The following is a 56,223-nucleotide window of genomic DNA, read 5'->3' as shown; positions in this document are numbered from 1 at the left end:
GATTCACCTCCAATGCGGCGCTGCAGAAGGTGCGCTGGCTGCTCAATGCAGAGAAGGCCGGGCATACCGGCAGCCTCGATCCGCTGGCGACCGGCGTATTGCCGCTGTGCTTCGGCGAGGCAACCAAGTTCTCGCAGTATCTGCTCGATGCCGACAAGGCCTACGAGACGGTCATGCAGCTGGGCGTGACCACCACGACGGCCGATGCCGAGGGTGAAATCCTCGAGCGTAATCCGGTGTCGGTTTCGCCTGAACAGTTCGAAGCGCTGCTGCCGCGCTTTCGCGGTGATATTCAGCAGGTGCCGCCGATGTATTCGGCGCTCAAGCGCGATGGTCAGCCGTTGTACAAGCTCGCCCGCGCCGGCGAGGTGGTGGAGCGCGAGCCGCGTTCTGTTAATATTGCGCGCTTGGAGCTGCTCGCGCTCGAGGGCGACAAGGCGCGCTTGTCTGTGGCGTGTAGCAAGGGTACCTATATCCGCACGCTGGTTGAGGATCTCGGCCAGCTGCTGGGCTGCGGGGCGCATGTCGCCGAGCTGCGCCGGACTCAGGCCGGGCCGTTCAGCCTGGCGCAGACCGTGACGCTCGAGGCTCTGGAGCAGGCGCATGCAGAAGGCGGTGCCGAGGCGCTGGACCGGTTCCTGCAACCGGTGGACAGCGGACTGGAACATTGGCCGCTGTTGCAGCTGTCCGAGCACAGCGCTTATTACTGGCTGCACGGGCAGCCGGTGCGGGCGCCGGAGGCGCCGAAATACGGCATGGTCCGCGTACAGGATCACGTCGGACGCTTCATCGGTATCGGTGAGGTGAGCGAAGACGGGCGCATCGCGCCGCGTCGACTGATTCGGTCGGAATGACCGGTGCGCAGCGCGTTCGCGCGTTGCGTCAGAGGGTGGCTGTCAACAGGCGCGGTCATTCCTCTCTATTAAACACGGGACCCGTTCCCGGCCTGTTCACTCTAGGAGCCCATCATGGCACTGAGCGTTGAAGAAAAAGCCCAGATCGTTAACGAGTACAAGCAAGCTGAAGGCGATACCGGTTCTCCGGAAGTGCAGGTTGCCCTGCTGACCGCCAACATCAACAAGCTGCAGGACCACTTCAAGGCCAACGGCAAGGACCACCACTCCCGTCGTGGCCTGATCCGTATGGTTAACCAGCGCCGCAAGCTGCTGGACTACCTGAAGGGTAAGGACACCACTCGTTACAGTGCCCTCATCGGCCGTCTGGGTCTGCGTCGCTAAGACGCGCCCGAGCTGTACGCTGGAAATCGGAAGCTGGAAGCAGGACATCGCTCTTGCTTCCAGCTTTCGGCTTTAAGCGACAGGCTTTTCTGCAGGAAGCCCCGGGTCCGACTCCCGAGTTTCCCGTCAATTTCCCCAAGGCAACAAAGAGAAGGAAAAACCGTGAATCCGGTAATCAAGAAGTTTCAATTCGGTCAGTCGACCGTAACCCTGGAGACGGGCCGTATCGCTCGCCAAGCCTCCGGCGCCGTGCTGGTCACCGTCGATGACGATGTCACCGTGCTGGTCACCGTGGTCGGTGCCAAGACCGCCGACCCGAGCAAAGGGTTCTTCCCGCTCTCCGTGCACTACCAGGAGAAGACTTATGCGGCCGGCAAGATCCCGGGCGGCTTCTTCAAGCGTGAGGCGCGTCCTTCCGAGAAGGAAACCCTGACCTCGCGTCTGATCGATCGTCCGATCCGTCCGCTGTTCCCGGAAGGCTTCCAGAACGAAGTGCAGGTCATCTGTACCGTCGTTTCCACCAGCAAGAAAACTGATCCGGACATCGCTGCGATGATCGGTACTTCGGCTGCCCTGGCGGTATCCGGCATTCCGTTCGACGGCCCCATTGGTGCCGCGCGCGTGGCCTTCCACCCGGAAACCGGCTACCTGCTGAACCCGAACTACGAACAGCTCAAGGCTTCCAGCCTGGACATGGTCGTGGCCGGCACCAAGGACGCCGTGCTGATGGTCGAATCGGAAGCTCGCGAGCTGACGGAAGACCAGATGCTGGGCGCCGTGCTGTTTGCTCACGAAGAATTCCAGGCCGTGGTCAAGGCTGTCGAAGAGCTCGCCGCCGAAGCTGGCAAGCCGCGCTGGAACTGGACTGCTCCGCAAGCCAATACCGCGCTGCTCGACGCCATCCGCAGCGAGTTCGGCGAAGCCATCTCCCAGGCCTATACCATCACCATCAAGCAGGACCGCTACGCGCGCCTGGGCGAGTTGAAGGACCAGGTCGTCGCCAAGTTCTCCGGCGAAGAAGGCCAGCCGTCCGCTGGCGAAGTGAAGGACGCCTTCGGTGAAATCGAATACCGCACCGTTCGCGAGAACATCGTCAACGGCAAGCCGCGTATCGATGGCCGTGACACCCGCACTGTGCGTGGCCTGAACATCGAAGTCGGCGTGCTGGACAAGACCCACGGTTCGGCACTGTTCACCCGTGGCGAAACCCAGGCGCTGGTCGTTGCTACCCTCGGCACTGCCCGTGACGCGCAGCTGCTCGACACCCTCGAAGGCGAGAAGAAAGACCCCTTCATGCTGCACTACAACTTCCCGCCGTACTCGGTCGGTGAGTGTGGTCGCATGGGCGCTACCGGTCGCCGCGAAATCGGTCACGGTCGCCTGGCCCGTCGTGGCGTTGCCGCCATGCTGCCGAGCGCCGACGAATTCCCATACACCATCCGCGTGGTTTCCGAAATTACCGAGTCCAACGGCTCCAGCTCCATGGCGTCGGTTTGCGGTGCCTCGCTGGCACTGATGGACGCCGGCGTGCCGATGAAGGCGCCGGTAGCCGGTATTGCGATGGGTCTGGTCAAGGAAGGCGACAAGTTCGCCGTGCTGACCGACATCCTCGGTGACGAGGACCATCTGGGCGACATGGACTTCAAGGTTGCCGGTACCGCCAAGGGCGTCACCGCGCTGCAGATGGACATCAAGATCCAGGGCATCACCGAAGAGATCATGGAGATCGCCCTGGGCCAGGCGCTGGAAGCGCGCCTGAACATTCTCGGTCAGATGAATCAGGTCATTGCCCAGTCGCGCAGCGAGCTGTCGGCCAACGCACCGACCATGCTGGCGATGAAGATCGACCAGGACAAAATTCGCGACGTGATCGGCAAGGGCGGCGCCACCATTCGCGCCATCTGCGAAGAAACCAAGGCTTCGATCGACATCGAGGACGACGGCTCGATCAAGATCTTCGGCGAAACCAAGGAAGCGGCCGAGGCGGCCAAACAGCGCGTGCTGGGCATCACTGCCGAAGCCGAAATCGGCAAGATCTACGTCGGCAAGGTCGAGCGTATCGTCGACTTCGGCGCCTTCGTCAACATCCTGCCGGGCAAGGACGGCTTGGTGCACATCTCGCAGATCAGCGATCAGCGCATCGAGAAGGTCACTGACGTGCTCAAGGAAGGTCAGGAAGTGAAGGTGCTGGTACTGGACGTGGACAACCGCGGCCGTATCAAGCTCTCGATCAAGGACGTCGCAGCGGCAGAGGCCTCGGGCGTCTGAGCCTGACATTTCAGCCGAACAAAAAAGGCCCTTCGGGGCCTTTTTTGTTGTCTGGAATCGCCTCCAATCGTCTTACAGCTGATTGCAAGATGCATGCGTGGCACAGGCCAAGCGTGCATAGTGCACGTCTTAGCGGAATACCTGATTTTCGTAATCTATTGAAGTTAAAGGATATTTCCATGTCGCTTCGGTTGGCACGGCGCTTGCGCTGTTATTCCTGACTCCGGGCTGGAAGCAATGTCCGGAAACCACGAGAAACAGGAGTGACATCATGAAAAAGATTCAGACCTCCCTCACTGCCGCCGCGGTTGTTGCTGCCTTCAGTCTGCCGCTGGCGGGTGTGGCAATGGCCGACAGCACGCCTGCTATCGAGAAAACCGAAGCCGTCATGCTCGCCGCCAATGAGAATGTGGAAGAGGCCAAGGACGCCGCTTCCGATACTTGGATCACCACCAAGGTGAAGTCGACCCTGCTGGCCGAAGACGCCACCCCGGGCATGGATATCGAAGTTGAAACCAAGAACGGCGTAGTGTCGCTGTCCGGTACCGTTGCGACCGAGGCAGAGAAGGAAGCCGCAGTCGCCAAGGCTCGGCAGATCAAGGGCGTGACCGACGTCGCCGCCGACGGTCTGAAGGTCGCCGAATAAGATTCGGCGCCAAGCCTGACGGAACCCCACCTCGTGTGGGGTTTTTTATTCAGTTGGCGCGCTGGCTGTCGATGCTGTGCAGGCGATTTCCCTCGAAGCGCAGGTAGTGGTACATGCCGTGACTCGGGCCGTAGCCCCATTCCTCGACGACTACTTCCTGCAGGTAGCCGTATTCATCGACGACCTCTTTGTAGCCGATCATTGCTCTACTGCTGGGCTCGCCACAGCGCTCGCGAACCTGCGCCGTACTGGCCTCCAGGCTGACCAGACGGCTGTTGCAGCGAAAGGTGGATGAGGCGCTTGCCGGCTCGCTGGCCAGCAGCGCGACGAACAGAGCGAACAGGGAAAAGCGGGGCATGCGGAACTCCTGATTATTTACCGCTCGCGCTGCGACTCGATGCGCACCAGGCGGTTGCCCTCAAACGTGAGGATACTGAACGTGCCGTTGTTCGGCCCGTAGGTCCATTCTTCCAGCACGAATTCCTGTCGGCCGTTGGGGCTCAGGCCGTAGCCGACCAAGTCGCGTTGGGCCGGTGGGCCGCACTTGCGCTCGACCTCGAAGGCCCGGTCGCCCGTACTGACCAGCTGGCTGCCGCAGCGTAGCGTATCGGCGCCCGCAGCGAAGCAGGCGAGTAGCAGCAGGCCGGGCAGAAAAGATTGTCCAGACATGTTCATTCGCTACCCAAATGCAGTGCGGTGGCGACGCGGCCATCGGCCTGCGGTTCGGTGGTGCCGGTGTCGAGCAGGAACACTCGCTCGGCGTTCAGCCCGTGATCGACCAGATAGCCCTTGATTGCTGCTGCGCGATCGCGACTCAGGGTGCGCAGCAGGACGCTGCTTTGTGCCCAGGAGGCGATGACGGCGTCGCGCAGTCGCGCGGCGCGCTCCTCGTCCTCCAGCTCCTTCCACTGCGCTGGCGGTTGCTGCTTCAGCCGGCTGCGGTAGATGCCTTCAAGCAGCACGGCCTTGTTCTCTTCATCCACCTGCAACAGGCTGGGATCGGCCGGCACCTTATCGCCGCGGCGCTGAAGGATGCGGTACTGGGTCTGCTGGTACTCGCGCTGCAGACGTTGCTCGGCCAGCAGCGGCCCATCGCTGGAGCCCGCAGCCATGCCTTCGACCTCCAGGCGCAGCGCCGGACGCTGTTGCAGTGCATCGACCAGGGTATCCAGTGCTTTGCGTGCTTCGTCATCCAGCTCGCTGCTGCCGGCGGCAAAGGCGATCTGGCTGAGATCGACCTGATCGCCGTCCACCAGGCCGGCGATGAACTTGAACGGTGCCTGTGCGGCGCGCAGCACCAGATTGCGCAGGGTCTGCCAGACGATTGGCATGACGCTGAACTGCGGGTCGTTGAGGTTGCCGGTGACCGGTAGCTCGATCGAAATCGTGCCTTTGGTGTCCTTCAGCAGCGCTACGGCCAGGCGAATCGGCAGGTCGACGGCGTCCGGGCTGTCGACCTTTTCGCCCAGCTGCAGCTGCTCGACCACCACCTTGTTCTCGGCATTCAACTGACCCTGCTGGATGCGGTAATGCAGGTCCAGGTTGAGCCGGCCTTTGCGTATGCGATAGCCGGCGAACTTGCTGGAGTAGGGCGTCAGGGTGGTCAGTTCCACCTGCTTGAAGCTGGTGGCGATATCCAGGCTCTGCAACGGATCGAAGGGGGTGAGCTGGCCCTTGATGCTGACCGGCGCGTAGCGGTCGACTTTGCCTTTGATATCCACCGCAGCGGGTTTTTGCTGGCGGTTGTCGAGGGTGCCGATTCGGCCGTTGAGACCCTGGATCGCAGTGCCGAAGGGCGGGCGCAGGCTGAGGTCGGCAAAGTTCGCGGAACCATCGGCGATCTCGATTCCTCCGATGTGCAGCGCCAGCGGCGTGCTGGCCGGCTCCGGTTGCGCCGCCTTCGGGCTGCCGGTGGCAGGTTCGGGTTGCTTGATCAGCAGGTCGTTGATGTTGGTGGTCAGGTCCGGATTGATGATGAAGCGCGCGTAGGGTTGCTGCAACTGCACCTTGGCGATGCTCAGGCTCCGCGGATGGCGGTAGTCGATCTGTTCCAGATGCAGGCGTTCCCATTTGGCCAGGTCGCGGTTGCCGATGGTGTCGAGCGTGTGCAACTGGGTGATGTCGGCCTGTCCGGTGACCGAGAATGCCAGTGGCTCGGTGCTTTGCAGTTCGGCCTTCAGCTGACTGTCGAGCAGGCCGCTGCGCAGTTCCAGGTGCACGAAGGGGGTGAGGTAGGCCTGGGCGATGCGCAGGTCGATGTCGCGGGTGCTGATGGCGAGCGTGCCGCTGGCCGGGCTGAGCTGCAGCTGGCCTTCGGCCTGCAGCGAGCCCTGGCGGCCGATGCCGCTCTGCAAAGCGAGCTGGAAGGGCGTGGTGCCGAGGCTGTCGAAATCGCGCAGGGTCAGGTCGAGCGGCCCGACTTCCAGCGCGACATCCTGCTCGGGTACGCGGTCGGCAAGGTGGACGCGGTAATCGCGCAGTTCTGCGTTGCGCACCAGCACCTGCCAGGGACGGGGCGCGGCGGGTTCGCTGGCGCCGCCGGCAGCGGGCGCTTCGACGGCGGCTTCCGGCAGTGGCTCCGGTGTGGCGGCGCGCGATGGCGTCGGCCGGGCAAACAGCGTCTGCCAGTCGAGCGTGCCATCAACGTTGCGTGCAGCCCAGGTTTCCAGTTTGCTGCTGCGCAGGTTGCCGATGGTGACGCGCTGTTCGACCAGGTCCAGCGCGGTCTCGTCGATTTCCAGGCTTTCCAGGCGGACCAGCGCCTTACCGTCGGGGGCATCGATGGCCAGAGGCGCAAGCGTGATTTTCGCCTTGTCGAGCAGGAGCTGGGTGCCTTCGCTCAGGTCCAGCCGGTAGGCGGTGCTCACGTCGAGGCGACCGTCCTGCAGCCGCAGCGGGACGATATCGTGGACATAGGGCCAGATGTCCTTGAGCAGCAGGCCATCGGCCTTCAGCTCGCCACTGGAGGTGATCGGCGCCAGACTGAACTGCCCCTGCCAGGCGATGCGTCCGCCGCTCGGGCCGTTGGCCACGAGGCTGGCGTCGGCGCTGCCATCGGAGCGGGTCGCCAGGTTGTGCAGTTCGATGTTCAGCGCATCGTAGCGCAGGTTGATGGCTTCGCTCGGTCGCAGATCGCGGAAGCCGACGTCGCCACCGGCCAGCTGCAGGCGGTCGATGCGCAGGGGAAAGACCTCGCCCGGCTCCTCGGCAGCGGGTTCGGGACTGGGCGGCAGCTCAAACAGACGGGAGAGGTTGAGCGTGCCTTGCGGGTCGAATTCGGCCTGCACCGCGGGTTTGTCCAGCTGGATGTCGGCCAGGTGCAGGGTGCGTGTCCACAGGCTGTCCCAGGAGAGGTTGAGATACAGCCGTTCGAACGCGACCTGGCGCGCGTTGGGCTCGCCGATGCCCAGGTTGAAGGCGGTCAGTTCGAGCGTGAAGGGGTTCAGCTCGAGACGCTCCAGCGTTGCCGGCTTGGTGGCATATCGCGCCAACTGCTGGTTGGCGATGCGCTGGGCGACACCAGGCAGGATGAGGAAGCCGAGCAGGCAGTAACAGACCAGGACGCTCACCACGACCGTGAGCGCGCGCTTCATTCCGTTGGGCATTTCCGAGGATATTCCGTGCGGTTGGATGCCTTGGAGTATGGCATGCCCGCCGGGTTCCTCTTGCGACCCAGCGCAGTTATCGATGCGCGCGCGTGAGGGCCATAGTGTCGGGATGATCTTCGGCGAGGGAAAATCCGATCGCCCGGCGCAGGTGCACCGGACGATCGGCACTCAGCCGCGATGGCGGCCGCGGAAGAAGTCGATCAGACCCTGGGTCGAGGCGTCCTCGGCCGGCGGGCTGTCGTAGCCGGTCAGACGCCCGTAGACGCCCTTGCCCAGCTCCTTGCCCAGCTCCACGCCCCACTGATCAAAGGAGTTGATGCCCCAGATGACGCCCTGCACGAACACCTTGTGCTCGTAGAGTGCGATCAATGCACCGAGGCGCCCGGGGCTGATGCTCTCGAGCACCAGGGTGTTGCTCGGGCGATTGCCGGGGATCACCTTGTGCGGCGCCAGACGCTGCACTTCGCGCTCCGGCAGACCCTTGGCGCGCAGTTCGGCTTCCGCTTCGGCGCGGGTCTTGCCGAGCATCAGCGCCTGGCTCTGCGACAGGCAGTTGGCGTACAGCCATTCCTGATGGTCGGCGACCGGGTTATGGCTGACTACCGGCACGATGAAATCCGCCGGGATCAGCGGCGTGCCCTGATGCAGGAGCTGATGGTAGGCGTGCTGGCCGTTGCAGCCGACGCCGCCCCAGATCACCGGGCCGGTGCTGCAGGAAACCGGCGTGCCGTCCTGGCGCACGCTCTTGCCGTTGGACTCCATGTCCATCTGCTGCAGGTGTTTGACGAAGTTGCGCAGGTAATGGTCGTAGGGCAGGAAGGCGTAGCTCTGCGCGCCCCAGAAGTTGTGGTACCAGATGCCGAGCATGGCCAGCAGCACCGGCATGTTGGTCTCGAACGGCTCGTGGAGGAAATGCTGGTCCATGCTGTAGGCGCCGGAGAGCAGATCCTTGAAGTTGTGCATGCCGATCGCCAGGGCGATGGGCAGGCCGATCGCCGACCACAGCGAGTAGCGGCCGCCGACCCAGTCCCACATCGGGAAGATATTCTTCTCGCGGATGCCGAAATCGATCGCTGCCTGCTTGTTGCTGGTCACCGCGATGAAGTGGCGATAGAGCTTCTCCTCGGTGCCGCCACGGGCCAGATACCAGGTGCGCGCGGCCTGAGCGTTCTTCAGGGTTTCCAGGGTGCCGAACGACTTGCTGGAGACGATGAACAGCGTGGTTTCGGCGTTGAGATTGGCGGTTACCTCGCGGAACTCGCTGCCGTCGATGTTCGCCAGGTAATGGCAGCGCACGCCCGACTGCTGAGTGAACGGCAGCAGCGCCTCGGACACCAGCTGCGGACCGAGGAAGGAGCCGCCGATGCCGATATTGACCACATCGGTGATCGGCTTGTCGTTGTAGCCGCGCCAGAGGTTGTTGTGGATACGGCCGACGATGTCGGTCATCTGTGCCAGCGCGGCATGTACCTCGCGCATCAGGTTGGTGCCGTTGACGATCAGGTCGTCGCCCATCGGTCGGCGCAGCGCCGTATGCAGCGCTGGGCGATTCTCCGAGGCGTTCACCGGCTCACCGTTGAACATCGCGTGGGCGGCCTGCTCGACGCCCGCCTCGCGCGCGAGGTTGACCAGCAGCGCACGGGTTTGCGGGGTGATGAGGTTCTTCGAATAATCGAGGAACAGCCCGCAGCAGGAAACCGAGAGCTCCTCGAAACGCGCCGGATCGGCGGCGAAGGCCTCGCGCATGTTGAAGTGCTGCATGGCCAGGCGGTGTTCTTCCAGAACGTTCCAGGATGGCAGGCGGGTGACATCGAGCGGGTGCTGGTAATAGCTCATGGTTAATGCGGCTTCCTTTGCTTAGACGGGCCATGAAGACATCGCGATTCCGCGCGCACGGATCATGCGCCGGGGCCTGCGTGGCTTCAACAGCCGTTTGATCGGCACACCGGCATTCATCCTGAATGCGGCTGTCACGGTTGGCAGCGGTATGGACCGTGCCGGCGGCGGTCACTCCGGTTCCGCCGAGACTGCTCTGACCAACGAAACGACCGATGTGTTCCACCTGCTCGACGTCCCGTAGGTTGCGGCAAGAAAAAAGCCCGAAGCGGGGGACGCTTCGGGCTGCAGATTGACTACGGTAAGGCTGGTTTCAGGCAACCTGAACCGGAATCGCGTTGCTGGTATGGCTGAGATCGCCATCGGCCCCCATGTACAGCACGTGGGGCTTGAAGTTCGCCAGCTCGGCCTCGCTATAGTGCGCGTAGGTGCAGATGATCAGGCGATGGCCGACGCCGGCCTTGTGTGCCGCGGCGCCGTTGACGGAGATGATCTTCGAGCCTTCCTCGCCACGGATGGCGTAGGTGGTGAAGCGCTCGCCGTTGTCGACATTGTAGATCTGGATCTGTTCGTACTCGCGGATGCCGGCGAGGTCGAGCCAGTCGCCGTCGATGGCGCAGGAGCCCTCGTAGTCGAGCACTGAGTGAGTCACCACGGCGCGGTGCAGTTTTGCCTTGAGCATGATGGCGTGCATGGCAGGGTCCTCCGGTGCGCAAGCGGCGCAGAGTGTGCCCGAAGCCCTGAGTGTGATCAAGGCCACAGGGCGGGCGGTTAGTGGGTGGCGAGGTCGACCAGCAGATTGTCCAGCAGGCGGGTCTTGCCGAGGAACGCGGCCACCAGGATGACCAGTTCATGTGCGGCCGCATCGGCTGGCTGCAGGTCGGGCGCGTGGCGAATTTCCAGGTAGTCCACGCGCAGCCCGGCGGCCTGCAGTTGTGCCTGGCCCTGAGCGATCAGCGCGGCATAATCGCGCTGTCCGCCGAGCAGGGCCGTCTTCATCTCGCACAGCGTGCGATACAGCGCCGGAGCGATCGCGCGCTCCTCGCTGCTGAGGTAACCGTTGCGCGAAGACAGCGCCAGACCGTCCTCGGCGCGCACGATCGGCTCGGAAATGATCTGCACCGGCATGTTCAGATCGCGCACCATGGTGCGGATCACGGCCAGCTGCTGGAAATCCTTCTGGCCGAATACCGCCAGATCCGGCAGGACCATGTTGAACAGCTTGGTCACCACCGTCGAGACGCCGTCGAAGTGCCCCGGACGGCTGGCGCCACAGAGCCCTTCGGAAACCCCGGGCACGCGCACGAGCGTCTGTTGCGCCTGGCCGTGGGGGTACATTTCCTCCACGCCCGGGGCGAACAACAGGTGGCAGCCGGCATCGAACAGCTTCGTCTGATCGGCCGCCAGCGTGCGCGGGTAGCTGTCCAGGTCTTCGTTGGGACCGAACTGCAGCGGATTGACGAAGATGCTCGCCACCACGAAATCGGCGCGCTGGCCGGCCTTCTTCACCAGGGCGATATGTCCGGCGTGCAGGTTGCCCATGGTCGGTACGAAGCCGATACGCTTGCCCTCGCTGCGGGCGCGGGCTACCGCGGCACGCAGGTCGGCGATGGTCTTGACGATGTTCATGCGGAGAAACCGTGTTCGGCTGCAGGGAATTCGACGGCCTTGACCGCGCGCACGTAGGCGGCGATGGCGGCCGGGATGTCGCCCTGCTCGCGCATGAAGTTCTTCACGAACTTCGGTACGCGGCCGCTCAGCGACAGGCCCAGCATGTCATGCAGGACCAGCACCTGGCCGTCGGTGTCGCTGCCGGCGCCGATTCCAATCACCGGAATGTCGACCGCCTGGGTGATCCGCGCGGCCAGTTCGCTGGGCACGCATTCGAGCAGCAGCATGGCGGCGCCAGCGGCTTGCAGGGCGCGCGCGTCGGCCAGCATCTGCTGCGCCTGGGCTTCTTCGCGACCCTGCACCTTGTAACCGCCGAAAAGGTTGACCGCCTGGGGCGTCAGCCCCATGTGCGCGCACACCGGGATGCCGCGCTCGGCCAGCAGGCGGATGGACTCGGCCAGCCAAGCGCTGCCTTCGAGCTTGATCATGTGCGCGCCGGCCTGCATCAGCAGCGCCGAGTTGTTCAGGGTCTGCTCGGTGGTGGCGTTGGCCATAAATGGCAGGTCGGCGACAATCATCGCGCCACGGTTGCCGCGTTTGACGCTGGCGGTGTGGTAGGCCATGTCGGCGACGGTGACTGGCAGGGTGCTGTCGTGCCCCTGCAGGACCATGCCGAGCGAATCGCCGATAAGCAGCATCTCGACGCCGGCATCGCAGGCAGTCTTGGCGAAAGTGGCGTCGTAGCAGGTGAGCATGACGATCTTCTCGCCCTTCTGCTTGAGCCCTTGCAGCGTGGTCAGGGTTACCTCTGGCATGAATGCCGTCCTCTTCGAGCCTCGGAGGGATCACGGTTGCCGATGCGTTGCGACGAAGCGTCGCGCGCGGCAGAGGGCGCTTATAGTCCGGTCGGCGAGTGGCTAAGTCAATCGCGAGTGTTACCCCGCTGTTACAGCGTTACCTGTCCGGTTACACCGTTTCGTCGAGACGCTCCAGGCCGCGGAACGGACAGGCAGCCAGCAGATCGTCGAGGTTGCGGCCATCGGCCAGGCGCAGATGGGCGGGCGCCAGTTCGGCCAGCGGGTAGAGCACGAAGGCGCGCTCCTGCAGATGATAGTGCGGCACTTGGAGGCGCGGCTCGTGGATCACCCGGTCGCCAAACAGCAGGATATCCAGGTCCAGCGTACGCGGCCCCCAGCGTTCGGCCTTGCGCTCGCGGCCCTGGGCGAATTCGATCATCTGCAGCGCGTCGAGCAGTTCGAGCGGAGCGAGCGTGGTGGCCAGCACTGCGACGGCGTTGACGTAGCGCGGTTGATCGGGCGGTCCCAGCGGATCGCTGACATAGAACGAAGACACGTCGAGCACTTGCGTGTGCGGCAGGTCGGCGAGCGCCTGCAGGGCACCGCGCAGTTGCCGCAGCGGATCGGCCAGGTTGCTACCCAGGCCGATGTAGACGCGTTCCATTTACTCGGCCGGGGCGTCGGCACCGCGACGGCGGCGCCCGCCGCTGCGGCGACGTTTGCGTGGCGCAGCGTCGTCCTTGCCGCTCAGGTTGCGGATCATGCTGCGCCGGTCACTGTCGCTGGCTTCCTGATAGTCGGTCCACCAGTCTCCGAGGCCGCCAGTCTTCTCGCCGGCGCTCTCGCGCAGCAGCAGGAAATCGTAGCCAGCGCGGAAGCGAGGGTTTTCTAGGAGCTGGTCGGCGCGGCGTCCTTGTCGGCGCGGCAGGCGCTCCTGCATGTCCCAGATTTCTCGCATGGGAATGGTGAAACGCTTGGGAATCGCGGTGCGCTGGCACTGTTCCCAGATGATGTCGTGCGCGGCTTCCTGCATCGCCGGGATCGGCGGCATGCCGCGGTCCTGCAGTTCGAGCACGCGCGCCGGCAGTGCGGGCCAGAGCAGGGCGGCGAACAGGAACGCCGGCGTGACCGGTTTACCCTGCTGGATGCGCAGGTCGGTGTTGGCCAGGGCGTTACGGATCAGCGTGCCGGCGTACTCGGGGTTGCGCTCCAGCGCGGCGGCGCTGGCCGGGAACAGCGGGGCGAACAGATCGTATTCGAGCAGCAGTTCGAAAGTGCGCTCGGCCTTGCCGCCGAGAAACAGCTTGAGCGTTTCGTCGAACAGCCGCGCCGAGGGAATTCCGTCGAGCAGGTCGGCCAGTTCGGCGATGGGCTCGGCGCTGTGCCGTTCGATTTCGAAGTCGAGCTTGGCGGCGAAACGCACCGCGCGCAGCATGCGCACCGGATCTTCCTGGTAGCGCTGTTCGGGGTCGCCGATCAGGCGGATCAGGCGATTGCGGATGTCGTGCACACCGTGGGTGTGATCGAGAATGCGCTCGCTGGTCGGGTCGTAGTACAGCGCATTGATGGTGAAGTCGCGACGCTGGGCGTCGTCGTCGAGCGTGCCGTAGACGTTGTCGCGCAGAATGCGTCCGCTTTCGTTGCGCGCGGCCAGGTGGCTGGCCTCCTCCTCATCGTCTTCTTCCGGGTGATTGGCGCGGAAGGTAGCGACTTCGATGATCTCGCGGCCGAAATGCACGTGCACCAGCTTGAAGCGGCGCCCGATAACCCGCGCGTTGCGGAATTCGGCCCGTACCTGTTCGGGGGTGGCACTGGTGGCGACGTCGTAGTCCTTGGGATCGAGATCCAGCAACAGATCGCGCACGCAGCCGCCCACTACATAGGCTTCGTAGCCTGCTTGCTGCAGGCGCTGGACCACATTCACCGCGTTGCGGCTGATGGCGTTGCGCTGCAAGGAGTGCTGCCTGCTGGACAGTATTTCGGGAGTGCGGCGAGCCGGCGGGATTCGGCGCAGGGGAAAGCGAAAAGACTGGAACAGCTTTTTCAGCATGGGCAAGCACTGTGTGGCGAATGGGGGCGGATGGCCGTGGAAAGCCGCGAAAACTGCGCGGATTCTAGCATCGGGAGGCTGGATGTTGAACGAAGGCGAGAGGGGTGTCAAAAAACGGCGGGCATAAAGCACTGAGGGGAGCCTAAGCTCCCCTCATAAAAGATATTGCGTGCTTTGTTGTTATTGGTGCAGGCGTATTGTTTTTGTTGTTCCGCCTGCTCCCTTCGGCCATTGCCTTCGGGAGGTCCCTACGTGGGAACCAATAGCAAACGGATTGCTTTGGTCGCTGAGTTGCCGGTGATCGTTGATCCAACCAGTGCGGGCACTGCTCAATGCAGTTTTTGTTGTTCTCGGCCTGGTTGTCGGGGTTGAGCCCTTCGGCAAATCCTCTCCAAAAGAATCAGTTAGCTGCGCCTCCGCGTTCTTATCGTTGTTTTGCTGGAGTCGTTACGTTTTGTTCTTGTTATGGGACGGCTTGTTATTGTTGTTATGCCAGATATAAAGCAGGTGTCGTGCCAGTTTTAAAAAGCTCATATATTTCAACTGGTTAGGTTTTTTATGTGAAAAGCGAGAGGCGAAAAAAAGGGATCGTCGTTACCGATGATCCCGATTTTGTTACGGCGCATGGGCCGGACGGTAACATCTCAGCCGGTGGTGGTGCTCGACTTGCGCCGCGGGATACCCAGGCGCTGGCGACGCTCCCACAGACATTTGCGGCTGATGCCGAGCTTGCGTGCCAGTTCGGTCTCGGTCATGTGGTCCTGATGTTCGAGCACGAAGTGCTGGAAGTAGTCTTCCAGCGAGAGGTCTTCGGTCGGCTCGTTGCCGCCCGCTGACAGCAGCGAGGTGCAGGGCTCGTCGAATTCGTCGTCCAGGCCATCGAGTTCGATGTCGATGCCCAGCAGCGTGGCGTCGATTTCCGCACTCTCGCTCAGAATGGCTGCGCGCTCGATGGCGTTCTCCAGTTCGCGAACGTTGCCTGGCCAACTGTAATGACGGATGGCCTGCTCGGCATCGCGGGAGAAATGCATGCCGTCGTTGCCCATCCGCTGACACTGACGGGCGAGGAAGGCGCGGGCGATCTCCAGCACATCGTTACCGCGCTCGCGCAGCGGCGGCAGCTTCAGCGCGATGACATGCAGGCGGTAATAAAGGTCTTCGCGAAACTGTCCGGTCTTGGCCAGCGTCTTGAGGTCGCGGTGAGTAGCGGCGATCAGGCGTACGTCGACCTTCTGCGACTGCACGGAGCCGACCCGGCGAATTTCACCCTCCTGCAACACTCGCAGCAGGCGTGCCTGGGCCTCCAGCGGCAGCTCGCCGATCTCGTCGAGAAACAGCGTGCCGCCATCGGCCGCCTCGACCAGTCCGGCGCGACCTGCGCTGGCACCGGTGAAGGCGCCCTTTTCGTGGCCGAATAGCTCGGATTCGATCAGGGTTTCCGGAATCGCCGCGCAGTTCACCGAGATCATCGGCGCCTTGGCGCGGTGCGACAGATTATGCAGCGCGCGGGCGACCAGCTCCTTGCCGGTGCCGGACTCGCCCTGGATCAGGACGTTGGAGTCGGTCGGCGCGACCTTGCGGATTTTGCCGAACAGGTCCTGCATCGGTGGGCAATGGCCGATGATGCCGATGTCGCCCTGAGCGCTGGCAGGCGTGCTGGTGATTGCCGGGGACGGTGCGGCTGCGGTCGCGCTGGCGCGCTCCTGGCGGTCATGCAGGATGCGCGCGACGGTCTGCAACATCTCATCGTGATCGAATGGTTTGGCGATGTAGTCCACCGCGCCCATCTTCATCGAGTCCACCGCCGAGCGCAGGCTGGCGTAGCTGGTCATGATCAGTACCGGCGTGCCTTCGGCCAGCTTGATCAGTTCGGTACCCGGCGCGCCAGGCAGGCGCAGGTCGCTGACGATGAGGTCGAAACCGGGAATGCTGAAGCGCTCCTGCGCCTCCTGTACCGAACCGGCTTCGCTGACCTCGTACTGGTTGCGTTCGAGCAGACGGCGCAGGGCGGAGCGGATGATGGTTTCGTCTTCGACGATCAGAATATGTGACATCAGTACTCTCTCGACGGTCTGGAGGCGATGCGACCGGAAGGCCGCTACTGCGGTTGCCTCCTCAACTTACGGCATGTGGCACTTCGACATGCCGCGGCAGGGTGATGCGAAAACGGGTGCCGCGCTGTGCTATCGGGTCGGCCGGGCTGTCGATATCGATCTGGCCATAATGCTCTTCCACGATCGAATAGACCAGCGCAAGCCCTAGGCCGGTCCCTTCGCCCGGGTCCTTGGTGGTGAAGAATGGCTCGAACAGCCGCCCCTGGATCTCCTTGGAGATGCCGCTGCCCTGATCCTCGACGATCAGATACACCGACTGCTCGGCGACTTCGCTGCTGACGCGGATGATGCCGCCCGGCGGTGAGGCATCGCGGGCGTTGGACAGCAGGTTGATCAGCACCTGGGCGAGGCGCTGCGGATCGCCTTCGGCCAGGTGCTCGGGTTCGCAGAGGTTGAAGAACTGCACCTCGGTGCGGTTCTTGTTCAGCGACAGCAGGGCGATGGCTTCCTGGGTGATCTGCGCCAGGCTCACCGGGTAGGCGCGCTGCTGGCGCTCGCCGGCATGGGCGAAGCTCATCAGCGACTGGACAATGCGCGACACGCGTTTGGTCTGCTCGATGATCTGGTTGCTGGCCTCGGTGATTTCGGCGTCGTGCTCGCGCTCCTCGCGCAGGTTCTGCGCCAGGCAGGCGATGCCGGTGATCGGGTTGCCGATTTCGTGGGCGACCCCGGCGGCGAGGCGGCCGATGCTGGCCAGACGCTCGGAGTGCACCAGGCGGTCTTCCAGCTCCTGGGTTTCGGTCAGGTCTTCGATCAGCAGCACCAGGCCACTGTTGCCCGGCGCCAGCGGCTCGGCGATCGCCGCCTTGTGCAGGTTGAGGCAGCGACGATGGCCGTTGAACGACAGGCGCTGCTTGTGCAGGTGCTCGTCCGGCTGGCGGATGAAGCCTTCCAGCAGGCTCTTCCACGGCTCGGCGATCGACGGCAGGCGCGAGCCGACCACCTGGAGCGCCGGGATGTCGGTGAGTTCTTCCAGCGCCTTGTTCCACATGAGGATTTCCTGATCCTTGGCCAGCGAGCAGACGCCCATCGGCAGCTCCTGCAGCGTTCGCCGGTGGTAGCGGCGCAGCGCATCGAGTTCGGCGGCGAGCCCGGTCAGGCGCGAGTGGTACTCCTCCAGGCGGTTCTCGATGAAGTGGATGTCCTCGGTGACGTAGCCTTCAGCGGCGTTCTTGTAGGGCAGGAAGTTTTCGACGATGTCCTGGGCGATGCTCGGTCCCATCAGGCCCGATAGGTTGGCTTCGAGACGATCGCGCAGGCGCCGCAGGGCGTACGGGCGGTGCTCGTCGAATGGCAGTTGCAGATCGCGCAGCGCCTGTTCGACTTCGCGCTGCGCGGTCTTGGCGCCGAGTGGCTTGGCCAGTTGGGTGGCGAATTCCTGTGGCGAGGCGGCCATCAGCTCGCGCCGCTGCGGCCGGCGCACGTTCTCCACGGCGCAGGCCTCGGCCGCGCTCTGCTCCTCGGTGCTGGTGTCGGTGAACAGCGACACCAGGGTGAAGGCCAGCACGTTGACCGCCAGCGAGGCGATCGCCGCCAGATGCCAGCTGGTGTCGTCGAGCACGTAGACCACGTTGAACAGCGGGATGTAGAAGCCATCCAGATTGCCTACCAGCGGCAGCAGCATGGTCACCACCCAGACGGCGATCCCTGCCAGCAGGCCGGTGATGTAGCCGCGCCGATTCGCCGTCTGCCAGTAGAGCACCGACAGCACGCCGGGGAGGAACTGCAGGGTGGCGACGAAGGCGACGATGCCGAGGTTGGACAGATCCTGTTCCGCGCCCAGCAGCAGGTAGAAGCCGTAGCCGGCAATGATGATGGCGAAGATCAGACTGCGCCGCGTCCATTTCAGCCAGCGGTAGATATTGCCTTCGCTGGGCGGCTGATATAGCGGCAGCACCAGATGGTTGAGTGCCATGCCCGACAGCGCCAGGGTGCTGACGATGATCAGCCCGCTGGAAGCCGACAGCCCGCCGATGAAGGCGATCAACGCGAGAGCATCGTTCTGCGCGGTGAGGCCGAGGCCGAGGGTGAAGTACTCCGGGTTGGTCCGCACGCCGAGCTTGAGGCCGGCCCAGAGGATCAGCGGCACCGCCAGGCTCATCAGCAGCAGGTATAGCGGCAGGCCCCAGCTGGCGCTGACCAGCGCGCGCGGATTGAGGTTCTCGGCGAAGGTCATGTGATACATGTGCGGCATCACGATGGCCGAGGCGAAGAACACCAGCAGCAGCGTGCGCCACGGGCCTTCCTGCAGCGGCGTGTGCAGGGCCTGCAGCGCCGACTGATTCTGCAGCAGCCAGATTTCCAGCTGGTGCGGCCCACCGAAGACCACATAGAGCGCGTACAGCCCGATCGTGCCGAAGGTCAGCAGCTTGACCACCGATTCGAAGGCGATGGCGAACACCAGCCCTTCGTGCTTTTCGCGGGCGGCGATGTGGCGTGCACCGAACAGGATGGTGAACAGCATGATCAGGACGCAGTAGCCGAGCGCGACACGCTCCTGCATCGGCTCCAGCGTGAGAATGCCGATGGCATCGGCCACCGCCTGAATCTGCAGCGCCAGCAGCGGCAGCATGCCGATCAGCATCACCACCGTGGTCAGCGCACCGGCCCAGGTGCTGCGGAAGCGGAAGGCGAACAGGTCGGCCAGCGACGCCAACTGATAGGTGCGGGTGATGCGCAGGATTGGATAGAGCAGCACCGGGGCCAGCAGGAACGCGCCGCACACCCCCAGGTAGGTGGCGAGAAAGCCGTAGCCGTACTGATAGGCCAGCCCGACCGTGCCGTAGAGCGCCCAGGCGCTGGCATAGACGCCTAGCGAAAGGGTGTAGGTAAGCGGATGGCGGATGATCCAGCGCGGGATGATGCCGCGCTCGCTGACCCAGGCGACGCCGAACAGCGCCAGCAGGTAGGCGGCGCTGATCAACACCAGGTGGCTGAGGCTAAAGCTCGTCTGCATCGCGTTGGCTCTGGAGAATGAAAGTCACCACGATGAGGATCAGCCACAGCAGGTAGGGCCGGTACCAGGCGCCGTTGGGGTCGATCCACCAGTCCATGATGGCCGGGGAAAACAGGTAGATCCCCACCACCAGGAGCAGCACCAGTCGGTAGATGTACATGCCGGGTCTCGTGTCGGAAGTGCGTCGATGGTAGAGCAGCGGCAAGCGGCAAGCCACCGGCTGGAGGCAAAACCTGCGGGTTGGTGGCGCCTCGCGTCTAGCGCAGCTGCGCTTCGGCCAGTGCACGGGTGCGCGGGATACGCCCGGCGTCCCAGTGCGCGACCGCCCAGGCGAGAATCTCTGCCGCAGGGGCACCGGCGAGTTCGGCCGCTGGCTGCTGGCCAAGCGCGCGCAGCGCACGCAACAGCAATGGGCTGGCCTCGTCGGGAGGCAGCGGTGGCGAGCGGTAACTCTTGCCCAGCTTGTGGCCGTCCGGCTGGATGATCAGTGGCAGGTGCAGGTAGCGCGGCTGCGGCAGGCCGAGCAGTTCCTGCAGGTACAGCTGGCGCGGCGTGGAGTCGAGCAGATCGGCCCCGCGCACCACGTCGGTGACGCCCTGCCAGGCATCGTCGAGCACCACGGCAAGTTGATAGGCGACCAGACCGTCGCGCCGACGGATGACGAAGTCGCCGACCTCACGACCCAGGTGCTGGCGGTATTCACCCTGTACGCGGTCGCAGAAGTGGTACTCGCGATCCGGTACGCGCAGGCGGATCGCAGCGTCACGCGGGGCGTGGCCGGCATCGCGGCAGAAACCGGGATAGGCACCGGGGTGCGCCTGCAGCTGCTTGCGTGAGCAGGTGCAGGCGTAGGCCAGGTCGGCGTCCAGCAAATGCTCGATGGCCGCCTCGTAGGCTGCCTGGCGCTGGCTCTGGCGCAGCATGGCGCCGTCCCAGACGAAGCCGTAGCGGCGCAGGGTTTCGACGATCGCGGCCTGTGCGCCGGGCATTTCCCGTGGCGGGTCGATGTCTTCCATGCGCAGCAGCCAGCCACCGCCCACGGCGCGGGCGTCGAGATAGGAGGCGAGAGCGGCGAAGAGCGAGCCGAAGTGCAGATAGCCGCTGGGTGTCGGGGCGAAGCGGCCGACGTAGCGATCAGCGGGACGGGGCGAGGTCATGGTGGCGGGCTGGAAATGAAGCGGGGCGCCGTAGCGCCCCGTTCGGGATCAGGAACCGATCTGCTTTTCCTTGATCTCCGCCAGCGTCTTGCAGTCGATGCACAGCGTGGCGGTGGGGCGGGCTTCCAGCCGGCGGATGCCGATCTCGACACCGCAGGAGTCGCACCAGCCGTACTCGTTGTCTTCGATCAGCTGCAGCGTCTCGTCGATCTTCTTGATCAGCTTGCGCTCGCGATCGCGAGCACGCAGTTCCAGGCTGAATTCTTCTTCCTGGCTGGCGCGGTCGGCCGGATCGGGGAAGTTGGCCGCTTCGTCCTGCATGTGATGCACGGTGCGATCGACTTCCTCCATCAACTCCTGCTTCCACTTGTTGAGGATGCCGGTGAAGTGAGCGCGCATCTTGTCGCTCATGTATTCCTCGCCCTTGGTTTCCTTGTAGGGCTCGAAGGCGCGAATCAGTTGCTTGCTCGACGGTGTTGCTTTGGTAATGGGCATGGATGAACGCCTCTCGCTATGTCCATTTGCGCAGGATGATATGTCCCTGCCGGCCCGTGCCGGCCCTGCGGCTGCAAGCGGGCGAACTTACCAGATCGGATCGGGGTGCGCTACTCCCGTACCCGCCGGTGGCTGCAGCGTTCCCGGGACCTTGGGTAGAATCCACGTTTCGTCCTCGACAGGTAGGTCAGATGACCGCTTCTTACAGTGCGCGCAGCCGCGCAATCGAACCCTTTCACGTCATGGCGCTGCTGGAGCGAGCCAATCAGCTGCAGGCTCTGGGCCATGACGTCATTCACCTGGAAATCGGTGAGCCGGACTTCACCACTGCCGCCCCTATCGTCGCCGCCGGTCAGGCGGCGCTGGCTGCCGGACACACGCGCTATACCGCGGCGCGCGGGTTGCCGGTCTTGCGTGAGGCGATAGCCGGTTTTTACGCCAGCCGCTACGGACTGTCTATTGACCCCGAGCGCATCCTGATTACTCCCGGCGGCTCCGGTGCGCTGCTGCTGGCTGCCAGCCTGCTGGTCGATCCCGGCAAGCACTGGCTGCTGGCCGACCCCGGCTATCCGTGCAACCGGCATTTCCTGCGGCTGGTCGAAGGCGCGGCGCAGCTGGTGCCGGTCGGTCCCGAGGTGCGTTACCAGCTGACGCCGGAGCTGGTTGAGCGCTACTGGGACAAGCAGAGCGTCGGCGCGCTGGTCGCCTCGCCGGCCAACCCGACCGGCACGCTGCTGGGCCGCGACGAGCTGGCCGCGCTGTCGGCCGCACTGAGGGCGCATGGCGGACATCTGGTAGTCGACGAGATCTACCATGGCCTGACCTATGGGGTGGATGCCGCCAGCGTGCTGGAGGTCGACGACGAGGCCTTCGTGCTCAACAGCTTCTCCAAGTATTTCGGCATGACCGGCTGGCGTCTCGGCTGGCTGGTGGCGCCACCGGGCGCGGTGGCGGAGCTGGAAAAGCTGGCGCAGAACCTCTACATCAGCGCGCCGAGTATGGCCCAGCATGCCGCGCTGGCCTGTTTCGAGCCGGCGACGCTGGAAATCCTCGAAGCGCGCCGGGCGGAATTCGCCCGCCGGCGCGACTTCCTCCTGCCGGCGCTGCGCGACCTTGGCTTCCGCATTGCCGTGGAACCGCAGGGCGCTTTCTATCTGTATGTCGATATCAGCGCGTTCGGCGGCGATGCCTATGCGTTCTGCCAGCACATGCTGGAGCGCGAGTTCGTCGCGATCACCCCGGGGCTGGATTTCGGTCGTCATCAGGCCGGCCATCATGTGCGCTTCGCCTATACCCAGGACCTGCCCCGGCTGGAACAGGCGGTGGCGCGAATCGCTCGCGGACTGCAGAGCTGGCAGGGCTGATGCGCTTTTCCAGCGAGCTGGAGACGGGCCGGCTGGTACGCCGCTACAAGCGTTTTCTCGCCGATATCGTCACTGATACCGGCGAGGAGCTGTGTATCCACTGCCCCAATACCGGCTCGATGCTCAACTGCATGGGCGAGGGCGCGCGGGTGTGGTTCCAGCGCAGTGGGGATCCCCGTCGCAAGCTGCCCGGCACATGGGAACTGGTGGAGACCCCACAGGGACGGTTGGCCTGCGTGAACACTGCGCGCGCCAACGCGCTGGTGGAGGAGGCGCTGCTGGGCGGGGTGATCAGCGAGCTGGCCGGCTTCAGCGGACTCAGGCGCGAGGTGGCCTACGGCGTGGAGGGCAGTCGCGTGGACTTTCGCCTCGACTACGCCGACGGGCCGGCGTATGTCGAGGTCAAGAGCGTCACCCTGGGGTTCGCCGACAGTGCGGTGGCGGCGTTCCCCGATGCCGTCACCTCACGCGGTACGCGGCATCTGCGCGAACTGACGGCACTGGCGCGCGCCGGTGTGCGTGCGGTGCAGCTGTACTGCGTGAACCTGTCCGATATCGAGGCGGTGCGGCCGGCTCGCGAGATCGATCCGCTGTACGCGGACGCTCTGCGCGCGGCGCAAGACGCCGGGGTGCAGGTGCTGGCCTACGCGGCGCGGCTGTCGCCCGAGGAGTTGCGGCTGGAGCGGCCGCTGCCGGTGTTGCTCGATGCTGGCGCGGTACTGGCATGAACGGCGGTTCGGCGCGCGTTCGTCGGCTGTTGGGCGAAAACTTGTAGCAGGATGCGTCAGCCACGGAACAAAGGTCGATTCGATTGGCCTCAACGTGGCCCGGCACAAGAGCCGGTGAATGCTCTGGTTCGGTGTGTTGAGCCAGGTTGGCGGCGAGCTCGTGCGCGTCCCTTCTTCTCTGATGGCGCGAACATGAGCGTCGCGTGGGCGATGCCCGCCCTTTTGAATTCGGTACGGATGACCTGCTCGTTGCGGCCGTCCCCATGAGGCGAAGAAACAATGCGAATCCTTGTATGCGGTGCTGGCGGTCAGGTTGGCCATGAAGTGGTCGATCGCGCCAGCGGCTTCGGTCTGGTGGCTCTGGGCCGTACGCGTCGCCAGCTGGATATCTCCTGTGCCGACCAGATTGCGCGCGAGATAGGGCTGCAACGGCCGGGGCTGATCATCAATACCGCTGCCTATACCCATGTCGACAACGCCGAGAGCCACGCCGAGCAGGCCTACGCGGTCAACCGGGACGGCTGTGCCAATCTGGCGGCGGCGGCGGCGCAGGCGGGCATCCCGCTGTTGCACCTGTCGACCGACTACGTGTTCGCCGGCGATGCGCACGTGCCTTATCGCGAAGCCGATCGCACCGCCCCCGGCGGTGTGTATGGCGCGAGCAAGCTGGCCGGCGAGCAGGCCATCGCCCAACGTCTGCCGGCGCATCTCATCCTGCGCACCAGCTGGGTCTACGGCGTGCACGGGAACAATTTCGTCAAGACCATGCTGCGTCTGGCGCGCCAGCGTGATGCCCTCGGAGTGGTCAGCGATCAGGTCGGCTGTCCGACACAGGCCGGTCGTATTGCCGATGTGCTGCTGGAGCTGGCCAGCCGTTACGCGCGTCAGGGAACGCTGGCGTGGGGGCTCTATCACTACAGCGGGCAGCCGCGCTGCTCCTGGTACGAATTTGCCGGCGAAATCTTCCGCCAGGCGCACGATCTCGGGCTGCTCGCGCGCGTGCCGCGGCTTTCGCCGATCTCCACGGCGCAATACCCGACGCCGGCACGGCGCCCGGCCTGGTCCGTGCTCGATTGCAGCCGCTTCGAGGCGACGTTCGGCCTGACCGCACACGACTGGCATGCCGACCTCGCCGAGGTGCTGGCCGAGCTGGCGCGGCAGGAGCGGCGCCCGGCAGCTGTCTGACAGAGGGCCGCGCTACCAGCGAGCGGAGTGCTGCGAACATGCCAGACACACGGGTGTCACAAAATTACAGACACCCGATAAGCGGAGGTACGGCATGTTGAAATTCATCGGTGGTACGGCGGGAATCATTTTCATCATCGGCCTGATCGTGGTGATCGGCCTGTTCAAGCTGGTGTTCTGACAGCGTCACGCCATCAGCCTCACTTTTCCGGGCGGCGCTCGTGGGGCGTCGCGATGATGTCCTCCAGACGCAGCCCGGTCAGGCCGTGGATGGTGCGCCACAGGTAGAAGAAGATCGCCATCATCATCACCATGCTAGGGATGGCGATCATCGGATAGCTCAGCAGCGTCATGCGCCCCAGTTCGGCATTGAAGGCCTCGCTCCCGGCCGGGCTGTTGACGATCCATTTGGCCAGCACGTAATTCATGAATGACGAGAAAAAGAAGGTGCCACTGAGCAGGTAGGTCGCCCGCAGCAGTCGTGCCTCGAAATGCGCGGTCTGGCCGTTGCGCTCCAGCTGCTCGTGGATTTTCTCGACATTGAGCACCTTGGGGTTGTAGAGCATCGTGCGGATCAGCGGGTAGGAGGTGCGGGTCGAGGCCAGTACGACGAGGCCGATGATGCCCGGCACCGCCGCTTCCTTGATCGCCAGCCATTGCGTGTCCAGCTGCAGCAGGCCGATGCCTCCGGTAAGCAGCACGCTGACCAAACCGAGCAGTGCGATCCAGTTGAACTTGCGATAGCGCGCCAGCTCCCACAGCCCCCAGCCGAGCGGAAAGGCCAGCGCCAGCAGCAGCGCGCCATCGGCGCCCAGGCGCTGCTCGCCGCTGAGCTTCATCAGGATCAGCGAGGGAATCACGATGCTGATTGCCAGGTCGACCAGCGGGCGCGGCTTGTGTTCGGCGTGGTGGGGGGTATCGGTCATGTCTTCGACGCGTCTTGCTGAAAGGGCCGCATGATCGCCCGAGGCGCGCGGCTTCGCCAGTGAATGTTGCGCCGGCGGCTAGGTGCTGCGGCGGCGGGCCGACCACTGGCCAGCCTCGAATCCCAGCACCACGAGGATCGCCAGCGCAAACGGCAGCAGCAGGTAGAAGCCGCGAAAGACGATCAGCGCGGCGAGTACGTCGGCGGTGGGCAGCTCGGGCAGCGCCGCGAGGAAGGTCACTTCGAGCACACCAAGCCCGCCGGGCGCGTGGGACAACAGGGCCAGCGAGAAGGACGCCAGGAACACGCCCAGAATCGTCAGATAGCCGGGATTGTTGGCCGCCGGCAGAGCGAAATAGATGATGGCCGCCGCGCACAGCAGTTCCATCGGCCCGGCCATCAGCTGCCGCGCCACTACCTTCAGCCGCGGGTATTCGATGTGCCATTTGCCCAGTCGCCACGGCGGCAGCTGGCGCCAAGAGCCGAACACGTAGAGGCCCACCAGGGCCAGCAGCAGGGCGCCGAGTCCGCGCGCGACCCACGGCGAAACCTCGACGATGCGGTCCAGCACGCCCGGCCGCACGAGCAGCACGCTGCCGCAGGCCAGCAGGGTGCCGAGCGCGAAGGTCAGCGAGCAGAAGACGATGAGAATACCGATCTCCTGTGGCGTCAGGCCCTTGCTGCGATACGCGCGGTAGCGCACCACCGCGCCGGAAAATACCGAGGCGCCGATGTTGTGAGCCAGCGCGTAGGTGGTGAAGGAACAGAGGGTGATGAACCACCAGGAAATGCGTTTGCCCAGATGCGCCATCGCGATGCGGTCGTACCAGGCCAGCGCCACATATGCGCCCAGGGTTGCGGCGCCGGCCAGCAGCCAGTGCATCTTGCCGATGGCCAGCAGGCTGTTGCCGAGCTCGTCCAAGGAAATGGTGCGGACTTCGTGATACAGCAGGTAGCCCGATAGCAGTACCGCCACGAGCCCGAACAGGGTCCAGGCGGCATCGCTTTTTTTCATCATCGCTCGGCTCCTTACTTCGCCGGTGCGGTCAGGACGGGTCGAGCCCAGGTGGTGAGTACCCCCGGCGGGGGGCGCAGAGCATTACATGTCTTCGCCGACTTTCACCAGTACTGCTTAATCGGCAGCGGGCAGACGCTTTTGTTCAGTGCCTCGTCCCGGATCGATGACGTACGGGCGCCGACAGGGGGTACAGCGATGAGCGAATGCTCCGGGCGGCGAGATTACTCGGCCAGCGAGCCCGCCGCCTTGATATGTATCCAGTGTTCGATCAACTCGCGCAGTTGCGACAGCTCCACCGGCTTGGCCATGTGTCCGTCCATGCCGGCCTCGCGGGCGCGCTCGCGGTGCTCGCTGAGGATATGCGCGGTGAGCGCGACCACTGGCGTGCGCGGGCGGTCGTGAGCAGCTTCCCACAGGCGCAACTGACGAGTGGCTTCGAAGCCGTCGAGCACCGGCATCTCGCAGTCCATCAGTACCAGGTCGTAGGGCTGGGACTGGATCGCGCGCAACGCCTCTTCGCCATTGCTGGCGGTGTCCGGCTGCAAATGCAGCTTGTTGAGCATGCCGCGGATCACCTTGGTGGAGATGCTGTTGTCCTCGGCGACGAGAATGCGGAAGTCATCCGGCACCTGCAGCGGTGCGATACCTGGCGGCGGGGTGACGACGGTATGTCGCTCGCGGCGCTGGTCGCGCTGGGCCAGTTCGTCGGCCAGGGTGGTCTTGAGCGTGTAGCCGGCCACCGGTTTGGCGAGGATGCGCTTGATTCCGGCATTGCGCGCGATGACCTTGCTCGGCGCGCTGCTCATGCCGGTCAGCATGATCAGCAGAATGTCATGGTTGAGGCTGAAGTCTTCCTTGATCCGGGTCGCGAGCTGCATCCCGGTCATGCCCGGCATGTCCTGGTCGAGCAGCACGACGTCGAAGTATTCCTTCAGGTGCGTCTTGGTGCGCAGCAGCGCGAGCGCCTCCTTGCCCGAGGCCACGGCGCTGACTTCCAGCCCCCAGCTGCTGCATTGCTGGACCAGCACCTTGCGGCAGGTATCGTTGTCGTCGACCACCAGCAGGCGCGTCCCCTGCAGCGCGCTGTCGAGGACCGAATCGGCCGGCGCGAGCCCTTCGTTGGCCAGCGGCAGGCTGATCCACAGGATGTTGCCGCGGTCGGTGCCGGTCTGTACGCCCAGCTCACCATCCATCAGCTGCACCAGCTGGCGCGCGATGATCAGGCCCAGGCGCCCGCCGTGACGCGTCGCTGCCAGAAAGTCCTGGCTGTCCAGCGCGGCGTTGAGCAGGGCATCGCGCTCGTAGGCTTCCAGCGGCCGGCCGCTGTCCTGCACGGTAATGCGCAGGCGTGGTCGCTCGGCGGTTTCCTCGATGGCGGCGATCAGCAGCACCTCGCCTTCGTCGGTCTGTTTGAAGGCGTTTTCCAGCAGGTTGAGCAGAGCCTGGCGCAGGCGCGTGGGGTCGCCGGCCAGCACCGGCGGCAGTTGTGGCTGGACCAGGCTGATCAGCTCGACCTTCTGCTGTTCGGCCTTCGCACGATAGATGTTCAGGCAGTCCTCAAGCAGCGCATGGAGATCGAACTGCACATCGTCCAGTTCGATCTGTCCCGATTCCAGCTTGGAAATGTCGAGTATTTCGTTGATCAGGTTAAGCAGCTCGTTGCCCGAGCTGTGAATCGTCTGCACGTAGTCGCGCTGCTTGGCCGACAGTGAGGTGCCCAGCAGCAGTTCGCTCATGCCGAGCACGCCATTCATCGGCGTGCGAATCTCGTGGCTGACCTTGGCGAGGAAGTCGGCCTTGGTCTTGAGCTCGGCGCTGATCACCGCCGCGGCGGTGTGTTCGGTACGGCTGTCGGCCTGCACCTGCCGCTGTCGTTCGAGCAGCGCGAAGCTGAGCATCAGGCCGCTGAGCGTGGTCAGGCTGAACAGCCCGCCGGTAAGCCAGCCCGGGTCGAGCTGATCGAAGCCCAGCAAGGCCGGAATGAAGAAGATGAAGCCGGCGTTGAACAGCAGCAGACCGCCAACCACCAGCCGGGCCGGCTGGTAACCCTGCCGCCAATGGTAGGTTGCCACCGCCAGGGTGCTGAGTGCCGCCAGCAGGACGCAGGCGTAGATGATGCCGCTGTGCCACAGCCACTGCGTCAGCGTCACGGCGCCAGCGAGGATGAGCACCAGGTTGATCTGCATGCCGAGCAGCCAGTTGATCCAGTTGCGCCGCTGGCGACCGAAGAAGCCCAGGGTGAACCCCAGCAGTGCCAGGCAAGCGATCAGCGCGCACACGTCGGCGATCAGCGGCTGGCTGTAGATCAGTTGCGGCAGCCACACCGCCAGCAGCCCCAGGTTGGCCACGGCGCAGCCGAGCAGGGCGGCGTGCAGCAGACTCAGCCAGATGTGGCTGTAACTGCGGGTGTAGGCGAAACGCAGCAGGTTGTACACCGTGAGCAGCGCCAGGGCGCCGAACAGTGCGCCGAACAGATAGGCCGGCTGCGCCTGCGCCACCAGACCGGCCTCGTCGAGAATCCTGAACCAGGACATGACCGGATGGCTGGACTGCAGGCGGATATACGCTTCGCGCGGGTGATCGTCATTGGGTAACGAGAAGACGTAGGCACGCTCGGGCAGCGGGCGCGAGGTCATCGGCCGCAATTCGCCGGTGGCCACGTGTTGCTCCAGCACGCCATCGCGCAGGAGGTAGTAGTCGAGATATTGCACCCGTGGCGCAAACAGCCACAGCCAGTGCGGCTGCGTGTAGGGAGACAGACTGACCTGCAGCCAGATGGCGTCGTCACTGGCCGGGCCAGCGTAGGCAAGTTTCTCCAGGCGTTGGAACAGTGGGCGCTGCGCGAGCACTTCGTTGAGCGTCAGGCGGCCCGACTGGTCAACCAGCAGGCGCCAGTTGGAGGGTTGCGCGGCAGAATCGACTGCCGTGGAAGGAGATGGGAGCGCGTGTGCCGAGAGCGGGGTCAGCGCAGTCAGGAGCAGGCTAAAGATGAATGCGAAGACGATCCGAAGCCGACCCACGGGTGAAGTCCCTTCATGTGTGTGACGGCGGATTATAGCCATGCCGCCGATCGGCTGTAATCGCACGGAGCGCCGAAATCCGGGCCCCGTGCGTGTTTTCCGGTAAGCGGTTGCTCAGCCTTCGCCCCGTTCACGCGCGATGGCGCGGTAGCCGATGTCATGCCGGTGGAACATGCCGTTCCAGCGGATCTTCTCCGCCAGGCGGTAGGCCTGCTGCTGGGCGTCGGATACCGTGCGGCCGATGGCCGTGGCGCACAGCACGCGACCACCGGCGGTGACCACCTGGCCCTGGGCGTTCAGCGCAGTGCCGGCGTGGAACACCTTGCCGTCCAGTTGTGCGGCATCGGCCAGACCTTCGATGACGTCGCCCTTGGCGTAGTCGCCCGGGTAGCCGCCAGCGGCCAGTACCACGCCCACCGTGGGACGCGGATCCCAGGTGGCTTCGACCTTGTTCAGCGCCTTGGCCAGTGCGGCCTCGACCAGCAGCACCAGCGAGGACTCCAGACGGACCATGATCGGCTGGGTTTCCGGGTCGCCGAAGCGGCAGTTGAATTCGATGACCTTGGGCGCACCCGATTTGTCGATCATCAGACCGGCGTAGAGGAAGCCGGTGTAGACGTTGCCTTCACTGGCCATGCCGCGCACGGTCGGGTAGATGACTTCGTCCATCACCCGCTGGTGCACTTCGGCGGTGACCACCGGGGCCGGCGAGTAGGCGCCCATGCCGCCGGTGTTGGGGCCGCTGTCGCCGTCGCCGACGCGCTTGTGGTCCTGGCTGGTGGCCATCGGCAGCACGTTTTCGCCGTCGACCATGACGATGAAGCTGGCCTCCTCGCCGTCGAGAAACTCCTCGATGACCACCCGCGAGCCGGCGTCACCGAAGGCATTGCCGGAGAGCATGTCGCGCACGGCGTCCTCGGCTTCTTCGAGGGTCATGGCGACGATCACGCCCTTGCCGGCGGCCAGGCCGTCGGCCTTGATGACGATCGGCGCGCCCTTTTTCCGCAGGTAGGCCAGCGCCGGTTCCACTTCGGTGAAGTTCTGGTAGTCGGCGGTGGGAATCTTGTGACGGGCGAGGAAGTCCTTGGTGAACGCCTTGGAGCCTTCCAGCTGCGCGGCGGCGGCGGTCGGGCCGAAGATGTCCAGGCCGCGCACGCGGAACAGGTCGACCACGCCCTTCACCAGCGGCGCTTCCGGGCCGACGATGGTCAGCTGCACATTCTTCGCGGCGAAGTCGGCCAGCGCCTCGATATCCAGCACGTCGATGGCGACGTTCTCGCACTTGGCTTCGGTGGCGGTGCCGGCGTTGCCGGGGGCGACGAAGACTTTCGCGACGCGTGTGTCCTGCGCGACCTTCCAGGCCAGGGCGTGTTCACGACCGCCGCTGCCGATGATCAAAACGTTCATTTCTCTCTCCCGTTGGGAGCGGGCCTGCGGCCCGCTTGGTGGATAAACAAAGCGTTATCCACCCTACGATGTCTGGCGTTCCGGGTAGGGTGGATGGCCCAAGCCATCCACCAGCGGATCAATGGCGGAAGTGGCGCATGCCAGTGAAGACCATCGCGATACCGGCTTCGTCGGCCGCGGCGATGACCTCTTCGTCACGCATCGAGCCGCCGGGCTGGATGACGGCGCTGATGCCGGCCTTGGCGGCGTTGTCGATGCCGTCGCGGAAGGGGAAGAACGCATCGGAGGCCATGACCGCACCCTGCACCTGCAGGCCGGCGTGCTCGGCCTTGATCGCGGCGATGCGCGCGGAGTTGACGCGGCTCATCTGACCGGCGCCGACGCCGACGGTCTGGCGGTTCTTGGCGTAAACGATGGCGTTGGACTTGACGAACTTGGCCACCTTCCAGGCGAACACCAAGTCGTGGATTTCCTGCTCCGTGGGCGCGCGTTTGGTGACGACTTTCAGGTCATCGGTGGTGATCATGCCGATGTCGCGGCTCTGGATCAGCAGGCCGCCATTGACGCGCTTGTAGTCCCATCCCGGGGTCCGCTCGGCTGGCCACTGGCCGCATTCGAGCAGGCGGATGTTGGCCTTGGCAGCGACTACGGCGCGCGCTTCGGCGGAGATGCGGGGGGCGATGATCACCTCGACAAACTGGCGTTCGACGATGGCGCGGGCGGTTTCGCCGTCCAGCTCGCGGTTGAAGGCGATGATGCCGCCGAACGCCGATTCGCTGTCGGTGGCATAGGCCAGATCGTAGGCCTTGCGGATGCCGCCCTCGTCTTCCGGTACCACGGCGACGCCGCACGGGTTGGCATGCTTGACGATCACGCAGGCCGGTTTGACGAAGCTCTTCACGCATTCCAGCGCGGCATCGGTGTCGGCCACGTTGTTGAACGACAGTTCCTTGCCCTGCAGCTGGGTGGCGGTGGCCACACAGGCTTCGTCCGGCTTCTCGACGTAGAAGGCGGCCTGCTGGTGCGGATTCTCGCCATAGCGCATGTCCTGCGCCTTGATGAACTGCATGCTGTAGGTGCGCGGGAACAGGCTGCGGCCCTCGGTGCTGAGGGTTTGCGCGTTCTGGTCGATGCCGCCGAGGTAGTTGGCGATCATGCCGTCATAGGCCGCGGTGTGCTCGAAGGCCTTGAGCGCCAGGTCGAAGCGCTGGGCGTAGGTCAGGCCGCCGTTCTTCAGGTTGTCGATCACCGCGGCGTAGTCGTCGGCGTTGACCACGATGGCAACGTCCTTATGGTTCTTCGCCGCGCTGCGGACCATCGTCGGGCCGCCGATGTCGATGTTCTCGATGGCATCCGGCAGGGTGCAGCCGGGCTTGGCCACGGTGGCGGCGAACGGGTAGAGATTGACTGCCACCAAGTCGATCGGCGCGATGCCGTGCTCGGCCATCACCGCGCCGTCGAGGTCGCGCCGGCCGAGGATGCCGCCGTGAATCTTCGGGTGCAGGGTCTTCACCCGACCGTCCATCATTTCCGGGAAGCCGGTGTAGTCTGCGACTTCCACGGCGTTGACGCCGTTTTCGCGCAGCAGCTTGAACGTGCCGCCGGTGGAGAGGATCTCGACACCGAGGGCGGCGAGTTCACGGGCGAAGTCGACGACGCCGGTCTTGTCGGACACGCTGATCAGCGCGCGGCGGACGGGAAGGCGGGTGGTCTGGTCGGTCATCTCGGATTCCATCAGGACAGAATTGAAAGAAAAAGGGCGCCGGCGCGGCGCCCTTCATCCAGCGAATCGGGTTACAGCAAGTCGTACTGCTTGAGTTTCTTGCGCAGGGTGCCGCGGTTCAGACCCAGCAGCTCGGAGGCCTTGGTCTGGTTGCCCTTGACGTAATTCATCACGGTTTCCAGCAGCGGCGCCTCGACTTCCGAGAGCACCAGATTGTAGACGTCCGTGACGTCGGCACCCTCGAGACGGGCAAAATAGTTGTGCAGCGCCTTCTCCACGCTGCCGCGAAGGGTATGTCCCGCTTCGCTCGGCGTGTTGAGGTGCTGCTTCAGGTTCACGTTGTCGCTCACGGATGCGGTTCCAGTTAGCAAGGTTTCGTTCAACAGCGTCATGCGGCCACCCCCTGTCCATCCCCCGAATCGGGCCTTGATCGTTGCTCGGCGAAGAACGCCCGAACGCTGGCAGCCTGTGCCGCCCTGTCTTCCAGGTGATTGAACCGGGCGCGGAATTCCCGGGCGCCCGGCAGTGTTTGCAGATACCAGCCGACGTGCTTGCGGGCGATGCGCGCACCCATGACATCGCCGTAGAAGGCGTGCAGAGCGTCCAGATGCTGCAGCACGGTGGCTTCGATGGCGTCGGGCGATGGTTGGGCCAGCAGGTCTCCGGTGTCGAGGAAATGCTCGATCTCGCGGAAGATCCACGGCCGGCCCTGCGCCGCCCGGCCGATCAGCAGGGCATCGGCGCCGGTCGCCTGCAGCACTTGGCGTGCCTTGTGTGGCGAGTCGATGTCGCCATTGGCGAAAACCGGAATGGTCACCTGCTGCTTGATCGTCGCGATGGTGTCGTATTCGGCCTCGCCGGTATAGAGATCGGCGCGCGTACGGCCATGCACGGCCAGCGCGGCGATTCCACTCTGCTCGGCGATCCGCGCGATCGTCGAACCGTTGCGGTTCTGGCGGTCCCAGCCGGTGCGGATCTTCAGGGTCACGGGCACGTCGACGGCGGCGACCACGGCGTCGAGGATCTGCCCGACCAGCCGCTCGTCGCGCATCAGCGCGGAGCCGGCGGCCTTGTTGCAAACCTTCTTGGCCGGGCAGCCCATGTTGATATCGATGATCTGTGCGCCCAGCTCGACGTTGCGCCGTGCTGCCTCGGCAAGCATCTGCGGATCACCGCCAGCGATCTGCACCGAGCGCGGCTCCGGCTCATCGGCATGCGGCATGCGCAGGCGCGACTTGCGGCTGTTCCACAGGCGCACGTCGCTGGTGAGCATTTCCGAGACCACCATGCCCGCGCCGAAGCGCCGGCAGAGCTGGCGGAACGGCTGATCGGTCACGCCGGCCATGGGCGCGAGAATCAGACGATTCGATAAGGTGTAGGGGCCGATGCGTACCGCTGACATGAAGATTCCCTGCCTGGAGCCTGCTTGTTAGGTCGATCGGGACTGCAAAAAAGGGTGGGCATAATACCCGCTCCGGATGACGGGTTAAAGGTGGTTTTGAACAAATTCTGAACAGTCTTCGGCTTATCGCCAATGGTTAGAAGCCGGCGCGGGACGCGGAATACGCTGCTCGCCGCGCTATTCCGGAGAGCGGAAGTTCAGACTGTAGTTCACCGCCTTCGAGCCCGGGTCGAGGATATCCAAGGCGATATGGATGGGGACCTGCGGGGGCATTTCCGTCTGTCCGGCGAGCTCGCCCGACAGGTATTCGCTGGGCTTGAAGCTGCGGCTTGCAATCAGTTTGCCGGTGAGATCGGCGAAGCGGATTTCCAGCAACGGAAACGGTTGGGCGAAGGGCGCACGGTTGTAGATGATGGCGTCCACCACCAGTGCGCCGCGAAAGTCCGGATGGCTGCGCACCACTAGGTTGCTACTGCGAATCTGGCTGACGTCAACCTTGCTCGGCAGGGTGCAACCCAGCGTCGGACAGAGACGCTCGAACCAGGGGCGATAGCGGTCCTGGCGCGCCAGTTCGTCGAAGTTGTACGCCACGTACTGGCCGGCGAGGCCGAGCAGGGCGAGAAGATTCAGCGTGCCCCACGCCAGCCCACGGCCCCAGCGTTTGCGCGGTGGCTGCCAGGCGAGTTGCAGCGGCTCGTCGTCGAGTTCGAACAGTGGTGTGTTCGCCAGCTCCGGCTCGTGGCGCTGATTGGCCGTGTGGTTGGCAGACGATACTTCCGGTGCTGGCGCGGCCGGGGCTTCGTCCGCGCCGCCGATATCGGGCTCCACACGTGCGGGCGTCTCGTCGGCGTGGATCGCCGTGATCCGCTCGCTGGCGGTTGCCGTCTGGCTGGGCGGCAAGGGCGCTGCCGAAGCGGGGCTCGGCGGGAAGGATGGCGTGGTTTCGGTCGGTGCGATCGATTCCGGCGCCTCGATGGGCGCGGGTGAGTCACTCTCAGGCGTGGCGCGCGGTGTATCCGCTACGGCCGGCTCATCCGGCTCGGCGCGCGGCGGAGCAACGACTGCCGGCGGCGTACCGGCGGGCTCGCTGAAGCGCTGGGCAAGCTCGCGCTCCTGCGCTTCCAGCTTGGCCAGTTCCTCGTCGAGGTTGAGGCTGTCGAGATCCAGATCGTCGTGGATCCAACGACTCTCGTCTGCGCTCTGCGCGGTAGACGGCGCAGGCGGCTGAGCCGCCGGGCCGGCGACGACAAGTGGTGGCGTCGGATGCTCGTCGGCCAGCAGCTGACGCGCGGCATTGAACACTTCAAGGCAGGCCCCGCAACGCACCGCGCCACGCGCCGCGCCGAGTTGGCTGTGACTGACACGAAAGCTGGTGCGGCAGTGGGGACATTGAGTGATGAAGCTGCTCATGCGGGGTTCCGGCAAAAATTGCTCGCAAGTCTAGTTCATGCCCGTCGCGTGGCGACAGCGGATGCGGTTCAGCGGCGGGTTCCGCTGATGCGCACCCAGCCGTCCTTGTCGGCGGTCGGGTCGAGATCGAAGGCGCCTTCGTAGGCGCGGCGAACCTGCTCGGCCTGTTCGGCAAGAATGCCGGACAGCGCCAGTCGGCCGCCGGGCTTGACCAGCGTGGTGATCTGCGTTGCCAGTTGCACCAGCGGACCGGCGAGGATGTTGGCGACCACCACGTCGACCGCCTGCGCTGGTAGGTGTTCGGGCAGGTAGACCGGGAAAGCTTCGGCCGGCAGGCCGTTGCGGCCGGCGTTGTCGCGCGAGGCTTCCAACGCCTGTGGATCGATGTCGGTGCCCAGCGCCGATTCGGCGCCGAGCAGCAGTGCGGCGATGCCGAGAATGCCCGAACCGCAGCCGAAGTCGAGTACGCGGCAGCCGGCCAGTTCCTGGCCGTCCAGCCACTCCAGGCACAGCGCAGTGGTCGGGTGGGTGCCGGTGCCGAAGGCCAGGCCGGGGTCGAGCAGCAGGTTGACTGCGTCCGGCTCCGGCGCGGTATGCCAGCTCGGCACGATCCACAGGCGGCGGCCGAAACGCATCGGCTGGAAGTTGTCCATCCAGCTGCGCTCCCAATCCTGATCTTCGATGCGTTCGATATGGTGCTCGGGCAGCTCGCCACCGCGCAGCAGGCGCAGGTGGGCGAGTACCGCGTCCGCATCGGTATCGGCCTCGAATAGCGCAAGCAGGTGGGTGTGACTCCACAACGGCGTGGTGCCCAGGTCCGGCTCGAAGATCGGCTGGTCCTCGCCATCCATGAACGTCACCGAGACGGCACCCAGCGCCAACAGCTGGTCCTCCAGCGCTGCGGCCTGATCGGGGGTTATGGCAAGGCGGATCTGCAACCAGGACATGGGGGCCTCTTGGGAAACGGGCGGGGCAAGGCGCGCAAGCTTACTGGAGGGCGTGGGTCGCGGCCAGTGCAGGGGATGGGAGAAGGTGGGGCGAAGGTTCTTTCCACCGCAGGTGCTTGGGGATAGGTGAAAAACCTCCGCGCGACCTTGTCATTCGGCGCCACAAACGACAGGGGCTGCCCGAAGGCAGCCCCTGTGTCAGCGCAGAGCCGTGGCTCAGTGCTTGTCCATACCCAATTTCTTTTCCAGGTAGTGGATGTTCACGCCGCCCTTACAGAAGCCTGCATCGCGCACCAGGTCGCGGTGCAGCGGGGCGTTGGTCTTGATGCCGTCGACGATCAGCTCGTCCAGGGCATTGCGCATGCGGCCCATCGCCTCGTCGCGGTTGGCGCCGAAGGTGATCAGCTTGCCGATCAGCGAATCGTAGTGCGGCGGTACCGCATAACCGTCGTAAAGGTGCGAATCGACGCGCACGCCATTGCCGCCCGGCGCGTGGAAGTGCTTCACCTTGCCCGGGCTGGGCATGAAGGTGCGCGGGTCTTCGGCGTTGATGCGGCATTCCACGGCGTGGCCGCGAATGACTACATCTTCCTGTTTGATCGACAGCTTCTGGCCGCCACCGATCAGCAGCATCTCCTTGACGATATCGACGCCGGTGACCATCTCGGTGACCGGGTGCTCGACCTGCACGCGGGTGTTCATCTCGATGAAGTAGAAGTTGCCGTCTTCATAGAGAAACTCGAACGTGCCGGCGCCGCGGTAGCCAATGTCGATGCAGGCCTGGACGCAGCGGGCCTGGACCTTGCGGCGGGCTTCTTCGTCGATCAGCGGAGCAGGGGCTTCCTCGATCACCTTCTGGTGGCGGCGCTGCAGCGAGCAGTCGCGGTCACCCAGGTGGATGGCATTGCCCTGGCCGTCGGCGAGCACCTGGATCTCCACGTGGCGCGGGTTGGTCAGGAATTTTTCGAGGTAGACCATCGAGTTGCCGAAGGCTGCACCGGCTTCGTTGCGGGTCAGCTTGGCCGAGGCGATCAGATCCTCTTCCTTGTGCACCACGCGCATGCCGCGACCACCGCCGCCGCCGGCGGCCTTGATGATCACCGGGTAGCCGACTTCACGGGCGATCTTCAGCGCCAGCTGTTCGTCTTCCGGCAGCGGGCCATCGGAGCCCGGCACGGTCGGTACACCGGCTTTCTTCATGGCGTGCTTGGCCGACACCTTGTCACCCATCAGACGGATGACGTCGGCGGTCGGGCCGATAAAGGTGAAGCCGGATTTCTCCACCTGCTCGGCGAAGTCGGCGTTCTCGGCCAGGAAGCCGTAGCCGGGATGGATGCCGTCCGCGCCGGTGACCTCTGCCGCGGCGATGATCGCCGGGATGCTCAGGTAGGACTGAGCGGAGGAGGCCGGGCCGATGCACACCGACTCATCGGCGAGCGACACGTGCATCAGATCGCGGTCGGCAGTCGAATGGACCGCTACGGTCTTGATGCCCAGTTCCTTGCAGGCACGCAGCACTCGCAGGGCGATTTCGCCGCGGTTGGCGATCAGTACTTTTTCCAACATCGCAGGCTCTCCGCGGTTCAAACGATGGTGAACAGCGGCTGGTCGTATTCGACCGGCTGACCATTCTCCACCAGGATGGATTCGATGGTGCCGCCGATTTCGGCCTCGATGTGGTTCATCATCTTCATGGCTTCGACGATGCAGAGGATGTCGCCTTTCTTGACGGTCTGGCCGGCTTCGACGAACGCCTTGGCCTCCGGCGAGGATGCACGGTAGAAGGTGCCGACCATCGGCGAGCGAACCACGTTCCCGTTCAGCTTCGGTGCTGCCGGAGCGGCGTCGGCAGCCGGCGCGGCGGCGACTGGAGCAGGGGCCGGAGCGGCAGGGGCATGCGCGTAGACCGGTTGCTGCATCGCGACTTGCTTGCTGTGGCGGCTGATACGTACGGACTCTTCACCCTCGTGAATCTCGAGCTCGTCGATACCGGACTCTTCCAGCAGTTCGATCAGTTTCTTGACTTTGCGAATATCCATGAAGCAGTGACTCCCAGGTAAGTTCAAAGGGCATTGCTGCGCGCGTCTTCGAGGTCCGGCATGAGCACAGGCCTGTCAGGAAGCGGCGAGTTGTTCCAGGGCGGCCTCCAATGCCAGTCGGTAGCCGCTGGCGCCAAGGCCGCAGATCACTCCTACCGCTACGTCGGAGAAATAGGAGTGATGGCGGAAAGGTTCACGCTTGTGCACGTTGGACAGGTGCACTTCGATGAATGGGATGCTCACGGCCAGCAGCGCGTCACGTAATGCGACGCTGGTGTGGGTGAAGGCAGCCGGATTGATCAGGATGAAGTCGACGTCTTCGTCGCGAGCGGCGTGAATGCGCTCGATCAACTCGTATTCGGCGTTCGATTGCAGATGCAGGAGGTGATGGCCGCCGTCGCGCGCGCGCTGTTCCAGATCCTGATTGATCTGCGCCAGCGTCACGGCGCCGTACACACCGGGTTCACGGGTGCCGAGCAGGTTGAGGTTGGGGCCGTGGAGCACGAGCAGCGTGGCCATTGGCGGTCCTTGTTGTTCTGGGCAAACGGCGGCGCGCGATGCGCCCACCGGAAAGGGGAAAAACTATGCCCGAAGCAAGGGCTGACTGTCCAGTCATGCAGCGATCGCCGGAAATGCCCGCATTATGACTGGAGATTGCTGCAACAGTCCCTAGAGCGAGCGCTCGGCGCGATCCAGCCGCTCGCCGAATTCCCGGGCGTCCAGTTCGCCGACGACGCGGACGTCCTTCAGTTCGTTGCCGGCGCGATCAAAGAACAGGATCGCCGGTGGACCGAACAGCTGGTAGCGGTCGAGCAGGGCGCGCTGCTCGGCGTTGCTGTCGGTGATGTCGAAACGGATCAGCCGATAACCAGCCAGCCGCGGCGCCACCTGTGGATGGGCAAAGACCTCGCGTTCGAAAACCTTGCAGCTGACGCACCAGTCGGCGTACCAGTCCAGCATCAGCGGCTGGCCAGCGGCGCGTGCGGCGGCCAGTTGTGCATCGAGTTCGGCCGTGGTGGCAAGGGTCAGCCAGCCATCGCCGGTCGCGCTGTCGGCCCGCACTGCGCTGGACTGGGGTAACGGCCGCAGCGGATCGGAGTTGCCCTGCAGCGCACCGACCCAGGCCGCCAGCGCGTAGACCAGCAGGACCAGTCCCAGCAGCTGCGCAAGCTTCTGCCGCGCGGTTTTCTGGGTGAACTCCAGGGTGCCGAGGAACAGCGCCGAACCGGCGGCGAGCAGACCCCACAATGCCAGCGCCAGCGGACCGGGCAACACGCGTTCGAGCATCCATACCGCGACTGCCAGCAGCAGGACGCCGAAGGTATTGCGCACACTGACCATCCACGGACCACTTCGGGGCAGCAGCGCGCCGCCGCCGGTGGCGAACAGCACCAGCGGTGCGCCCATGCCCAGGCCCAGGGCGAACAGCTTCAGGCCGCCGCCCAGGGCATCGCCGCTGGCGCTGATGTACAGCAGGGCACCGGCCAGCGGCGCGGAAACACAGGGCGATACCAGCAGGCTGGAAATCGCCCCGAGCAGCGCCGCGCCGGTGAACGAGCCGCCGCGGGCATTGCCGGCGACGCGATCGAGACGCGCCGACAGCGCCTGCGGCAGGCGCAGTTCGAACAGGCCGAACATGGCCAGCGCGAAGGCGACGAAGAACAGCGCGAAGGGCACCAGAATCCACGGCGACTGCAGGCGCGCCTGCAGATTCAGTTCGGCGCCGAATACGCCCATCAAAGCCCCGAGCAGAGCGAAGCCGCCCGCCATCGGCAGAACATAGGCCAGCGACAGCAGGAAGCTGCGCATGCCGCCCGTTTGGCCGCGCAGCACCACGCCGCTGAGGATGGGCAGCATCGGCAGCACACAGGGGGTGAACGTCAACCCCAGACCGGCGAGGAAGAACAGCCCGATCGCCCGCCAGGAAAGCTCGCCCTTTGCCTCTGGCGCATTCGGCGCGGCGGTAGATGCGGCGCCGATACCGCCGATGGTCAGATTCTCGGTTTCCGGCGGATAGCACAGTCCCTTGTCCGCGCAGCCCTGGTAGCTTACCTGCAGCGTGAAGGGGCGCTGCTCTGGATTGTCGACCGGCACCTCGATATCCAGTACGCCGTAGTAGACCTCCACCTCGCCGAAGTAGTCGTCGGTCTTCTGCTCACCGGCCGGCAGTTGCGCCTCGCCGATGGTGACGCCCGGTTCCTGGGTCTTGAATGCGAAGCGGTGGCGATAAAGGTAGTAACCCTCGGCGGCGACGAAACGCAGCTTCACCTGTGTTGGCGAGCTCTCTACCAGGCTTAGGCGAAAGGCCTCGCGCACCGGCAGGAAGTCCGCGCTGTTGTTGAGCGGGGCGCCGAGCGGGGCGCCGAGTGTGGGGCTTGGCTTGCTGTCGAACAGACCGGCGCTGGCGGGCAGCACGACGAGGAGCAGCAGCAGGGTCAGCAGACGACGCATGGCGATCTCACAGAAAACGTTGACGCATGATAACCAAGCTGGGCGTTCACGACTCGCGTTGTATTGTCTCGTCGTGCAACCAGATCACACCGTCACGTTCACTGCCGATCAGCGGCCGTAGCCCTAGGCCGGCGCAGGGGCCGGCGACACATTCGCCCGACTCGATCAGAAACAGCGCGCCGTGGGTCGCGCATTGCAGGAGGCTGCCGCTGCTGTCGAGGAACTGGTCAGGCAGCCACTCCAGGGCGATTCCGCGGTGCGGGCAGCGATTTTCGTACAGGTAGGGCACGCCATCACGACGCACGGCCACCACGCGGACCTGCGACAGGGCAAAACCGCGGCTCTGGCCTTCGACCAGTTCGTTCGACGCGCATAGACGGATCATCGGGGCTCCTCGCTCGGCCGGCGATTATTGCGCATTGGCGGGCGGCGGCACAGCGGGGCTGGCGGCGGCGGCAGCGCTCTCTATATGCTTGCCCGTTCATTCTCTGGCGGACCAACCGGATGGGGCCTGTCCTTCGCGCACGCACGCTGCTCCTGTCGCTCGGCCTGTTGCTGCCGCTGGTGCTGTGGCTGTCGCTGGCACTGGGGCCGGTATCGCTGCCGCTGGGCGACACGCTGCGCGTGATTCCCGGCCTGCTCGGCCTGGTGCCGGACGATCCGCAACTCGCTCAGGCCGCGTTGATCGTCGGCCAGCTCCGGCTGCCGCGTGCCTTGCTGGGGCTGGCGGTGGGCGCCGTGCTGGCGCTTTCCGGAGTGGCCATGCAGGGGCTGTTTCGCAATCCCCTGGCCGATCCGGGATTGATCGGCGTATCCAGCGGCGCGGCGCTGGGGGCGGCGTTCGCAATTGTCGGCGGCGCGTTGCTCGGCGGACTGCCGGTGGCGCTCGAGCCGTACCTGTTGTCGCTGTGCGCGTTCGGCGGAGGACTGGGCGTTACTGCGCTGGTCTATCGGCTGGCACACCGCAGCGGCCAGGCGGAGGTCTCGACCATGCTGCTCGCCGGCATCGCGTTGACTGCGCTGGCTGGCGCGCTGATCGGGCTGTTCACCTACCTGGCTGACGATGCCACGCTGCGCATGCTGACCTTCTGGAACCTCGGCAGCCTCGGCAGCGCTAGCTACGGCCGGCTGTGGCCGCTGCTGCTGGTCACCGGCATCGTCGCGCTATGGCTGCCAACCCGTGCCAACGCGCTGAATGCGCTGCTGCTGGGCGAGTCCGAGGCGCGACATCTGGGTTTCGAGGTCGAGCGGCTCAAGCGTGAGCTGGTGCTCTGTACCGCGCTGGGCGTCGGCGCCGCTGTGGCCGCCGCCGGGATGATAGGCTTCATCGGGCTGGTGGTGCCGCATCTGGTGCGCCTGCTGGCCGGTCCGGACCATCGAGTGGTGCTGCCGGCGTCTGCCCTGGCCGGCGCGAGTCTGCTGTTGCTGGCCGATCTCGTCGCACGGCTGGCATTGCAGCCGGCCGAGTTGCCGATCGGCATCGTCACGGCGCTGCTCGGCGCACCGTTCTTTCTTTATCTGCTGCTGCGAAGGCGTGCCTGATGCTGACTGCGACCAGAGTTGCGGTGCGGCGCGGCGCGCGGCTGGCCGTGCAGGATATCGATCTGCGGTTGCACGCCGGAGAGCTGTTCGGTGTGCTCGGCCCCAACGGCGCTGGCAAGAGCAGCCTGCTCGGGGCGCTGAGCGCTGAGCTGCCGACCGCTGCGGGGGTGGTGTCGCTGCATGGACGCGCCTTGGTCGACTGGCCGGCGCGCGAGCGGGCACGTCATCTCGCGGTGCTGCCACAGAGCTCGACGCTGAACTTCGCCTTCCGGGTGGACGAGGTGGTGGCGCTCGGGCGTTTGCCGCACGACAGCGGGCGCGAGGCGGATGCGCGCATCGTCACCGAAGCGCTGGAGGCGGCCGATGCCGCGCATTTGCGCGCGCGCAACTATCTGGAGTTGTCCGGCGGCGAGCGTCAGCGCGTGCATCTGGCACGGGTGCTGGCGCAGCTCTGGCCGGGAGGCGAGGGGCAGGTGCTACTGCTCGACGAGCCGACCTCCATGCTCGATCCGGCGCACCAGCACAGGGTCCTGCAGGTGTTGCGGGAGGTTGCGGGCCGCGGCGCGGCCGTGCTGGTGATCCTGCATGATCTGAACCTGGCCGCGCGCTATTGCGACCGACTGCTGCTGCTTGCCGAAGGCTGTAACCGCGCGAGCGGCACGCCGCGTGAGGTTCTGCGGGCCGACCTGCTGCGCAGCGTGTTCGACCTGGAGGTGCTGGTGCAGCGTCACCCCGAGCATGATCATCCACTCATCATTGCCCGTTGAGGAGGCAGCCTTGCGTATTTTCTTCTTGCCGTTGCTGCTGTTGTTGTCGGCTTGCCAGACGCTGCCGCCGCTGCCCGAATGGCAGAGTTCGGGGGGGCGCGATCACGTAGACCTTGGGGCGATCGTCGATCTGCGCAGTGGCGAGCGGCTGAGCGCCGCGCAGCTAGTTCGGCGGCTGGCGAAGGCGGATTACGTGCTCGTCGGCGAGCGTCACGACAATCCCGATCATCATGCGCTGCAGCTCTGGCTGCTGCAGGCGCTGGCCGAACAGCGCAGTCAGGGCAGCCTGCTACTGGAGATGCTGACGCCGGAGCAGCAGCCCGCGGTGGCTCGGGCGCAAACGCAGCTGCGTCGCGGCGAGCCGGTGGGGGATCTGCCGGTCAGCTTGGCCTGGTCGCCGGGGTGGCCGTGGACGCTCTATGGTCCGCTGGTCAGCCATGCGCTGGCGCAGCCTTTCCCGCTGATGCCGGCGAACCTGACGCGCGCCGAGATCGGCCAGATCTACCGTGAGGTGCCGCGCCTGCCCGATGGCGAGTCCACGCGTGCCGAGGTTGCTGACGCGTTGCGCGCGCAGATCATCGAGTCTCACTGCGGCATGCTGCCGGACAGCCAGGTGCCGGCCATGCTGGCGGTCCAGCAGCAGCGCGACCGGCGCATGGCCGCACGCCTGCTGGCGGCGCCGAAGCCGACGCTGTTGATCGCCGGGGGCTTTCACGTGCGCCGCGATCTCGGTGCGCCCTTGCACCTGCTTGATCTGGGCGCCGCGGGCAACGCTCAGGTGCTGATGCTCGCCGAGGTTGGGGAACGCGTTGCGGCGCAGCAGGCGGATTTCGTCTGGTACACGCCGGCACAGCCGGCCAAGGACTACTGCGAAGAGATGCGCAAGCGCTGAGTCACCGAGACATTTTTGCCGGACAAAAAAAGACCCGACAGAGTCGGGTCTAAAAACCGTGATTAGCCTGATGAGGAGATAACCTGAAAGTCCGACTGCCTGGGCCTTCAGTTACCGGCTGATCTCGCGACCAGTTGAGATAATAATAACAATTCTCATTAGCAAGTCAACGCTTGGAATAAAAGAATTTTCAACGCCTCATGCGGGAACGGCCAGGCGTAACTGAGTGACTTCCTTGTTCAGCAGATCAATGCGTCGCGCCATGCTTTCGATGAGGCTGTGGGCGATGCGGGGATTGTTTTGTGTGAGGCTGAGGAATTGCTCCTTGGGAATCACCATGACGGTGCAGGGTTCGCTGGCGATCACGGTGGCGTTGCGCTTCTCGCGCGTGAAGACGGCCATCGCCCCGAAAATCTCGTCCTTCTGCACATCGCCGACCTTCTGCCCATCGACGAGCGCCTCCGCACGGCCGTCAACGATGATGAACACGTTGTCGGCCTCATCGCCCTGATGGATCAGTTCATCGCCAGCGGCGAAATGGCGGAACCCGGTGGCCGGCCGGACGTCCGGCTGACGCAGGCGTGCCAGGGCATCGCCGAGCAGCGCGGTGTGCCCGCTGAGGTACTGGATGAGCAGCTCCTGGCGGTGCGCGTCGGCCTGGATGTGCGCGAGCACGTCGCTGCGGGTGTAGGGAACCAGGCGGACAGGCTCGTCGCTGCAGTACCGGCAGGGCGGCAGTACGCTGCTCTGATACAGGCCGAGCAGATCACCTTCCTGCAGATAGAACAGTGGTTTGTCGTCGATTCGCGCATGCAGCAGGCCGCTGTCGACCAGGTACAGCCGTTCGGCGGCCAGTTCGCTGTCGAGGTCATCGGTGTGCCCGTACTCAATGGGCGCGCCGCAGGGTGCCAGCCCGTCGAGCAGTTGGCCCGGAATGCCCTGCAGATGGCTGATCAGACGATCGGCATAGGCCGGTTGCTCTCCGAGTAGATACATGTCGGTAATCCTTGAACGAACAGGCGAAATCGATGGCTGACGCGATTCGCGCACAATAGGCACGGCCTTTGGGGGAGTAAATCCTGGCCGGTGGAGGTTGTGAGCTAGCTCTTATTGTGACTTTCGTCGAGAAGCCGGTTCAGTTCGTCCTTCAGCGACGCCGGCAGCTCCTGCCAGGGGAGATCGCGCAGGGCACCTTCGATGGCATACAGGAGCACGCGTGAGGCGCCGAAACCGCGGGCCTTGACCGCCCGGTAGGAACCTACCGCGCCGAGTCGGCGCAGGTCGGCAGCGGTATGAATGCCGGAGGCGTGCAGCCACTGTGAGGAAGTCTTGCCGAGGTTGCGCAGGGTGAGCAGTTCATCGTGCATGGCAGCTTCCTTGCGTAGCTACTGGGTGGGATAACCTGCAAGAAAATGGAGTGGCCAGCGAATGCGCCGTGATGCTTGCACATCACCCCACGCCTCGCGCAGCGAAGCCTGTACGGCGGCAACCGGGTCGCTGCCATGCGTTTGCTGCCACTTCGTCACGGCCGACCAGGTACGCAGGTAGCCAATCAGCTGTTCGAAGCTCCAGGTCGCCTCGAGCGCGAAGGCTGGAACGGCGAGTCGAGCGAAGGGCAGATGAATGTCCCGATAGCCGGCGTCGACGCTTGCGCGGCCTGCCGGCCAGTATCCGGCGAGCGTCTTGCCGTGCAGGCGGTTGATGATTTCGTCCAGTGCTGAATCGATCTCCAGCAGGCTGTAGCACCAGGCGCAGAACAGTCCGCCCGGTTTCAGCGCCCGGCGCGCCTGCGCAAAGAAGGCCGGCGAGGCGAACCAGTGCAGCGCTTGGGCCACCACGATCAGATCCAGCCGGTTGTCCTTGAGCGGCAGTTGTTCGGCATCCGCGACGAATCGCTCGACTGATTCCCAGTGCGCGCCTGCATTCAGTTGCGCCGCGCTGGCGTCACAGGCGAGCACCCGGTGGAAGTGCCGCTGCAGCGGCAGGCTGGCCTGGCCGTTGCCGGCGGCGATGTCCAGCGCTGTGTCGGTTTGCCGGCATTGACCGGCCAACCAGGCGAACAGGCTGGCCGGGTAGTGCGGGCGAAACTGCGCATAGCCGCTGGCGCGTGCCGAGAACAGTTCGACGCTGTCACGTGCGGCCTGTGGTGCGGGCAGGGTGGGCGTGGGGCAGACGGACATGTTCGATTTCCGCGCGGGGGTGCGTGTGAGTATAGAAGGGGCGCCACGATCTGCTCGCGGCGCCCACGGCTCAGACGCCCGGCAGATGCTGGCGAATGGCTTCGACCAGTCTGTCGAGACTGCCGGCATCGTGGGTGTCGATGCGCCGGCTGCGCGCTTGTTCCTGTTCGCTGAGCGGATCGCGACTGGCCTGCTGCGCGCGAATCACCTCCTGCGTGGCATCCGAAGGGTCACTACCCTCCGCCTGGCGCTGCGCCAGCCACTGGTCCAGCACCGCATCCGGCGCATGACAGTCGAGGATCAGGAAGGGTACGCCGGTAGCTTCGGCAATCTGCCAGGCCGCTTCGCGCTGTGCCTGCTTGAGATAGGTCGCATCGATGACGACCGGAAAGCCAGCGAGCAAGGCGTGCTCGGCAAGCTGGTGCAGTCGCTGGTAGGTCGCGTCGCTGGCATCCTGGCTGTAGATGCCGGCGTTGAGCTGACCTTGCTGGTCGGCCGTCTGCAGTCCGTGCAGTCGCTTGCGCTCGACATCCGAGCGCAGGCGCACGGTGCCCAGGGCTTCGACCAGACGCAGCGCCACGTGGCTCTTGCCGACGGCCGACACGCCGTGGGTGATCGCCAGAAAGCGCGACGGGATGGCGCTGTAGCTCTCCGCCAGGTTGGCGTAGCTGCGGTACTGGCGCAGGATCACCTTGCGCTCCACCGCGTCCTGCTCCTGATACAGACGGAACAGGCTGACTTTGGCGCGCACCAGGGCACGATAGGCCTTGTACAGGTTGAGCAGCTCGAGCGCGGCGTAGTCGCCAGTGTGCTCCAGCCAGCCATTGAGGAAGCGTCGTGCCTGGCATTTCAGGCCGCGGTCCTCGAGGTCCATCGCGAGGAAGGCGGCATCCGAAGCGATGTCGATCAGGCGGAACGGCTCGTTGAATTCGATGCAGTCGAACAGCACCACCTCGCCGTCGATCAGTGTGGCGTTGCCCAGGTGCAGATCGCCGTGACATTCGCGGACGAAGCCTTCCTGGCAGCGCCGCTGGAGCAGCGGCCACAGGCGGCTGATGCTGGTTTCGGTCCATTCCTGCAGGGCGTCGAGCTGACGCAGATCGGCGTCTTCGCTGAGCAATGGGCGAATCTGCTCGAAGTTCTGTCGCATCGGCGCGACGATCGCCTCGGGTGTGTTGAGCGGGTGATTAGCGGCCACCTGCGGGGTCTGCAGGTGGAAGGAGGCGATCTGCCGCGCCAGCGCATCGATGTGAGCGTCGGTCAGCTCGCCGCGCGCCTGGACTTCCGCCAGCAATTGCGATTGCGGAAATTCGCGCATTTTCAGCGCATATTCGATGGGGGCACCCGCGCCATCCAGCTGCGGCGCCTGTTCGCTACCGGTGATCGGCAGCACCTCCAGGTACAGGCCGGCAGCCATGCGCTGGTTCAGGCGCAGTTCTTCTTCGCAGAAGTGCTTGCGTGCCGCCAGCGCAGTGAAGTCGAGAAAGCCGAAGTCCACCGGCTTCTTGATCTTGTAGGCGAATTGGCCGGTGAGAATGACCCAGGAGATGTGTGTTTCGATGACCCGCAAGTCGTTGACCGGATGCGGATAGAGGGCCGGATTCTGCAGGGCGGCGATCAGTGCTTGGCTCACGGTCTTTCCTTGTTGAAGTTGTTGGAAGCAGCGTGGCGCTTCGCTGAGAAGCCCGTCACGCGGTCGAAAACCCCGGCATTATGGCGACTGAGGCCCAGGCTGCAAACCGCCGAGAGGGCGTCTGACCGTCACGGCAAAGCTGCGTATAATGCGCCGCCATGACTAGATCCCGCTCTTCCCGTACCCGCTCGAAACGCCGTGCCGGTGGTGCTCGCCCCTGGTTGGGGTGGGTGCTGAAACTCTCTATCGTCGGCGTGGTGATCCTCGCCGGATTCGCCATATACCTGGATGCCGTGGTGCAGGAGAAATTCTCCGGCAAGCGCTGGACCATCCCCGCCAAGGTCTACGCTCGGCCGCTCGAACTGTTCGTCGGGCAGAAGCTGGCCAAGGACGACTTCCTCACCGAACTCGACGCGCTGGGCTATCGCCGCGAGAAGGCTGTCAGTGGTCCGGGTAGCGCTTCGGTCGCCGGCAACAACGTCGAGCTGCATACCCGCGGCTTCCAGTTCTACGAGGGCGCGGAGGAGTCGCAGCGAGTGCGCGTGCGCTTTTCCGGTGACTTCGTCGCGGGGCTCAATCGTGCCAACGGCGGCCAGCTGGCAGTCGCGCGGCTCGAGCCGCTGCTGATCGGCGGGCTGTATCCGGCGCATAACGAGGATCGCATCCTGATCAAGCTCGATCAGGTGCCGCCGTATCTGGTGGAGACGCTTGTGGCGGTCGAAGACCGCGAATTCTTCGAACATTTCGGCGTATCGCCCAAGTCGATCGCTCGCGCCGTGTGGGTCAACCTGACGGCCGGCCAGGTGCGTCAGGGCGGCAGTACGCTGACCCAGCAGCTGGTCAAGAACTTCTACCTGACCAACGAGCGCAGCCTCAGCCGCAAGGCCACCGAGGCGATGATGGCGGTGCTGCTGGAACTGCATTACGACAAGCAGGAGATTCTCGAGGCCTACCTCAACGAGGTGTTCCTCGGACAGGACGGTCGACGCGCGATTCATGGCTTCGGTTTGGCCAGCCAGTACTTCTTCGGCCGGCCGCTGGCCGAGCTCAAGCTGCATCAGGTGGCGCTGCTGGTGGGGATGGTCAAGGGGCCGACCTATTACAACCCGCGGCGCAATCCGGAGCGCGCGCTGGAGCGTCGCAACCTTATTCTCGACATGCTGGCCGAGCAGCAGGTGGTGACTGCGGAGGAGGCCGCGGTGGCCAAGCAGTTGCCGCTCGGGGTTACGCAGCGCGGCAGCATGGCGGACAGTTCCTATCCGGCGTTTCTCGACCTGGTCAAGCGCCAGCTGCGCGAGGACTACCGCGAAGAGGACCTCACCGAGGAGGGGCTGCGCGTCTTCACCAGCTTCGATCCGATTCTGCAGCTCAAGGCTGAGTCGGCGATGAGCGAGACGCTCAAGCGCCTCGGCAAGGGTGCGGAAGCCGTCGAGGGCGCGATGCTGGTGACCAACCCGGAAACCGGCGAGATCCAGGCCATGCTCGGCAGTCGGCAACCGGGCTATGCGGGCTTCAACCGGGCGTTGGATGCGGTGCGGCCAATCGGCTCGTTGATCAAGCCGGCGATCTATCTCGCCGCGCTGGAGCGGCCCAGTCAGTACACGCTGACCAGCCTGCTGGAGGACGAGCCGTTTTCGGTCAAGGGTGGCGACGGCAAGGTCTGGAAGCCGCAGAACTATGGTCGCCAGGCCTATGGCACGGTGTACCTGTATCAAGCGCTGGCGAACTCCTACAACCTGTCGACAGCGCGTCTGGGGCTCGATCTCGGCGTGCCGACTGTGCTCAAGACGCTGGCACGCCTTGGCGCCACGCCGGACTGGCCGGCCTATCCGTCGATGCTGCTAGGAGCCGGCGGCTTGCGGCCGATCGAGGTCGCGGACATGTACCAGACCCTCGCCAACGGTGGTTTCAACACGCCGTTGCGCGGCATTCGCAGCGTGCTGACCGCCACCGGCGAGCCGCTCAAGCGTTACCCGTTCCAGATCGAGCAGCGTTTCGATGCCGGTGCCATCTACCTCACGCAGTACGCGATGCAGCGGGCGATGCACGAGGGCACCGGACGCTCGGCCTACAACCGCCTGTCGCGTTCGCTGAATCTGGCCGGCAAGACCGGAACCACCAACGATTCGCGCGACAGCTGGTTTGCCGGCTTCAGCCAGGATCTGCTGGCGGTGGTTTGGCTTGGTCGCGACGACAACGGCAAGACCTCCCTGACCGGCGCCACCGGGGCGCTGCAGGTCTGGACCGATTTCATGCGCCGCGCCGATCCGCTGCCGCTGAACATGCCGCTGCCGGACAATGTCGTGCAGGTCTGGGTCGATTCCAGTAGCGGCCAGGCGACCGACCAGCGCTGCCCGGGCGCGGTGCAGATGCCCTATATTCGCGGCAGTGAGCCGGCCGCCGGGCCCGGCTGCGGGCTCCAGGCACCGGCCGAATCAGTCATGGACTGGGTACGAGGCTGGCTGCAGTGATTTGCCGGATTTGGCTATTCGCGTTTTTTAAGAGGTTTGCAGATTGAACAGGCAATGGATGATCTTACTGGCCGCCGCGGCCCTGCTTCCCGGCTGCGCCACGGTTGACCGACGGGCGATCCCGGTGGTTGATGCGGGTGCGCCGGTTTCCGAAGAAATGGCTGCGCGCCAGGCGTACCGGGCGCCGGGCGGCGCTCCTGCGCCCCGGGCGCTGCCGGAGGATTCCGGTGTGACGGTAATGGTGCCGCAGGGCACTTCGGCTCCGCTGCAGACTTACGCAGCACCGGATGGTGGCATCGTCGGCTCGATCGATCCTGCGCCGATGACTCAGGGTGCGTGGAATGCTGCACCGCCGTCGGCACCCTCCATGGCCGCTCCTGCGCCCGCGCCGCAGCCGAGCGGCATTCCCTCTTCGCGCGGCCTTTCGGCGGACGAACAGCTTGACGGCCCGGTGCTGGCGCTGTTGACCACCGCACAGCAGTTGCAGGGCAGTGGTGATCTCAACGGCGCCGCCTCCAGCCTGGAGCGCGCGCAACGGATCGCTCCGCGTGAGCCGCAGGTGCTCTACCGCCTGGCACAGGTGCGGCTGGCGCAGGGCGATGCGGTACAGGCCGAGCAGCTTTCTCGTCGCGGTCTGAGCTACGCCAGCGGACGACCTGCTCTGCAAGCCAGCCTGTGGGAGCTGATCGCCCAGGCGCGGGAACGCCAGGGTGATGCCGCGGGTGCGGCCCAGGCGCGCGAGCGCGCGAAGGTCGCTCTGTGATGGACGAGCGGCTAGCGGACGTGGCGCAGCAGCTGCTGCTGATCGAGCGGGAATTGCGTGTGCTCGGGCTGTGGACGCCAGTGCCGCCGTCGCCCGTGGCGCTGGCCAGCGCTGAGCCCTTCTGTGTCGACACGCTGGAGTTCGAGGAATGGCTGCAGTGGATTTTCCTGCCGCGGATGAAGGTGATTCTTGAGGAGGGTCAGCCTTTGCCGGCGGTGTCCGGTATCCATCCGATGGCAGAGGTGGTGTATCGGGAGCGCCCCGTGGGGGGCTTGCTTGCTGCTCTGCTCGAATTCGATCGTCTGATTGCCAACGAATAACGCCGCGAGGCGGCGCTGCGCGTCGGACTAGGGGGCGAGGAGGTTTTACTGCTTGCAGTTCTCCTCGATCTTTTGCTTCGTTTCGGCAATGCGCGATTGGCGTTCCTCTTCCTTCAGACGGCGTACTTCGCCGTTTTCCTCGACGCGTACGCGCGGATTGTTTTGCAGTTGCGCCAGGTTAGTCTGCAATGTCTCGCAATAGCGCTTGCGCTCGGCTTCCTGTTCGGCAACCTGCTGCTTGACCTTGCGGTCGATTTTCTCCTGATCCACCAGTGACGCGCTGCTTTCACTGGCGTCTGGCTCGGCGGCGGCGGGCTTCGGTGGCGGTGTGACCGTATTCAGAGTCTGGGCGGCCTGACCTTGCGGCGGTTGCGCACTGAAGTGGGTGATGCCCTGCGCGTCGACCCATTTGTATACCTGCGCGGCCATTGTGCTGCTACTCAGGGCGAGCAGGAGGCTGCCGACAATAACCATCGATCGCATGTGTTTTCCTTCGTGTGAGCGGAACAGCAGCACTATACCCAAAAGCCCGGGTGCCGCTGCTGCACCAGATCACAGCCTGAATGCACCTCAACGCAACGGCAAGCTTGACTTGCCGGCGTCGAATCCGAACAATCCGAAACTTGCTGTCCTGAGCCGCTTCGCCGCAAGTGATACCGGCTCAGCCTAGACAGACATGAGGTGCTACCCGCGCCGACCTGCATCACCCGCAACGCGTTACCTCGCGCTGGGTGGAGAGCCCGCGACAACAGGGTTTCTTCCAATACTGGCTCAGTCAGTGGCTGACGTAGTCGGCGACCACCGTCGCTCATGCCCTGCCGGCAGTAAACCTATTTCAGGTGGCTCCGCTCCTTGGAGTCGCTATCTGGCGTTTCAGAGGTGAACAACGTGGAACTCTTATCCGGCGCTGAAATGGTCGTCCGCTTCCTGCGTGACGAAGGCGTTAAGTACATCTACGGGTACCCGGGCGGTGCCGTTCTGCATATCTACGATGCGCTTTTCAAGGAAAAGTCCATCGAGCACATCCTGGTTCGTCACGAGCAGGCTGCCACCCATATGGCCGACGGCTATGCGCGTGCGACCGGCAAGGCCGGCGTGGTGCTGGTGACCTCCGGTCCTGGGGCGACCAATGCCATCACCGGTATCGCCACCGCTTTCATGGATTCGATCCCGATGGTGGTCATCTCCGGTCAGGTGCCCAGCACCATGGTTGGCACCGACGCCTTCCAGGAAACCGACATGATCGGTATCTCCCGGCCCATCGTAAAGCACAGCTTCATGATCAAGCATCCTTCGGAAATTCCCGAGGTGATGAAGAAGGCGTTCTATCTTGCCGAGTCCGGGCGTCCTGGTCCGGTGGTCATCGATATCCCGAAGGATATGACCAACCCGGCCGAAAAATTCGAATACGTCTATCCGAAGAAGGCCAAGCTACGTTCGTACAGCCCGGCCGTGCGTGGGCATTCGGGCCAGATTCGCAAAGCGGCGGAACTCCTGCTGGGAGCCAAGCGGCCCATCATCTACGCCGGTGGCGGCGTGGTTCTGGGCGGCGCTTCGGCGCAGCTGACCGAGCTGGCGAAGATGCTCAACCTGCCGGTGACCAACACCCTGATGGGCCTGGGTTGCTATCCGGGCAGCGATCGCCAGTTCGTCGGTATGCTCGGCATGCACGGCAGCTACACCGCCAACCTGGCCATGCACCATTCCGACGTGATCCTGGCGGTGGGTGCGCGCTTCGATGACCGCGTGATCAATGGTGCGGCGAAGTTCTGCCCGAACGCCAAGATCATCCATATCGATATCGATCCGGCGTCTATTTCCAAGACCATCAAGGCCGACATCCCGATCGTCGGTCCGGTCGATAGTGTGCTGACCGAGATGGTCGCCATCGTCAAGGAAATCGGCCAGGCGCCGAACGCCGAGACGGTCGCCAGCTGGTGGAAGCAGATCGACGAGTGGCGCGGCAATCGTGGGCTGTTCCCTTATGACAAGGGCGATGGTTCGATCATCAAGCCGCAGACTGCCATCGAAGTGCTCTGCGAAGTGACCAAGGGCGAGGCCTATGTTGCCTCGGACGTCGGTCAGCACCAGATGTTCGCCTGCCAGTACTACAAGTTCGATAAGCCCAACCGCTGGCTCAACTCGGGCGGCCTCGGCACTATGGGCTTCGGTCTGCCGGCAGCCATGGGCGTGAAGCTGAACTTCCCTGACGCCGATGTCGCCTGTGTGACCGGCGAGGGCAGTATCCAGATGAATATCCAGGAGCTGTCGACCTGCCTGCAGTACGACCTGCCGGTGAAGATCATCAACCTCAACAACGGTGCTCTGGGCATGGTCCGCCAGTGGCAGGACATGGTCTACAACAGCCGTTACTCGCACTCCTACATGGAGTCGCTGCCGGACTTCGTCAAGCTGGCTGAAGCCTACGGGCACGTTGGCATGCGCATCACCGACCTGAAGGACCTCAAGCCGAAAATGGAAGAGGCCTTTGCCATGAAGGATCGTCTGGTATTCCTCGATATCGCCGTTGACACCAGCGAGCACGTCTACCCGATGCAGATCAAAGACGGCGCGATGCGCGATATGTGGCTGAGCAAGACGGAGCGGACCTGATCATGAGACACATCATTTCCCTTTTGATGGAAAACGAACCAGGCGCACTGTCTCGCGTGGTCGGGCTGTTCTCGCAGCGCAACTACAACATCGAGAGCCTGACCGTGGCGCCGACTGAGGATCCTACGCTGTCGCGCCTGACCCTGACCACCATTGGCCACGAGGAGGTGATCGAGCAGATCACCAAGAACCTCAACAAGCTGGTGGAGGTAGTCAAACTGGTGGACCTGTCGGAGAGCGCCCATATCGAGCGCGAGCTGATGCTCATCAAGGTCAAGGCCACCGGCGCTCAGCGTGCCGAGGTCAAGCGCACCACCGACATCTTCCGCGGACAGATCGTCGATGTGACTACCAGCGTCTATACCATCCAGTTGGCCGGAACCAGCGACAAGCTGGACAGCTTCATCCAGGCCATCGGAACCGCAGCGATTCTTGAGGTTGTACGCAGTGGCGTCACCGGGATCTCCCGGGGCGACAAGGTACTGAGTATCTGACTGGCCACGCTCGCTGAGCCAGTTGGCAACGTTTTATCGAATGGCCCACGAGGCCGGCAACAGGGGTAGTTTCATGAAGGTTTCATACGATAAAGATTGCGATCTTTCGATCATCCAGGGCAAGAAAGTCGCCATCATCGGTTACGGCTCCCAGGGCCACGCACACGCGTGCAACCTGAAGGATTCCGGCGTTGACGTCACCGTTGGCCTGCGTCCGGGCTCGTCGTCGATCGCCAAGGCTGAGGCCCATGGCCTCAAGGTCAGTGACGTGCCGGCAGCTGTCGCGGCCGCCGACCTGGTGATGATCCTGACTCCTGACGAGTTCCAGGGGCGTCTGTACAAAGACGAGATCGAGCCGAACCTGAAGACGGGCGCAACCCTGGCCTTCGCGCACGGCTTCTCGATCCACTACAACCAGGTGGTGCCGCGCGCCGATCTGGACGTAATCATGATCGCGCCGAAAGCGCCGGGCCACACCGTGCGCTCCGAGTTCGTGCGTGGCGGCGGCATCCCCGACCTGATCGCCATCTATCAGGATGCTTCCGGCAATGCGCGTAACGTCGCGCTGTCCTACGCCTGCGGCGTGGGCGGAGGTCGTACCGGCATCATCGAAACCACCTTCAAGGACGAGACCGAAACCGACCTGTTCGGTGAGCAGGCCGTGCTTTGTGGCGGTTGCGTCGAGCTGGTCAAGGCTGGTTTTGAAACCCTCGTTGAAGCAGGTTACGCGCCGGAAATGGCCTATTTCGAGTGCCTGCACGAGCTGAAGCTGATCGTCGACCTGATGTTCGAAGGCGGTATCGCCAACATGAACTACTCGATCTCCAACAACGCCGAGTACGGCGAATACGTCACCGGTCCGGAAGTCATCAACGCCGAATCCCGTGCTGCTATGCGCAATGCTCTCAAGCGCATCCAGAATGGTGAATACGCCAAGATGTTCATTACCGAAGGCGCCGCTAACTACCCGTCCATGACGGCCTATCGTCGCAACAATGCCGCACACGGCATCGAAGTCGTCGGCGAGAAGCTGCGTGCGATGATGCCTTGGATCGCCGCTAACAAGATTGTCGACAAGAGCAAGAACTGATTTCTGTTCTGCTGGAAAAACGCGGCCTCGGCCGCGTTTTTTCGTTTTGGCGTTCAGCCATCTGGTATAAAACGAGTGTTTGGCCGGACCTGAACCGCATGTCTTCAGGTTTGGTCGAATTTATCCGTACCTGTTGTGAAGGTGATAGTGCATGAATGAGCAACCTGAAGAGCCGAACAAGGCGGTTGAGGCGGAAAGCATTCTGCCGATTGATGAGCACGTCGAGGAAACTCAAGGTCCCGATGGCCGAAAGGTCCGTCATCGTGGAATCTATCTGCTGCCTAATCTGTTTACCACGGCCAACCTGTTTGCCGGATTCTTTTCCATCATCACGGCCATCAACGGCAATTTTTACGTGGCTGCGGCGACCGTGTTCGTGGCGATGGTGCTCGACAGCCTGGATGGGCGCGTAGCTCGTCTGACCAACACGCAAAGTGCGTTCGGTGCTGAGTACGACTCTCTCTCGGATATGGTGGCTTTCGGTCTGGCACCAGCGGTTTTGGCGTACGAATGGGCATTGTCTGAGCTGGGTAACGTCGGACTCACGGTTGCCTTCATTTATGTAGCTTGCGCGGCCTTGAGGTTGGCGCGATTCAATACCCAGATTGGCAAGGTCGATAAGCGCTGGTTCATCGGCTTGGCAAGTCCTGCAGCGGCCGGGGTGGTTGCAGGTTGGGTCTGGGCCGTCTGGGCGTTGGACGAGCAAGGCATTCGTGGTATGGACCTACCGCTTGTGCTGGTCATGCTGTTCGCGCTGATGGTCGCTGCCGCTGGTCTGCTAATGGTCAGCAATATCAAGTACTACAGCTTCAAGGACCTTGATCTAAAAGGGCGTGTGCCGTTCGTAGCGATCCTGATCGTGGTGCTGGTGTTTGCTGTGGTCTTCAGCGATCCGCCGCGAGTTCTGCTGCTTATTTTTCTTGCGTATGCCGCCTCCGGTCCCGTTCAGCATTTGATGCAGATGCGGCGTCGCAAGCGCATCGAGGATTGATTGCTATTGTGCAGCGCCGCAGTCTCTGGCGGCGCTCATTTGTGTAACATGCAAATTAACGGTTGACGCCCA

The 56,223-nt window shown here is 64.3% G+C and carries 52 protein-coding genes (1 of these 52 only partly in view); 19 read left to right on the top strand and 33 right to left on the bottom strand.

What is annotated here, in order from left to right; all coding sequences use genetic code 11:
* From truB to NAV27_RS16775, 4 genes are all read left to right on the top strand, one after another.
* Positions 1-854, top strand: the 3' portion of a protein-coding gene (gene truB, locus NAV27_RS16790; RefSeq protein WP_102829545.1) for a tRNA pseudouridine(55) synthase TruB. The gene continues 64 nt to the left of window position 1, outside the view; only the last 854 of its 918 coding nucleotides appear in the window; the start codon falls outside the window, past its left edge; the stop codon is at positions 852-854.
* Between the two features lie 114 nt (positions 855-968).
* Positions 969-1,238, top strand: a complete 270-nt coding sequence (gene rpsO, locus NAV27_RS16785) for a 30S ribosomal protein S15 (protein WP_011914369.1) — start codon at positions 969-971, stop codon at positions 1,236-1,238.
* A gap of 162 nt (positions 1,239-1,400) precedes the next feature.
* On the top strand, positions 1,401-3,506 hold the full coding sequence (gene pnp / locus NAV27_RS16780) for a polyribonucleotide nucleotidyltransferase (RefSeq protein ID WP_102829546.1): 2,106 nt from the start codon (positions 1,401-1,403) through the stop codon (positions 3,504-3,506).
* 271 nt (positions 3,507-3,777) lie between these two features.
* Entirely contained in the window at positions 3,778-4,152 is a 375-nt protein-coding gene (locus NAV27_RS16775) for a BON domain-containing protein (RefSeq protein WP_102829547.1), read from the top strand.
* 49 nt (positions 4,153-4,201) lie between these two features.
* Here NAV27_RS16775 and NAV27_RS16770 read toward each other — a convergent pair whose 3' ends face one another.
* The 4 genes from NAV27_RS16770 to pgi form a co-directional block, all read right to left on the bottom strand.
* Complete coding sequence (locus NAV27_RS16770; protein WP_102829548.1) at positions 4,202-4,510, bottom strand: DUF2845 domain-containing protein; 309 nt, start codon at positions 4,508-4,510, stop codon at positions 4,202-4,204.
* Between the two features lie 17 nt (positions 4,511-4,527).
* Positions 4,528-4,821, bottom strand: a complete 294-nt coding sequence (locus NAV27_RS16765; protein WP_008568934.1) for a DUF2845 domain-containing protein — start codon at positions 4,819-4,821, stop codon at positions 4,528-4,530.
* A 2-nt stretch (positions 4,822-4,823) separates the two neighbouring features.
* Entirely contained in the window at positions 4,824-7,757 is a 2,934-nt protein-coding gene (locus tag NAV27_RS16760; protein WP_102829549.1) for a DUF748 domain-containing protein, read from the bottom strand.
* Positions 7,758-7,928: 171 nt separating this feature from the next.
* The gene (gene pgi, locus NAV27_RS16755; RefSeq protein ID WP_008568932.1) at positions 7,929-9,596 is read right to left on the bottom strand and encodes a glucose-6-phosphate isomerase; all 1,668 of its coding nucleotides are present in this window, start codon (positions 9,594-9,596) and stop codon (positions 7,929-7,931) included.
* 64 nt (positions 9,597-9,660) lie between these two features.
* On the opposite strand from pgi, the gene NAV27_RS16750 reads away from it, so the two are divergent.
* A complete protein-coding gene (locus tag NAV27_RS16750; protein ID WP_043298145.1) occupies positions 9,661-9,840 on the top strand; it encodes a hypothetical protein in 180 nt (59 codons plus the stop codon).
* Positions 9,841-9,909: 69 nt separating this feature from the next.
* On the opposite strand, the gene panD is transcribed toward NAV27_RS16750, so the two are convergent.
* From panD to dksA, 10 genes are all read right to left on the bottom strand, one after another.
* Positions 9,910-10,290, bottom strand: coding sequence for an aspartate 1-decarboxylase (gene panD / locus NAV27_RS16745; protein ID WP_008568931.1), 381 nt, complete (start codon positions 10,288-10,290; stop codon positions 9,910-9,912).
* A 77-nt stretch (positions 10,291-10,367) separates the two neighbouring features.
* Positions 10,368-11,225 (bottom strand): pantoate--beta-alanine ligase, encoded by an 858-nt coding sequence (gene panC, locus NAV27_RS16740; RefSeq protein WP_008568930.1) that lies wholly within the window; start codon positions 11,223-11,225, stop codon positions 10,368-10,370.
* Positions 11,222-12,022 (bottom strand): 3-methyl-2-oxobutanoate hydroxymethyltransferase, encoded by an 801-nt coding sequence (gene panB / locus NAV27_RS16735; protein WP_102829550.1) that lies wholly within the window; start codon positions 12,020-12,022, stop codon positions 11,222-11,224. Before panB ends, panC begins: the two co-directional genes overlap by 4 nt.
* 151 nt (positions 12,023-12,173) lie before the next feature.
* Positions 12,174-12,668, bottom strand: a complete 495-nt coding sequence (gene folK, locus NAV27_RS16730; RefSeq protein WP_102829551.1) for a 2-amino-4-hydroxy-6-hydroxymethyldihydropteridine diphosphokinase — start codon at positions 12,666-12,668, stop codon at positions 12,174-12,176.
* A complete protein-coding gene (locus NAV27_RS16725) occupies positions 12,669-14,054 on the bottom strand; it encodes a polynucleotide adenylyltransferase PcnB (protein ID WP_003288803.1) in 1,386 nt (461 codons plus the stop codon).
* Between the two features lie 644 nt (positions 14,055-14,698).
* Positions 14,699-16,108 carry a sigma-54-dependent transcriptional regulator gene (locus tag NAV27_RS16720; RefSeq protein WP_102829552.1) on the bottom strand — a complete coding sequence of 470 codons (1,410 nt, stop codon included), beginning with the start codon at positions 16,106-16,108 and terminating at the stop codon, positions 14,699-14,701.
* A 61-nt stretch (positions 16,109-16,169) separates the two neighbouring features.
* Positions 16,170-19,124, bottom strand: coding sequence for a sensor histidine kinase (locus NAV27_RS16715; RefSeq protein ID WP_102829553.1), 2,955 nt, complete (start codon positions 19,122-19,124; stop codon positions 16,170-16,172).
* Positions 19,108-19,284 carry a hypothetical protein gene (locus NAV27_RS16710; RefSeq protein ID WP_003095129.1) on the bottom strand — a complete coding sequence of 59 codons (177 nt, stop codon included), beginning with the start codon at positions 19,282-19,284 and terminating at the stop codon, positions 19,108-19,110. The genes NAV27_RS16715 and NAV27_RS16710 overlap by 17 nt, the downstream gene beginning before the upstream one ends.
* A 97-nt stretch (positions 19,285-19,381) precedes the next feature.
* Positions 19,382-20,281, bottom strand: a complete 900-nt coding sequence (gene gluQRS, locus NAV27_RS16705) for a tRNA glutamyl-Q(34) synthetase GluQRS (RefSeq protein ID WP_008568912.1) — start codon at positions 20,279-20,281, stop codon at positions 19,382-19,384.
* Between the two features lie 48 nt (positions 20,282-20,329).
* A complete protein-coding gene (gene dksA, locus NAV27_RS16700; RefSeq protein WP_008568911.1) occupies positions 20,330-20,776 on the bottom strand; it encodes an RNA polymerase-binding protein DksA in 447 nt (148 codons plus the stop codon).
* 191 nt (positions 20,777-20,967) lie between these two features.
* Here dksA and NAV27_RS16695 point away from each other — a divergent pair, with 191 nt between their 5' ends.
* From NAV27_RS16695 to NAV27_RS19255, 4 genes are all read left to right on the top strand, one after another.
* Positions 20,968-22,140 (top strand): pyridoxal phosphate-dependent aminotransferase, encoded by a 1,173-nt coding sequence (locus NAV27_RS16695; protein ID WP_102829554.1) that lies wholly within the window; start codon positions 20,968-20,970, stop codon positions 22,138-22,140.
* The gene (gene sfsA, locus NAV27_RS16690) at positions 22,140-22,868 is read left to right on the top strand and encodes a DNA/RNA nuclease SfsA (protein ID WP_102829555.1); all 729 of its coding nucleotides are present in this window, start codon (positions 22,140-22,142) and stop codon (positions 22,866-22,868) included. Before NAV27_RS16695 ends, sfsA begins: the two co-directional genes overlap by 1 nt.
* A gap of 279 nt (positions 22,869-23,147) precedes the next feature.
* Positions 23,148-24,053 carry a dTDP-4-dehydrorhamnose reductase gene (gene rfbD / locus NAV27_RS16685; RefSeq protein ID WP_102829556.1) on the top strand — a complete coding sequence of 302 codons (906 nt, stop codon included), beginning with the start codon at positions 23,148-23,150 and terminating at the stop codon, positions 24,051-24,053.
* Complete coding sequence (locus tag NAV27_RS19255; RefSeq protein ID WP_139346395.1) at positions 23,989-24,234, top strand: small membrane protein YohP; 246 nt, start codon at positions 23,989-23,991, stop codon at positions 24,232-24,234. Before rfbD ends, NAV27_RS19255 begins: the two co-directional genes overlap by 65 nt.
* 19 nt (positions 24,235-24,253) lie before the next feature.
* Here the strand turns inward: NAV27_RS19255 and NAV27_RS16680 are convergent, their stop codons facing one another.
* From NAV27_RS16680 to NAV27_RS16615, 14 genes are all read right to left on the bottom strand, one after another.
* Positions 24,254-24,979, bottom strand: a complete 726-nt coding sequence (locus NAV27_RS16680) for a VC0807 family protein (protein WP_102829557.1) — start codon at positions 24,977-24,979, stop codon at positions 24,254-24,256.
* A 78-nt stretch (positions 24,980-25,057) separates the two neighbouring features.
* On the bottom strand, positions 25,058-25,996 hold the full coding sequence (locus tag NAV27_RS16675; RefSeq protein ID WP_102829558.1) for a lysylphosphatidylglycerol synthase transmembrane domain-containing protein: 939 nt from the start codon (positions 25,994-25,996) through the stop codon (positions 25,058-25,060).
* 221 nt (positions 25,997-26,217) lie between these two features.
* Positions 26,218-29,016: a hybrid sensor histidine kinase/response regulator gene (locus NAV27_RS16670; RefSeq protein ID WP_102829559.1), complete on the bottom strand. Its 2,799-nt coding sequence runs from the start codon at positions 29,014-29,016 to the stop codon at positions 26,218-26,220.
* Between the two features lie 114 nt (positions 29,017-29,130).
* Entirely contained in the window at positions 29,131-30,423 is a 1,293-nt protein-coding gene (gene purD, locus NAV27_RS16665; RefSeq protein ID WP_102829560.1) for a phosphoribosylamine--glycine ligase, read from the bottom strand.
* 118 nt (positions 30,424-30,541) lie between these two features.
* Entirely contained in the window at positions 30,542-32,146 is a 1,605-nt protein-coding gene (gene purH / locus NAV27_RS16660) for a bifunctional phosphoribosylaminoimidazolecarboxamide formyltransferase/IMP cyclohydrolase (protein ID WP_043298130.1), read from the bottom strand.
* A gap of 71 nt (positions 32,147-32,217) precedes the next feature.
* Positions 32,218-32,538: a DNA-binding transcriptional regulator Fis gene (gene fis, locus NAV27_RS16655; RefSeq protein WP_043298129.1), complete on the bottom strand. Its 321-nt coding sequence runs from the start codon at positions 32,536-32,538 to the stop codon at positions 32,218-32,220.
* Entirely contained in the window at positions 32,535-33,548 is a 1,014-nt protein-coding gene (dusB, locus tag NAV27_RS16650) for a tRNA dihydrouridine synthase DusB (RefSeq protein WP_102829561.1), read from the bottom strand. Before dusB ends, fis begins: the two co-directional genes overlap by 4 nt.
* 177 nt (positions 33,549-33,725) lie before the next feature.
* Positions 33,726-34,958 (bottom strand): DUF3426 domain-containing protein, encoded by a 1,233-nt coding sequence (locus NAV27_RS16645; RefSeq protein ID WP_102829562.1) that lies wholly within the window; start codon positions 34,956-34,958, stop codon positions 33,726-33,728.
* A gap of 68 nt (positions 34,959-35,026) precedes the next feature.
* The gene (gene prmA / locus NAV27_RS16640) at positions 35,027-35,905 is read right to left on the bottom strand and encodes a 50S ribosomal protein L11 methyltransferase (RefSeq protein WP_043298126.1); all 879 of its coding nucleotides are present in this window, start codon (positions 35,903-35,905) and stop codon (positions 35,027-35,029) included.
* A gap of 216 nt (positions 35,906-36,121) precedes the next feature.
* On the bottom strand, positions 36,122-37,471 hold the full coding sequence (gene accC / locus NAV27_RS16635) for an acetyl-CoA carboxylase biotin carboxylase subunit (protein ID WP_043298125.1): 1,350 nt from the start codon (positions 37,469-37,471) through the stop codon (positions 36,122-36,124).
* Between the two features lie 17 nt (positions 37,472-37,488).
* Positions 37,489-37,944, bottom strand: coding sequence for an acetyl-CoA carboxylase biotin carboxyl carrier protein (gene accB / locus NAV27_RS16630; RefSeq protein WP_102829563.1), 456 nt, complete (start codon positions 37,942-37,944; stop codon positions 37,489-37,491).
* 75 nt (positions 37,945-38,019) lie between these two features.
* Positions 38,020-38,463: a type II 3-dehydroquinate dehydratase gene (aroQ, locus tag NAV27_RS16625; protein WP_043298123.1), complete on the bottom strand. Its 444-nt coding sequence runs from the start codon at positions 38,461-38,463 to the stop codon at positions 38,020-38,022.
* A gap of 150 nt (positions 38,464-38,613) precedes the next feature.
* On the bottom strand, positions 38,614-40,395 hold the full coding sequence (locus NAV27_RS16620; protein ID WP_102829564.1) for a protein-disulfide reductase DsbD: 1,782 nt from the start codon (positions 40,393-40,395) through the stop codon (positions 38,614-38,616).
* Positions 40,396-40,441: 46 nt separating this feature from the next.
* The gene (locus NAV27_RS16615) at positions 40,442-40,780 is read right to left on the bottom strand and encodes a Rieske (2Fe-2S) protein (protein ID WP_102829565.1); all 339 of its coding nucleotides are present in this window, start codon (positions 40,778-40,780) and stop codon (positions 40,442-40,444) included.
* Between the two features lie 119 nt (positions 40,781-40,899).
* Between NAV27_RS16615 and NAV27_RS16610 the strand changes: the two genes are divergently transcribed.
* From NAV27_RS16610 to NAV27_RS16600, 3 genes are read left to right on the top strand one after another with little or no spacing between them, the layout of a single operon-like run.
* Positions 40,900-41,937, top strand: a complete 1,038-nt coding sequence (locus NAV27_RS16610) for a FecCD family ABC transporter permease (RefSeq protein WP_102829566.1) — start codon at positions 40,900-40,902, stop codon at positions 41,935-41,937.
* The gene (locus NAV27_RS16605) at positions 41,937-42,704 is read left to right on the top strand and encodes a heme ABC transporter ATP-binding protein (protein ID WP_102829567.1); all 768 of its coding nucleotides are present in this window, start codon (positions 41,937-41,939) and stop codon (positions 42,702-42,704) included. The genes NAV27_RS16610 and NAV27_RS16605 overlap by 1 nt, the downstream gene beginning before the upstream one ends.
* Before the next feature lie 10 nt (positions 42,705-42,714).
* Complete coding sequence (locus tag NAV27_RS16600) at positions 42,715-43,596, top strand: ChaN family lipoprotein (RefSeq protein ID WP_102829568.1); 882 nt, start codon at positions 42,715-42,717, stop codon at positions 43,594-43,596.
* 198 nt (positions 43,597-43,794) lie between these two features.
* Here NAV27_RS16600 and NAV27_RS16595 read toward each other — a convergent pair whose 3' ends face one another.
* From NAV27_RS16595 to NAV27_RS16580, 4 genes are all read right to left on the bottom strand, one after another.
* On the bottom strand, positions 43,795-44,592 hold the full coding sequence (locus tag NAV27_RS16595; RefSeq protein WP_008568888.1) for a cyclic nucleotide-binding domain-containing protein: 798 nt from the start codon (positions 44,590-44,592) through the stop codon (positions 43,795-43,797).
* Positions 44,593-44,696: 104 nt separating this feature from the next.
* Positions 44,697-44,963 carry a TfoX/Sxy family protein gene (locus NAV27_RS16590; protein ID WP_008568887.1) on the bottom strand — a complete coding sequence of 89 codons (267 nt, stop codon included), beginning with the start codon at positions 44,961-44,963 and terminating at the stop codon, positions 44,697-44,699.
* Positions 44,964-44,981: 18 nt separating this feature from the next.
* Positions 44,982-45,776 carry a class I SAM-dependent methyltransferase gene (locus tag NAV27_RS16585; protein WP_180981463.1) on the bottom strand — a complete coding sequence of 265 codons (795 nt, stop codon included), beginning with the start codon at positions 45,774-45,776 and terminating at the stop codon, positions 44,982-44,984.
* 70 nt (positions 45,777-45,846) lie between these two features.
* Positions 45,847-47,409, bottom strand: a complete 1,563-nt coding sequence (locus NAV27_RS16580; RefSeq protein WP_102829569.1) for a bifunctional aminoglycoside phosphotransferase/ATP-binding protein — start codon at positions 47,407-47,409, stop codon at positions 45,847-45,849.
* 158 nt (positions 47,410-47,567) lie between these two features.
* Between NAV27_RS16580 and mrcB the strand changes: the two genes are divergently transcribed.
* From mrcB to NAV27_RS16565, 3 genes are read left to right on the top strand one after another with little or no spacing between them, the layout of a single operon-like run.
* Positions 47,568-49,880: a penicillin-binding protein 1B gene (gene mrcB / locus NAV27_RS16575; RefSeq protein ID WP_102829570.1), complete on the top strand. Its 2,313-nt coding sequence runs from the start codon at positions 47,568-47,570 to the stop codon at positions 49,878-49,880.
* A gap of 58 nt (positions 49,881-49,938) precedes the next feature.
* Complete coding sequence (locus tag NAV27_RS16570) at positions 49,939-50,643, top strand: tetratricopeptide repeat protein (protein WP_054095243.1); 705 nt, start codon at positions 49,939-49,941, stop codon at positions 50,641-50,643.
* Complete coding sequence (locus NAV27_RS16565) at positions 50,643-50,963, top strand: YqcC family protein (protein WP_102829571.1); 321 nt, start codon at positions 50,643-50,645, stop codon at positions 50,961-50,963. The genes NAV27_RS16570 and NAV27_RS16565 overlap by 1 nt, the downstream gene beginning before the upstream one ends.
* Before the next feature lie 45 nt (positions 50,964-51,008).
* On the opposite strand, the gene NAV27_RS16560 is transcribed toward NAV27_RS16565, so the two are convergent.
* Positions 51,009-51,446, bottom strand: a complete 438-nt coding sequence (locus NAV27_RS16560) for a DUF4124 domain-containing protein (protein ID WP_043298111.1) — start codon at positions 51,444-51,446, stop codon at positions 51,009-51,011.
* 405 nt (positions 51,447-51,851) lie between these two features.
* Here NAV27_RS16560 and NAV27_RS16555 point away from each other — a divergent pair, with 405 nt between their 5' ends.
* From NAV27_RS16555 to pssA, 4 genes are all read left to right on the top strand, one after another.
* Entirely contained in the window at positions 51,852-53,576 is a 1,725-nt protein-coding gene (locus NAV27_RS16555; RefSeq protein ID WP_008568881.1) for an acetolactate synthase 3 large subunit, read from the top strand.
* A 2-nt stretch (positions 53,577-53,578) separates the two neighbouring features.
* Positions 53,579-54,070 (top strand): acetolactate synthase small subunit, encoded by a 492-nt coding sequence (ilvN, locus tag NAV27_RS16550; RefSeq protein WP_003288852.1) that lies wholly within the window; start codon positions 53,579-53,581, stop codon positions 54,068-54,070.
* A 73-nt stretch (positions 54,071-54,143) separates the two neighbouring features.
* Positions 54,144-55,160, top strand: a complete 1,017-nt coding sequence (gene ilvC / locus NAV27_RS16545) for a ketol-acid reductoisomerase (RefSeq protein WP_102829572.1) — start codon at positions 54,144-54,146, stop codon at positions 55,158-55,160.
* Positions 55,161-55,311: 151 nt separating this feature from the next.
* A complete protein-coding gene (pssA, locus tag NAV27_RS16540) occupies positions 55,312-56,151 on the top strand; it encodes a CDP-diacylglycerol--serine O-phosphatidyltransferase (RefSeq protein WP_102829573.1) in 840 nt (279 codons plus the stop codon).
* Positions 56,152-56,223: the final 72 nt, after the last annotated feature.

Source organism: Stutzerimonas degradans, from assembly GCF_024448505.1.
In the GTDB taxonomy this organism is placed as follows: domain Bacteria; phylum Pseudomonadota; class Gammaproteobacteria; order Pseudomonadales; family Pseudomonadaceae; genus Stutzerimonas; species Stutzerimonas degradans.
This window is presented reverse-complemented; position numbering and strand designations above follow the sequence as displayed.

Coding starts and splice junctions, on each gene's coding strand:
- rpsO (WP_011914369.1), top strand. CDS start 969: ATGGCACTGAGCGTTGAAGAAAAAGCCCAGATCGTTAACGAGTACAAG.
- NAV27_RS16775 (WP_102829547.1), top strand. CDS start 3,778: ATGAAAAAGATTCAGACCTCCCTCACTGCCGCCGCGGTTGTTGCTGCC.
- NAV27_RS16770 (WP_102829548.1), bottom strand. CDS start 4,510: ATGCCCCGCTTTTCCCTGTTCGCTCTGTTCGTCGCGCTGCTGGCCAGC.
- NAV27_RS16765 (WP_008568934.1), bottom strand. CDS start 4,821: ATGTCTGGACAATCTTTTCTGCCCGGCCTGCTGCTACTCGCCTGCTTC.
- NAV27_RS16760 (WP_102829549.1), bottom strand. CDS start 7,757: ATGCCCAACGGAATGAAGCGCGCGCTCACGGTCGTGGTGAGCGTCCTG.
- pgi (WP_008568932.1), bottom strand. CDS start 9,596: ATGAGCTATTACCAGCACCCGCTCGATGTCACCCGCCTGCCATCCTGG.
- NAV27_RS16750 (WP_043298145.1), top strand. CDS start 9,661: ATGCGCCGGGGCCTGCGTGGCTTCAACAGCCGTTTGATCGGCACACCG.
- panD (WP_008568931.1), bottom strand. CDS start 10,290: ATGCACGCCATCATGCTCAAGGCAAAACTGCACCGCGCCGTGGTGACT.
- panC (WP_008568930.1), bottom strand. CDS start 11,225: ATGAACATCGTCAAGACCATCGCCGACCTGCGTGCCGCGGTAGCCCGC.
- panB (WP_102829550.1), bottom strand. CDS start 12,022: ATGCCAGAGGTAACCCTGACCACGCTGCAAGGGCTCAAGCAGAAGGGC.
- folK (WP_102829551.1), bottom strand. CDS start 12,668: ATGGAACGCGTCTACATCGGCCTGGGTAGCAACCTGGCCGATCCGCTG.
- NAV27_RS16725 (WP_003288803.1), bottom strand. CDS start 14,054: ATGCTGAAAAAGCTGTTCCAGTCTTTTCGCTTTCCCCTGCGCCGAATC.
- NAV27_RS16720 (WP_102829552.1), bottom strand. CDS start 16,108: ATGTCACATATTCTGATCGTCGAAGACGAAACCATCATCCGCTCCGCC.
- NAV27_RS16715 (WP_102829553.1), bottom strand. CDS start 19,124: ATGCAGACGAGCTTTAGCCTCAGCCACCTGGTGTTGATCAGCGCCGCC.
- NAV27_RS16710 (WP_003095129.1), bottom strand. CDS start 19,284: ATGTACATCTACCGACTGGTGCTGCTCCTGGTGGTGGGGATCTACCTG.
- gluQRS (WP_008568912.1), bottom strand. CDS start 20,281: ATGACCTCGCCCCGTCCCGCTGATCGCTACGTCGGCCGCTTCGCCCCG.
- dksA (WP_008568911.1), bottom strand. CDS start 20,776: ATGCCCATTACCAAAGCAACACCGTCGAGCAAGCAACTGATTCGCGCC.
- NAV27_RS16695 (WP_102829554.1), top strand. CDS start 20,968: ATGACCGCTTCTTACAGTGCGCGCAGCCGCGCAATCGAACCCTTTCAC.
- sfsA (WP_102829555.1), top strand. CDS start 22,140: ATGCGCTTTTCCAGCGAGCTGGAGACGGGCCGGCTGGTACGCCGCTAC.
- rfbD (WP_102829556.1), top strand. CDS start 23,148: ATGCGAATCCTTGTATGCGGTGCTGGCGGTCAGGTTGGCCATGAAGTG.
- NAV27_RS19255 (WP_139346395.1), top strand. CDS start 23,989: ATGCCGACCTCGCCGAGGTGCTGGCCGAGCTGGCGCGGCAGGAGCGGC.
- NAV27_RS16680 (WP_102829557.1), bottom strand. CDS start 24,979: ATGACCGATACCCCCCACCACGCCGAACACAAGCCGCGCCCGCTGGTC.
- NAV27_RS16675 (WP_102829558.1), bottom strand. CDS start 25,996: ATGATGAAAAAAAGCGATGCCGCCTGGACCCTGTTCGGGCTCGTGGCG.
- purD (WP_102829560.1), bottom strand. CDS start 30,423: ATGAACGTTTTGATCATCGGCAGCGGCGGTCGTGAACACGCCCTGGCC.
- purH (WP_043298130.1), bottom strand. CDS start 32,146: ATGACCGACCAGACCACCCGCCTTCCCGTCCGCCGCGCGCTGATCAGC.
- fis (WP_043298129.1), bottom strand. CDS start 32,538: ATGACGCTGTTGAACGAAACCTTGCTAACTGGAACCGCATCCGTGAGC.
- dusB (WP_102829561.1), bottom strand. CDS start 33,548: ATGTCAGCGGTACGCATCGGCCCCTACACCTTATCGAATCGTCTGATT.
- NAV27_RS16645 (WP_102829562.1), bottom strand. CDS start 34,958: ATGAGCAGCTTCATCACTCAATGTCCCCACTGCCGCACCAGCTTTCGT.
- prmA (WP_043298126.1), bottom strand. CDS start 35,905: ATGTCCTGGTTGCAGATCCGCCTTGCCATAACCCCCGATCAGGCCGCA.
- accC (WP_043298125.1), bottom strand. CDS start 37,471: ATGTTGGAAAAAGTACTGATCGCCAACCGCGGCGAAATCGCCCTGCGA.
- accB (WP_102829563.1), bottom strand. CDS start 37,944: ATGGATATTCGCAAAGTCAAGAAACTGATCGAACTGCTGGAAGAGTCC.
- aroQ (WP_043298123.1), bottom strand. CDS start 38,463: ATGGCCACGCTGCTCGTGCTCCACGGCCCCAACCTCAACCTGCTCGGC.
- NAV27_RS16620 (WP_102829564.1), bottom strand. CDS start 40,395: ATGCGTCGTCTGCTGACCCTGCTGCTGCTCCTCGTCGTGCTGCCCGCC.
- NAV27_RS16615 (WP_102829565.1), bottom strand. CDS start 40,780: ATGATCCGTCTATGCGCGTCGAACGAACTGGTCGAAGGCCAGAGCCGC.
- NAV27_RS16610 (WP_102829566.1), top strand. CDS start 40,900: ATGGGGCCTGTCCTTCGCGCACGCACGCTGCTCCTGTCGCTCGGCCTG.
- NAV27_RS16605 (WP_102829567.1), top strand. CDS start 41,937: ATGCTGACTGCGACCAGAGTTGCGGTGCGGCGCGGCGCGCGGCTGGCC.
- NAV27_RS16595 (WP_008568888.1), bottom strand. CDS start 44,592: ATGTATCTACTCGGAGAGCAACCGGCCTATGCCGATCGTCTGATCAGC.
- NAV27_RS16590 (WP_008568887.1), bottom strand. CDS start 44,963: ATGCACGATGAACTGCTCACCCTGCGCAACCTCGGCAAGACTTCCTCA.
- NAV27_RS16585 (WP_180981463.1), bottom strand. CDS start 45,776: ATGTCCGTCTGCCCCACGCCCACCCTGCCCGCACCACAGGCCGCACGT.
- mrcB (WP_102829570.1), top strand. CDS start 47,568: ATGACTAGATCCCGCTCTTCCCGTACCCGCTCGAAACGCCGTGCCGGT.
- NAV27_RS16570 (WP_054095243.1), top strand. CDS start 49,939: ATGATCTTACTGGCCGCCGCGGCCCTGCTTCCCGGCTGCGCCACGGTT.
- NAV27_RS16565 (WP_102829571.1), top strand. CDS start 50,643: ATGGACGAGCGGCTAGCGGACGTGGCGCAGCAGCTGCTGCTGATCGAG.
- NAV27_RS16560 (WP_043298111.1), bottom strand. CDS start 51,446: ATGCGATCGATGGTTATTGTCGGCAGCCTCCTGCTCGCCCTGAGTAGC.
- ilvN (WP_003288852.1), top strand. CDS start 53,579: ATGAGACACATCATTTCCCTTTTGATGGAAAACGAACCAGGCGCACTG.
- ilvC (WP_102829572.1), top strand. CDS start 54,144: ATGAAGGTTTCATACGATAAAGATTGCGATCTTTCGATCATCCAGGGC.
- pssA (WP_102829573.1), top strand. CDS start 55,312: ATGAATGAGCAACCTGAAGAGCCGAACAAGGCGGTTGAGGCGGAAAGC.